This is a genomic window from Streptomyces sp. RPA4-2, from assembly GCF_012273515.2.
Lineage (GTDB): Bacteria > Actinomycetota > Actinomycetes > Streptomycetales > Streptomycetaceae > Streptomyces > Streptomyces kaempferi.
The window spans coordinates 5,213,809-5,271,479 of sequence record NZ_CP050975.2 but is presented as its reverse complement, the minus strand read 5'-3'; the positions used below and the strand labels follow the sequence as shown (position 1 = coordinate 5,271,479).

Genomic DNA, 57,671 nt, shown 5'->3' with positions numbered 1-57,671 from the left:
TTCCTTGTCGTAGTCGAACGGCAGCGAGGGCAGATCGCTCCAGCCCGTGTTGGTCCGCCACTCCTTGACGAAGGACTTGGCCTGGTCTATCTCGCTGCGCCACTGGGCCGGCGTCCAGTTGGCGACGGTGCCGTGGCCGGAGCAGAAGTGGCCGTTGAAGTGCGTGCCGATCTCGTGGCCGTCGAGCCAGGCCTGCCGGACGCCTCCGAGGGTCGCCTTGACGTGCTCGTCGGTGAGGTAGCCGATGTCCGAGGCGCCGCGGGGGTTGTTCGGCGGCAGGTACATGCGCTTCTTCGACTCGGGCAGCAGATAGAGCCCGGAGAGGAAGAAGGTCATGTGCGCGTCGTGCTCCTCGGCGAGCCGCAGGAACCGGGAGAAGAGGCCGGTCCCGACCTCCCCCGCGCCGTCCCAGGAGAAGATCACGAACTGCGGAGGGGTCTCGCCGGGCTCCAGGGGCACGGGGGCCTTGGGCTGCTTCGGCTGCTTGCCCGTGAAGGAGGTGGAGCCGTCGCCTATCGGGCGCGCGGTGGGCTTGGGAGCGCCGGGCCGGGACGACCGACCGGGTTTGCCCGGCCGTGAATCGCTCGCACCGTTGGAAGCGTCGTGGTCCGCGGTGCCGCACGCCGCCAGTCCGAGTGCCGCCGTGGCACCCGCCCCGAGGCCGATCATTCCCCTCCGGCTGATGTCCCGCATGCGGTCCCCATCTCCTTCGCGCCCTCTCAGCTGTCTCTCAGCAGGCACATAATGAGAGGGCACGAAGCGCGGATGGGTTCCGCCAACTCGCTCATATTGATCATAATTTACGAAGATCGATCCGAGTGGCACACTTCACAGTCACCGGAAGTTCATATGCGGGACCGGAATGGCTACGCGCCGAACGCCTTGCTCTTCCCCTTCACCGGCTTGGCGCCCGCGAGGAGATGGGACGGGACGAGATCCCGGGCGGGCTCGCTGTAGCCGACGGAGACGATCTTGTCGCCGCGGTAGGTGAAGGTCGTGAGGGACGCGAGCGTGCACTGCCGCTTCCGCGGGTCGTGCCACAACCGCCGCCGCTCGACGAAGGAACGCACGATCCAGATCGGCAACTGGTGGCTGACCAGCACCGCTTCATGACCACGGGCCGCGTCCTTGGCGGCGTCCAGCGCCCCCATCATCCGGACGACCTGCTCCACGTACGGCTCGCCCCAGGACGGCTTGACCGGGTTGACGAGGTACTTCCAGTTCTCGGGCCTGCGCAGCGCGCCGTCGCCCACCCCGAAGGTCTTGCCCTGGAAGACGTTCTCGGCCTCGATCAGCCGCTCGTCGGTCCCGAGGTCGAGTCCGTGCGCCTTGGCGATGGGCGTCGCGGTCTCCTGCGCCCGCTCCAGCGGGGAGGCGATCACCTGCGTGACGTCACGCGACGCCAGGTGCTCGGCGACCCGGTCGGCCATCTGCCGCCCGAGCTCGGAGAGGTGGTACCCGGGCAGCCGCCCGTAGAGCACCCCGTCCGGGTTGGCGACCTCGCCGTGCCGCATGAGGTGGACGACGGTGATGTCCTGATGCCGACTCTCGCTCATGCTCTCGTTCACGCTCTCGCTCATGCCGTGGCCTCCGCCGCTGCCCGTGCCGCCGCCGGAAGGGCGTCGGCGATCCGCTGGATGGCCCGCTCGTCGTGGGCCGTGGACACGAACCACGACTCGAAGGACGACGGCGGCAGGTAGACGCCCTGCGCCAGCATCGCGTGGAAGAACGCGGTGAACCGGAAGGACTCCTGCGCCTTCGCGTCCTCGTAGTCGCGCACCTCACGTCCGGTGAAGAAGACCGAGAACATGTTGGAGGCGTTCTGCAGCCGGTGCGCCACGCCCTCCTTGGTGAGCGCCTCCGTGACGAGCGCGCGGATCTGCGCGGAGACGGCGTCGACCGTCTCGTACGCGGCGTCGTCGAGCAGCCGCAGCTGCGCGAGTCCGGCGGCGGTCGCGACGGGGTTCCCGGAGAGCGTGCCGGCCTGGTAGACGGGCCCGGCGGGGGCCAGATGCCCCATGACGTCCTTGCGGCCTCCGAAGGCCGCGGCGGGGAAGCCGCCGCCCATGACCTTGCCGAAGGTCATCAGGTCGGGCTTGACCCCGTCGATGCCGTACCAGCCGGACCTGCTGGTACGGAAGCCGGTCATGACCTCGTCGGAGATGAACAGGGCGCCGTTCTTCGCGCAGGCGTCCTTGAGGCCCTGGTTGAAGCCGGGGCGCGGCGGCACGACACCCATGTTGCCGGGCGAGGCCTCGGTGATCACACAGGCGATCTCGCCCGGGTGCGCGTGGAAGGCCGCGTTCACGGCTTCGAGGTCGTTGTAGGGAAGGACGATGGTGTCGCCGGCCTGGGCGCCGGTGACGCCGGGGGTGTCGGGCAGGGCGAAGGTCGCGAGGCCGCTGCCGGCCGCGGCGAGCAGGGCGTCCACGTGTCCGTGGTAGCACCCCGCGAACTTGATGACCTTGGGCCGCCCGGTGAACCCGCGCGCGAGACGGATGGCGGACATCGTCGCCTCGGTCCCGCTGGAGACGAGCCGGACCTGCTCGACCGGCTCGACGCGGGCGACGATCTCCTCCGCGAGCGCGACCTCACCCTCGCCCGGCGTACCGAAGGACGTACCGTGGGCGACGGCCTCCTGCGCGGCGGCGACGACCTCGGGCCGGGAGTGACCGAGGATCATCGGCCCCCAGGAACAAACGAGGTCGACGTATTCCCTCCCGTCGGCATCGGTCAGGTATGGACCGTTTCCGGACACCATGAAGCGGGGCGTACCGCCCACGGCGCGGAACGCGCGCACCGGAGAGTTCACGCCGCCCGGCGTGACGGCAGCCGCACGGTCGAAAAGAGTCTGCGAAACTGGGGCTTCGTACGGATAGCTCACACGGGCCATGGTGTCAGAGGCTGCGAAGATCCTGCGGACAGGTGTTTCAGCGTACGTTTCGGCGTGCGGCCGTGGGGGAGGTCACTGTCACGATGATCGGGTTGCGTGGCGGGGGTCGCGCGCCTTAGAAAAGCAGTCGGGTGGAGATATGCATCGCGGTGGCGGACTGGGCGAGGGGACCGATGACCTCGGTCCTCGGCGTGCCCGGCGGGGGAAGCACCGGCGCGAGGCGGAGGAAGCCGAGGCACGGCAGGCACAGGGCACGCCGGGATCGCAAGGGTCACAAGGATCACAGGGCGATCCTGAGCGGATCGACTCGTCGGCCCGTATGGACGGTATGGACTACACGGACCGCGGGGCAGACCGGCTCAGGGCAGGAAGCGGGAATGGTGGCCGGGTGGGGGTGACGTACAAATACTTCGGCGCACCGGACGGCGCGACCGCGGCCCGGGTGCCGATCTCCATGCGCCCCGAGGAACTCGGCGGCGACGAGCTCGGTATGAACGGCATGTTCACCAAGATCAAGCCGGAGACGATGGCCGCGATGGTCCTCACCGGTATCGAGGGCGTCCCCCTGCACAAGGTGCCCCCGCTGGAACTCGTGGTCCTCCACCCCGACTACGCCGTCGTGAAGCTCCCCATGACCGTCGTCGACCCGCTCCGTGGCATCGGCGAGGAGGCCGTGGGCGCGGCGGCGTTCATCTGGTCGACGGTGCCGGACCGGGGCGGGCCCCGGGACGCGTTCAACGTGTACCAGCTTCTCCACGAATGGCAGGATTTCAGCCATCGTCTGCACGAGGCGGGGCATCAGCCGTACTGCCTGGTGTGGCCCTGAGTCCCGTTCTCCGATGACACGGGCGGGACCTCCGGAGTGACAGACGGCGGGACCTGCGGGTCCCGCCTTCCGGGCCGCGGGGCCCGCCGCCTACCGGGACGGCCGGGGCCGACAGGTGCTCACAACCACCCGTTGCGCTTGAACCCCCGGTGGATGACCACGCAGGCGAGGGCGATGACGGCCAGGGCCAGGGGGTAGCCGAAGCGCCAGTGGAGTTCGGGCATGTGGTCGAAGTTCATGCCGTAGATGCCGCACACCATCGTCGGTACGGCGATGATCGCGGCCCAGGCGGTGATCCTGCGCATGTCCTCGTTCTGGGCGACGGACACCTGGGCCAGGTGGGCCTGGAGGACGGAGTCGAGCAGCGCGTCGAAGGCGGTGAGCTGCTCGGTGACCCGGTCCAGGTGGTCGGCGACGTCGCGGAAGTACGCCTGGATCTCCGGGTCGACCGCGCGCGTCGGCCGCGTGGCGAGGGCGTGCAGGGGGCGGCCGAGGGGAACCACGGCCCGCTTGAATTCGAGGAGTTCGCGCTTGAGCTGGTAGATGCGGCCGGCGTCGGCGGTCTTCGGGCCCTGTGGTGAGAAGACGTCGGACTCCACCTGGTCCATGTCGTCCCGGACGGCGTCGGTGACGGACAGGTAGTCGTCGACGACGTGGTCGGCGATGGCGTGCAGCACCGCGGCCGGCCCCTTGGCCAGCTGCCCCGGGTCGGCTTCCAGGTCCTCACGCAGCGGGCCCAGCGAGCCGTGGCTTCCGTGCCGTACGGTCACCACGAAGTCCGCCCCGGTGAAGACCATGATCTCGCCGGTGTCGACCACCTCGCTGGTGGCGGTCAGTTCCTCGTGCTCGACGTAGGCGACGGACTTGAAGACGGCGAAGAGGATGTCGCCGTACTGCTCGACCTTGGGACGCTGGTGGGCGTGGACGGCGTCCTCGACGGCGAGCGGGTGCAGGCCGAACAGGTCGGCGACGCGGGTGAACTCCGCCTCGGTGGGCTCGTGCAGGCCGAGCCAGACGAAGCCGCGACCGCCGTGCTTGCGTACCCGGGCGACGGATTCCTCCATGCCGGAGGCGGCCTCCTGGCGGACCCCGTCGCGGTAGATGACGCAGTTGACGACGGCGGATCCGAGCGGGGAACGGGCCGGGTGGCTGAGGTCCACCTGGCGTCCGCCGCGCGCCAGCCGGGCGACCCTGCGCAGGTTGCCGACCATCGACATGTGGTCCTCCCTTCGTCCGGCGGTCAGTGTGGCAGGCGGGGGTAAGACGCACGTCAACATGTGTGCAGGGCCACTTCCCCGCGACCTGGCGCCCCGCGCCACCTCGTCTCCCGCGTACCCGCTCCCCCTGGCCGGAAGCCGGGTCGTCTCACACGCTCAGCCGGTACGGCACCACGCAGACGACCACGTCCGTACGGGCCCGCAGCACCGTGGCGAGCAGCAGGCCGCGCTGGTTCTGCAGGATCTGGTAGCGGCGGTGGAGCGGTTCGACCTCGGGGATGAGGACGGCGATCTGACGGCCCCCCTTCGCCGCCCGCCGCACGTACTCGACGATCGGTTCCACCAGCGAGCGCTGGGGACTGTCGATGACGTCAAGCCGTACGCCAGGATTCCAGCGGTCCCAACTCTCCCTGAGCGCAAGGGCCTTGGCCGGATCGGCGTACACGGCGACCGCGACGACCTCGTGGCCGAGGGCGAGGGCGGCCTGCAGCCCGTGCCGGGTGAGCCGGCTGACCTGGCTGACCGGAACGATGACCAGGGAGTCGGCGACGCTCAGCGGCGGCGGGGTCTCGCCGAGCCCGAGTTCCCGGCCGGCCTCCGTGTAGTAGCGCTGGATGCGGGAGAACAGCAGCATCAGCAGCGGGATGGTGACGACCACCACCCAGGCCCCCTCCAGGAACTTGGTGGCCAGCAGGACGATCCCCGCCACGACGGTCAGGACGGCGCCGATGCCGTTGAGCGTCGCGCGCCGCAGCCAGCCGCGCGGCCGCTCCCCCGCCCAGTGCCGCACCAGACCGATCTGGCTGATGCTGAATCCGATGAACACCCCGATGGCGAAGAGCGGGATCATGCGGTGGGTGTCGGCGTCCACGGCGATCAGCAGCACCGCCGCGAGCAGCGCGAGGGCGACCACCCCCCAGCGGTACACCGGGCGCTCCGCGCGCAGCCCGAAGAAGTGCGGCAGCCGGTGGTCCCTGGCGAGCAGGCTCATCAGGACGGGCAGTCCGCCGAAACTGGTGTTGGCGGCGAGGGCGAGCGCCAGGGTGACGATGAGGTTCGTGGCGTAGTACGGCCATCCCGTGCCGTACGCGCCCGCGGTGAGCTGCGCCAGTACGGTCACGCCGCCGCGCGGGGCCACCTGGTCGCGGCGGATCAGCAGGGCCATGCCGATCAGCATCAGGCCGAGCAGCGCGCCCAGCATCAGTTCGGTGCGCTGGGCGCGCTTGACGCGCGGATCGCGGAAGGAGGGCACGCCGTTGGCGATGGCCTCCACCCCGGTGAGCGCGGAGCAGCCGGAGGAGAACGCCTTGAGGAGCAGCAGGACACCGAGTGCCTCGGTGGCGTGCACGGGGTGCGCGGTGCCCACGACGGCCACGGGGTGGCCGCGCAGCAGCCCGAGCACGACGATGCCGAGGATGCTCACGACGAACAGCGCGGTGGGCAGCATCAGCACCCGGGCGCTCTCGGCCACGCCCCGCAGGTTCACCGCCGTGAGCAGGGCGAGGCCGATCAGGCAGATCGCCAGCAGGTGCGAGCCGAGGGACGGGAAGGCGGAGGCGAGGCTCGCGGCGCCCGCCGCCAGGCTGACGGTCACGGTGAGGACGTAGTCGACGACGAGGCTGGCCGCCGCGAGCAGGCTGACGGTCGGTCCCAGGTCCTTCTTCGCCACCGCGTACGCGCCGCCCCCGTCCGGATGGACGGCGATCACCTGCCCGTACGACACGACGAGCACCGCCAGCAGCGCGGCGATGACCAGCGTCACCGGCAGCGTGGCGGTCAGTGCGCCCGTCCCGGCGGCGACCAGGACGAGCACGATCGCCTCGGGTCCGTACGCCACCGAGCTGAGCGCGTCCAGGGACAGTGCGGCGAGCCCCTCGATGCTGGTCAGGCGGTACTTGTCGCCCTCCCCGTGTCGCAGGGGAACTCTCGGCCGCAGTTCGCGGCGGGCCAGTCCGTACGCCATCGGGGACCTCGCGATGCAGGGTGGTTTCGACTGGTTCGTCCTGTCCGGAGTCAGTCTGGCGGGTCCACCTGGCCGCGAGCCGCCAAGGACGCGCCAGGCGGGGCGCGCCCGGAGGCCGGGGTCGCTCGGCCCTCATCACCCCGGCCGGGACAGGCCGGACCACCCCGGCCTGCCCGCGGGCCGCGCCGGTCCGCCGTGAAGCACGGGCTTCCCTCCCGCCCGTGCGTCACCCCGGTCTCAGTCGCCGGCCTCGAAGCGGTACCCCATTCCCGGCTCCGTGATGAAGTGGCGGGGATGGGACGGGTCGGCTTCGAGCTTGCGGCGGAGCTGGGCCATGTAGACCCGCAAGTAGTTGGTCTTGGTGCTCCGGGAGGCGCCCCACACCTCCTCGAGCAGCCGGCGCTGCGGGACCAGGCGGCCGGGGTTGCTGACCAGGATCTCCAGCAGGTGCCACTCCGTGGGCGTGAGCCGGACGTCCCGGCCCGCGCGTCTCGCCTTCTTGGCCACCAGGTCGACGGTGAATTCGGCGGTGGTGACCACGTCGGCCCCGGGCGCGAGCGCCGGGGTCTCCGTGCGGCGGACGGCGGCGCGCAGCCGGGCGAGGAGTTCGTCCATGCTGAACGGCTTGGTGATGTAGTCGTCGGCACCCGCGTCGAGCGCGGCGACCTTCTCGCCGGAGGCGCGGCGCGCGGACAGCACCAGGATCGGTACGCGGGTCCAGCCGCGCAGCGCCCTGATGACGTCCACGCCGTCCATGTCGGGCAGCCCGAGGTCGAGCACGACGGCATCGGGCTGCCGTGCGGCCGCCAGCCGGAGGGCCGTGGTGCCGTCGGGCGCCGCGTCCACTCCGTACTGACGGACCTGCAGGTTGATCACGAGCGCTCGTACGAGCTGGGGGTCGTCTTCCACGACCAGCACCCGGGTCATCGCTGAGTCACTGGCTCCCGGTCATTTCCCGGTCAGTGCCTTGAGCGCGATGTTGAGTTCGAGGACGTTGACGCGGGGTTCGCCGATGAAGCCGAGGGTGCGGCTGTCGGTGTGCTCGTCGACCAGCTTCTGTACCTGGGCGACGGGCAGTCCGTTCTTCTCCGCGATCCGGTGCACCTGGATGTCGGCGTACTGGGGAGAGATGTCCGGGTCCAGGCCGGAGCCGGAGGACGTCACCGCGTCGGCGGGCACGTCGGAGGGCTTGACCGTGTAGCCGTTGACCGAGTTGTCCTTGACGACGGCCTTCTTGGCGGCGGTCACCCAGTCGATCAGGTCCTTGTTGTCGCCCGACCGGTTGGTGGCGCCGGACAGGATCAGCTTGTACTGCGTGTTGACCGAGTTCGTGCCCAGACCGTTGGCGGGGCGTCCCTGGAACCACTTCAGGTCGGGCTCGGGGGTCTCCTGGCCCTTCTTCAGCGGCAGGTTGTAGGACTGGCCGATCAGCGAGGAGCCGACGACCTTCCCGCCGGCGCTGATCTGCGAGCCGTTGGCCTTGTCGTGGAACAGGGCCTGGCCGACGCCGGTGACGGCGAGCGGGTAGATCACCCCGCAGACGACGGTGAGGACCAGCAGGGCCCGCAGGCCCGCCCAGAGCAACCGGGCCGTGTTCGTAACCGAGTTGTTCATAGCCGATCAGCCGATTCCGGGGATGAGGGAGATGAGCAGGTCAATGATCTTGATGCCGACGAAGGGGGCGATCAGGCCGCCGATGCCGTAGATCCCGAGGTTGCGCCGCAGCATCCGGTCGGCGCTCATGGGCCGGTACCGCACACCCCGCAGGGCCAGCGGCACCAGCGCGATGATGATCAGCGCGTTGAAGATGACCGCCGACAGGATCGCGGAGTCGGGCGAGGACAGGTGCATGATGTTCAGCTTGTCCAGGCCCGGGTAGACCGCCGCGAACAGTGCCGGGATGATCGCGAAGTACTTCGCGACGTCGTTGGCGATGGAGAACGTCGTCAGCGCGCCCCGGGTGATGAGGAGCTGCTTGCCGATCTCGACGATCTCGATGAGTTTGGTCGGGTTCGAGTCGAGGTCGACCATGTTGCCGGCCTCCTTGGCGGCCGACGTGCCCGTGTTCATCGCCACGCCGACGTCCGCCTGGGCCAGCGCCGGCGCGTCGTTGGTGCCGTCGCCGGTCATCGCGACCAGCTTGCCGCCGGCCTGCTCGCGTTTGATGAGCGCCATCTTGTCCTCGGGAGTGGCCTCCGCGAGGAAGTCGTCGACGCCGGCCTCGTCCGCGATCGCCTTGGCCGTCAGCGGGTTGTCACCCGTGATCATGACGGTCCTGATCCCCATCCGGCGCAGCTCGTCGAACCGCTCGCGCATGCCCTCCTTGACGACGTCCTTGAGGTGGATCACTCCGAGGACGCGTGCGCCCGCGGTGTCCTCGACGGCCACCAGCAGCGGGGTCCCGCCCGCCTGGGAGATCCGGTCGGAGAGGGTGGAGGCGTCCGCGGACACCTCGCCACCCCGCTCCGTGACCCAGGCCACGACCGAACCGGCCGCGCCCTTGCGGATCCTGCGCCCGTCGACGTCCACACCCGACATCCGGGTCTGGGCGGTGAACGCGATCCACTCGGCGCCCGCGAGTTCGCCCTGGTGGCGCTCGCGCAGACCGTACTTCTCCTTCGCCAGGACGACGATGGAGCGGCCCTCGGGTGTCTCGTCGGCCAGCGAGGAGAGCTGGGCGGCGTCCGCGACCTCGGCCTCGGTGGTGCCGGTCACCGGTACGAACTCGGCGGCCTGACGGTTGCCGAGGGTGATGGTGCCGGTCTTGTCCAGGAGGAGGGTCGACACGTCGCCCGCCGCCTCGACCGCGCGGCCGGACATGGCCAGCACGTTGCGCTGCACCAGCCGGTCCATGCCCGCGATGCCGATCGCGGAGAGCAGCGCGCCGATCGTGGTCGGGATCAGACAGACCAGGAGGGCCACCAGCACGATCATGGTCAGGTGCGTGCCCGCGTAGTCGGCGAACGGCGGCAGCGTGGCCACCGCGAGCAGGAAGACGATCGTGAGGGACGCGAGAAGGATGTTCAGCGCGATCTCGTTCGGGGTCTTCTGCCGGGACGCGCCCTCGACCAGCGCGATCATCCGGTCGATGAAGGTCTCGCCGGGCTTCGTCGTGATCTTGACGACGATCCGGTCGGAGAGGACCTTCGTACCACCGGTCACGGCCGAGCGGTCACCGCCGGACTCACGGATGACCGGGGCCGACTCACCCGTGATGGCCGACTCGTCGACGGACGCGACGCCCTCGACGACGTCACCGTCACCGGGGATGATGTCGCCCGCCTCGCAGACCACCAGGTCACCGACGCGCAGGTCGGTGCCGGGCACCTGCTCCTCGGCCTTGCCGTCCGAGGACAGCCGACGGGCGATCGTGTCGGTCTTGGCCTTGCGCAGCGTGTCCGCCTGGGCCTTGCCACGGCCCTCGGCCACCGCCTCCGCCAGGTTGGCGAAGATCACGGTCAGCCACAGCCAGGCACTGATCGCCCAGCCGAACCAGTCACCCGGGTCCTTGAAGGAGAAGACCGTCGTCAGGACCGAGCCGACCAGCACCACGAACATGACGGGCGACTTGATCATCACCCGCGGGTCGAGCTTGCGGAAGGCGTCCGGCAGCGACCTCAGCAGCTGCTGCGGGTCGAACAGACCCGCGCCGACACGCCCTTCGTCGGACTTGTGACCGGTCGGCACATCGCTGTGCGGCGCCCGGGTCGGAGTGGCTGTGGACATCTCGTCCTCTTGGTTCGTTACGTCGGTGGTCATGACGCCAGCCCCTCGGCCAGCGGACCCAGCGCGAGGGCCGGGAAGTAGGTCAGACCGGTGATGATCAGGATCGCGCCCACCAGCAGACCGGTGAACAACGGCTTCTCGGTGCGCAGGGTGCCCGCGGTGACGGGGACCGGCTTCTGCTCGGCGAGCGAACCCGCCAGCGCCAGGACGAACACCATCGGCAGGAACCGGCCCAGCAGCATCGCGAGACCGATCGTGCTGTTGAACCACTGCGTGTCCGCGTTCAGACCCGCGAAGGCCGAACCGTTGTTGTTGGCACCCGAGGAGTAGGCGTACAGGATCTCGGAGAATCCGTGCGCCCCGCTGTTGGTCATCGAGTGGCCGGGAGTGGGCAGCGCCATCGCCGCGGCGGTGAAGACGAGCACCAGCGCCGGGGTGATGAGGATGTAGCAGGCCGCGAACTTCATCTCGCGGGTGCCGATCTTCTTGCCCAGGTACTCCGGGGTACGGCCGACCATCAGACCGGCGATGAACACCGCGATGACCGCCATGATCAGGATGCCGTAGAGGCCGGACCCGGTACCGCCGGGCGCGATCTCGCCGAGCTGCATGCCCAGAATCGTGATGCCGCCACCGAGACCGGTGAACGACGAGTGGAAGGAGTCCACCGCACCGGTCGAGGTCAGGGTCGTGGACACCGCGAAGATCGAGGACGCGCCGACGCCGAAGCGCTGCTCCTTGCCCTCCATCGCCCCGCCGGCGATCTGGAACGCCGGGCCGTGGTGGGCGAACTCGGTCCACATCATCAGCGCGACGAAACCGACCCAGATGGTGGCCATGGTGGCGAGGATCGCGTAACCCTGCTTGAGCGAGCCGACCATCCGGCCGAAGGTGCGGGTCAGCGCGAACGGGATGACCAGCAGCAGGAAGATCTCGAAGATGTTGGTGAACGGGGTGGGGTTCTCGAAGGGGTGGGCGGAGTTGGCGTTGAAGTAACCGCCGCCGTTGGTGCCCAGCTCCTTGATGGCCTCCTGCGAGGCGACCGCCCCGCCGTTCCACTGCTGCGAGCCGCCCATGAACTGGCCGACCTCGTGGATACCGGAGAAGTTCTGGATCGCCCCGCACGCCACCAGCACGATCGCGCCGACCACCGAGAGCGGGATCAGGATGCGCACGGTGCCGCGCACCAGGTCCGACCAGAAGTTGCCGAGCTCACCGGTGCGGGAGCGCGCGAACCCTCGTACGAGGGCCACGGCGACCGCGATACCGACGGCCGCGGAGACGAAGTTCTGGACGGCGAGGCCGGCGGTCTGCACGACGTGGCCCATGGCCTGCTCGCCGTAGTACGACTGCCAGTTGGTGTTCGACACGAACGACGCGGCCGTGTTGAACGCCTGGTCCGGGTCGATCGCGGCGAAGCCGAGCGAACCGGGCAGGTGGCCCTGCAGCCGCTGGAGCAGATAGAGGAAGAGGACGCCGACGGCGGAGAAGGCGAGGACACCGCGCAGGTAGGCGGGCCAGCGCATCTCCGTGTTCGGATTGGCGCCGATGCCCTTGTAGATCCACTTCTCGACACGCCAGTGCTTGTCGGAGGAGTAGACCTTGGCCATGTAGTCGCCAAGCGGGATGTAGGCGAGAGCCAGCGCCGCGATGAGAGCGATCAGCTGGAGCACGCCGGCGAGGACGGGACTCATGTCGAGACTCAGAACCTCTCCGGGAAGACGAGAGCGAGGACGAGATAGCCCAGCAGGGCGACGGCCACGATCAGGCCGACGACGTTCTCGGCGGTCACAGCTTCGTCACCCCCTTGGCGACGAGCGCCACCAGCGCGAACACCGCGATCGTGGTGACGACGAAGGCCAGATCGGCCATCGTGAGCTCCTGGATGAGGATCGGAAAACGACTCGGACGCTTAGAGCAAAACCCCTCGATGGCTGGAATCGAGCGCCGTTGACGTCTCCCTTACGGCGGCTCGTACGGCCTTGACGCAACCCATACGCGAGCCTCCGGGGGGGGCGGCACCGGGACGGTGATCACCTCGGGACCGCCGGTCCCCGCGGCCTTGTCACAACCCTGACGCCCCCGCCCGTCAAAGGGCCGTCAAGGCGGGGTGACCACGGCTTTCGCGCTCTCTACCGTCGGTGCCATGGACCGCCGCGACCACCCCCGCGACGCCCCCGCGCCGGTCCCGCACAGGGAACCGGTCGAGGTGGCGTACGACCGCCTCTGGGAAAGAGACCTGCGCAGTGCGCTCCGCTGCGCGGGCGCTCTCCTCGCCCTCCTGCTGCTGATCGACGGAGCCGCCGGCAGCCTCACCCCCGTACGCGCCTCGCTGTGGACCGCGCTCGCGGTGCTGCTGTTCCTGGTGCTGTACCCCTCCCGGGTCGCCGCCGGCGAGGGCTGGCTGAGCACACGCGGGCCACTGCGCGGGCACCGGGTACGCACCGACCACCTGGTGTCGGTGCGCTGCCTGGACGGGGTCGGGCAGCGCCTCGTCCTGCGGGACGCCTTCGGCGCCCGGGCCGAGATCGACCCCCGCGTCCTGGTCGCCAACCCCCCGCTGTGGCACCGCCTCGACGAGGACGCCCGCCGCTCGGCCCGCCGCGGCTCGCTGACCTGCGGAGAGACCGCCCTGCGCCGCGTCTCGGAACGGATCGACCGCGAGACGGCGCAGACGGTCTTCAGGATGTCGGGCCTGGAGTAGGACCCACCCCTCCCGAATGCGCCGTCACTATTGATCCCCGCGTCGAACCCCCGTCTTTTAGGATCGCCGCATGTTCGAAGGCACATCGGTGAAGCTGCGCGCCCTGCGCGCCGAGGACGCGGAACACCATCTGCGGTGGCGCAACGATCCCGAGGTGGTGCACTGGGCCACGGGCGGCGACCCGTGCTTCGGCCCGGTCACGGCCGAGGCCCTCGCACGCGGCTTCGAGACGATGCTGCGGCTCGACCCGAGGGAGTCGGCCGTCCTCACCGTCGAGGACCGGGCCGACGGCTCGGTGATCGGCATGGTGGACTACCGGGACCTGGACCCGTTCGCCGGGCAGGCCACGGTCGGCGTCACCATCGGCGACCGGGACCACTGGGGCCGGGGCCACGGTTCCGAGGCGCTGCTGCTGCTGGTGGGTCACCTGTTCCGGGCGTTCGGGCTGCACCGGGTCGAGCTGGACACCTGGAGCGGCAACGAGCGGGCCGTCCGAGCCTTCACCAGGGCGGGCTTCCGCGAGGAGGGCCGGCGTCGCGGCGCCGTACCGGTGGCGGGCAGACGGTACGACACCGTGCTGTTCGGGATGCTGCGGGAGGAGTGGCCGGGCTCGACGGACTAGGGCGTGTCGCGAGGAGCGGGCGGGTGTCCGTCCGCTCCGAGCAGGCCGGGACCGTCCCGCGTCCCTTGCTCCATCTGCACCCGTACGCCGGGACCCTAACGGTCCCTTAAAGGTCCCCGGGCCGTTCGCCCTCCCCCTCCCGGACGCCGACCCGGCTTAGTCTCCGGCCGTGTTCAACGTGACGGGGATCCTCAAACGGCTGGTGATCGGCCGGGCCATGCGGAGCGAAGAGCTGCACGAGACGCTCCTGCCCAAACGGCTCGCGCTGCCCGTCTTCGCCTCGGACCCGTTGTCCTCGGTGGCGTACGCGACCCAGGAGATCCTGCTCGTCCTCGCGCTCGGCGGCCTGGCGTATCTGCACTTCGCCCCGTGGATCGCGGCCGCCGTCATCGCCCTGATGACGGTCGTGGTGCTGTCGTACCGCCAGGTGGTGCACGCCTACCCGAGCGGCGGCGGCTCCTACGAGGTGGTGTCGACCAACCTCGGCCCCTCGGCCGGTCTCGTGGTGGCCGCCTCCCTCCTCGTCGACTACGTCATGACGGTGGCCGTCTCGGTCGCCTCCGGCGTGGACAACATCATCTCCGCCCTCCCCCAACTGGCCCCCCACCGCGTCCTGCTCGCCATCGGCTTCGTCGCGGCCCTGACCGCGACCAACCTGCGGGGCGTACGCGAGTCGGGACGGGCCTTCGCCGCCCCCACCTACCTCTTCGTCGGCGGCGTACTCATCATGGTGATCACGGGCCTGGTCCGCTGCGCCCTCGGGGACGCGCCGGTCGCCGAGAGCGCGGCCTACGGCATCACCGCGGCCCCCTCCGACGCGGGCCTCACCGGCCTCGCCCTGCTGATGCTGGTCCTGCGCGCGTTCTCCTCCGGCTGCACGGCGCTGACGGGAGTGGAGGCCATCTCCAACGGCGTACCGGCGTTCCGCAAGCCCAAGTCCGCGAACGCGGCCGCCACGCTCGCGGCGATGGGCATCACCGCGGTCGTCATGTTCGCGGGCGTCACCGCGCTCGCGCTGATCACGAAGGTGCACATCACGGGCGACCCGTGCCGCCTGACGGGCCTGACCGGCTCCTGCTCCGCCTACACCCAGCGCACGGTCATCGCCCAGATCGCGGCGGCGGTCTTCGGCGGCGAGCACAGCCTCGGCTTCTACCTCATCCAGACCGTGACCGCGCTCGTCCTGATCCTGGCGGCGAACACCGCCTTCAACGGCTTCCCGCTGCTCGCCTCGATCCTGGCCCAGCACCGCTTCCTGCCCCACCAGTTGCACAACCGCGGCGACCGGCTGGCCTTCTCCAACGGCATCCTGGCGCTGGCGATCGTCGCCTGCCTGCTGCTGTGGGGCTTCAAGGCGAACGTCACCAGCCTCATCCACCTCTACATCCTGGGCGTGTTCACCTCCTTCACGCTCTCCCAGCTCGGCATGGTCCGGCACTGGAACGGCGAACTGCGCGCCGAACACGACCCGGCACGGCGCCGTCACCATCACACGGCCCGCGTGATCAACACGATCGGCGCGGTCGTCACCGGCCTGGTCCTGGTGATCGTGCTCGCCACCAAGTTCACCCAGGGCGCGTGGCTCGCCGTCCTCGCGGCCGTCGTGCTGTGGGTGATGATGCGCGGGATCCGCCGTCACTACGACACCACCGCGACGGAACTGGCGGTGACCGACCCGAAGACAGAACTCACCTTCCCCTCAAGGGTGTTGGCCATCGTCCTGGTGTCCACCCTGCACAAGCCCACGCTGCGCGCCCTCGCCTACGCGCGGGCGCTGCGCCCCGACCATCTGGAGGCGCTGACGGTCTCCGTGGACCGCGACGAGGCGGCGGCGCTGTGCAGGCACTGGGAGGAGTACGGCATCGAGGTCCCGCTGAAGGTCATCGACTCGCCCTACCGCGAGGTGACCCGGCCGGTCGTGGAGTACGTCCGCTCGGTGCGCAGGGAGAGCCCGCGCGACATCGTCGCCGTCTTCATCCCCGAGTACGTCGTCGGCCGCTGGTGGGAGAACCTCCTCCACAACCAGTCGGCCCTGTGGCTGAAGAACCGGCTGCTGTTCACCCCGGGTGTCATGGTCACGAGCGTGCCGTGGCAGCTGACCTCGGCGGCCCACGCCGACCGGCCGGCCGCCCGCGCGCCGGGATCGGTGCGCCGGGGCGAGCCGCGGGGCACCGGGCTACGGCACCACCGCTGACGGCGCACCCCGCCCTTCCAGGGCACCGCCGCCGACAACGCCCGACACCCGACACCCCTTCTACGGCACCACCGCCGGCGGCACACCGTCCCGCGCTTCCTGCGCGTCCCGCGCGCACGGCAGCGACAGCACCATCGTGAGCCCGCCGCCCGGGGTGTCCTCCGGGACGAGGGTGCCGTCCATCGCCTCGGTCAGGCCCCGGGACAGGGCGAGGCCGAGGCCCAGACCCGTCGAGTTGTCGGTGTCGCCCAGCCGCTGGAAGGGCTCGAAGAGGCGGTCGCGGTCCGACGGCGGGATACCGGGACCGCGGTCCACGACCCGCACCTCGACCCGGCCCGCGTGCGCGCTGGCGGTCAGCAGCACCGGGCGCCCCGCGGGGGTGTGCCGGGCGGCGTTGCCGGCCAGGTTGGCGATCACCCGTTCCAGGAGCGGCGGGTCGGCGAGGACGGCCGGGAGCTTCTCCAGGTCGCGGACCTCGACCCCGGGAACGTCCGCGAGCGCCGCCGGGAGCACCTCCTCCAGCGCGGTGGCCCGCAGGTTCAGACTGAGCGCGCCGGCCTGCAGACGACTGAGGTCGAGCAGGTTCTCCACCAGCCGGTTCAGCTTGGCCATCGACTCGTCCGCGGTGGCGAGGAGTTCGTCGCGGTCCGCGGCGGAGAACTCGACGTCACGGCTGCGCAGCGAGGCGACGGCGGCCCAGCCGGCGGCGAGCGGGGTGCGCAGGTCGTGGCCGACCGCCCGCAGCAGCGCCGTACGCATCCGGTCGGCGGCCCGGACAGGCTCCACCTCGGCGGCGGCCTCCGCGAGCCGGGCCCGCTCGACGGCTGAGCCGACGTGCGCGGCGAAGGCGGCCAGCACCCGCCGCTCGGAGGAGGCGAGGGTGCGTCCGCGCAGGACCAGGTGGGAACCCGGCCCCGCGGGCACGACCACGGCCGCCCCGCTGTCCGTGCCCGGCGGGGGCGGCCGGTCCACCAGTTCGGCGGAATCCGTCCCGAACGTCTCCCGGGTCCGTTCCAGCAGCGCCGGGATCGTCTCGCCGCCCCGCACGATGGTGCCCGCGAGCGACGACATGGTCTCGGCCTCGGCGGTGGCGCGGGCGGCGCGCCGGGACAGCCGCAGCGACCGGTCGACGACGGCCGCGACCGTGGCGGCGACGACCGTGAAGACGCCCACCGCGAGCACGGCGTTCGGATCGGCGAGCGTGAACGAGCCGACCGGCGGGATGAACCAGTAGTTGAGCAGCAGCGACGCCGTGACCGAGGCGATCACGGCCGAGGCGACACCACCGATGCAGGCCACACCCACCACGGTGAGCAGGAACAGCAGCGCCTCACTGGTGAGATTGACGGTGCCGCGCGCCTGGGCGAGGAGAAGGGTGAGCAGCACCGGCAGGACGAGACCGGCGACCGGCCCGGCGACCAGCCGCGCGGTGGGCAGCGTACGGCGCCTCGACGGCAGCAGTGTGCCCCGGCCCGCCCGCTCGTGCGTGACCATGTGGACGTCGATGTCGGCGGAGAGCCCGACCACCGTCTCTCCGGTGCCGCGTCCGGTGACGAAGCGCTCGACGCGTCCGCGGCGGCTGGTGCCGAGGACGAGCTGGGTGGCGTTCTCGGCCCGCGCGAACTCGACCAGCGCGGTGGCCACGTCGTCGCCGACGACCGAGTGGTAGCTGCCGCCGAGGTTCTCGACGAGCCGCCGCTGCCGGGCGAGGGAGGCGTGCGAGGCGCCCGCGGCGAGAGAGTCGCTGCGCGTCACGTGCACGGCGAGCAGATCGCTGCCGGCCCGGGTGGCCGTCCCCGAGCCGACGGGGTCGAGAGCGTCGAGCCCGTCGAGAGCGCGCGGGAGGCCCGCGATCCGGGCGGCGCGCCGGATGAGGGTGTCGCCCTCGCGGCCGCCGGTGAGCGCGACCACGACCCGCTCGCGGGACTCCCGTCCGCCGTCGCCCGCCCGCTCCGGCCGGTACGACCGCAGCGCCTCGTCGACGCGGTCGGCCGTCCACAGCAGGGCCAGCCGGCGCAGCGCGGTCAGGTTGGCGGGGCGGAAGTGGTCGGCGAGGGCCGCGTCGATCCGTTCGGGTGGGTAGATGGTGCCGTGCGCCATCCGGCGGCGCAGGTCCCGCGGGTCCATGTCCACCAGTTCGATCCGGTCGGCGCGGCGGACGGCCTCGTCGGGCACGGTCTCGCGCTGCGGTACCCGCGTGATCCTCTCGACGACGTCGCCGAGCGATTCCAGGTGCCGGATGTCCAGCGCCGTGATGACGTCGATCCCGGCGGCCAGCAGCTCCTCGATGTCCTGGCGGCGCTCCGGGTTGCGGCCGTCGCCGGGGACGTTGGCATGGGCGAACTCGTCGACGATCACGACCTGCGGACGGCGCGCGAGGACCGCGGTGAGGTCCATCTCCTCGCGCTCCTCACCCCGGTGGCGGCAACGGACCGGTGGCACCTGCTCCAGGCCGTCGAGCATCGCCTCGGTGTGCGGGCGTCCGTGGCACCGCGCGAACCCCACCACGACGTCGGCGCCGCGCGCCGCCCGGCGGTGTCCTTCGTCGAGCATGCGGTAGGTCTTGCCGACGCCCGGGGCAGCCCCGAGGTAGACCTTCAGCCGTCCGGGCCGCACCTCACGCATCGGTCGTACATCGTTCATCACCTCTCAGCCAACGCCCCGGCGCCCGCGCGGCGCAGCGGCCTTGACGCTTCCCTGGCGCCGCTCACGGGGAAGTTGACACCGCCTTGACGGGCGGGGGCGCCGGCCCGCGACGGTGGGACGGGTGGGGCAGGACCACACTCATGGGGTTCTGCCCCATTCGTCCCGCCCGCACCGGGCACCTGGCACCCCACGCGCCCGTGATGCGCGACCAGCCACTCCTGACGCAAGCTTGATGCGTCCGGGCCCTTTTGTCCGCGGGCCCTTCGTCCGCGGGCCCTCGCCTCCCTCTCCGCATACGCGGATCGCGCCGTCTCCTCGACGGCCGGAAACTCCGGAACCCAGGCACTCAGGCACTCACGCACCCGATCACTCACGCACTCACGCACTCGGACAAACCGAAGGGCCGCACGTCAGGAGAGCACGCCGATGGCCAGCACCGAGCACGCTCCCACGAGTCGCTTGCGGGCGTGGATGCTGGAGGGCCTGTCCGACATGGGCAAGGGCCGCCGGGTGCCGGAGCCCGCCACGCCGGAGCCCGTGCACAAGGGGCAGCGGTGGTGGCGCGTCATGTGCCTCACCGGCGTCGACTACTTCTCCACCCTCGGCTACCAGCCCGGCATCGCCGCCCTGGCCGCCGGACTGCTGTCCCCGGTGGCGACCGTCGTGCTCGTCGTCGTCACCCTCGCGGGCGCGCTGCCTGTCTACCGGCGGGTGGCCGAGGAGAGCCCCCGGGGCGAGGGCTCGATCGCGATGCTGGAACGGCTGCTGTCGTTCTGGAAGGGCAAACTCTTCGTCCTGACCCTGCTGGGCTTCGCCGCCACCGACTTCCTGATCACCATCACCCTTTCGGCCGCGGACGCCTCCACCCACCTCGTCGAGAACCCGCACCTCACCAACGCCCTGCACGACCGGCAGATGCTCATCACACTCATCCTGGTGGCCCTGCTCGGTGCCGTCTTCCTCAAGGGCTTCCTGGAGGCGATCGGTGTCGCGGTCGTCCTCGTGGGGATCTACCTGGCGCTCAACGTGGTGGTCGCGGTGACCGGGCTGTGGCACGTGGCCGCCGAGGCGCATGTGGTCACCGACTGGGGCACGGCCCTGACCGCGGAGCACGGGAACGCCTTCGCGATGATCGGGGTGGCCCTGCTGGTCTTCCCGAAACTCGCGCTCGGTCTGTCCGGCTTCGAGACCGGCGTGGCGGTCATGCCGCACGTCGAAGGCGACCCCGACGACACCGAGGAGAGGCCCGGGGGCCGTATCCGGGACACGAAGAAGCTGCTGACCACGGCCGCGCTGATCATGAGCGTGTTCCTGATCGTGACCAGCTTCATCACCACCGTGCTCATCCCGGAGAAGGAGTTCGAGTCGGGCGGCCAGGCCAACGGCCGCGCGCTCGCGTACCTCGCGCACGAGTACCTCGGCGGCGTCTTCGGCACGGTGTACGACGTGTCGACGATCGCCATCCTGTGGTTCGCCGGCGCCTCCGCCATGGCCGGACTGCTCAACCTGATGCCCCGCTACCTGCCCCGCTACGGCATGGCTCCCCATTGGGCGCGCGCCGTCCGCCCCATGGTGATCGTCTTCACCCTGGTCGCCTTCCTGGTCACCTGGATCTTCGACGCCGACGTCGACGCCCAGGGCGGTGCGTACGCCACCGGTGTGCTGGTGCTGATCAGCTCCGCGGCGATCGCGGTGACCATCGCCGCCCGCAAGGCCGGCCAGCGCAACTGGACCGTCGCCTTCGGCGTCATCTCCGTCGTCTTCCTCTACACGACCGTCGTCAACGTCATCGAGCGTCCCGACGGTGTCAAGATCGGCGCCTGCTTCATCGCCGGCATCATCCTCGTCTCGCTCCTCTCGCGGCTGGCCCGCGCCTTCGAGCTGCGCGTGACCAGCGTGACCCTCGACGCCATGGCCGAGCGCTTCGTCCGTGACATCGCGAGCCGCCGGATCCGGTTCATCGCCAACGAGCCGGACAGCCGTGACATCGGCGAGTACCGGGAGAAGATCAAACAGATCCGCGCCGACAACGACGTCCCCACCACGGAGGACTTCGTCTTCGTCGAGGTCACCGTCCTCGACGCGTCCGAGTTCGAGACGGGGCTCACGGTACGGGGGGAGGTGCTGCACGGGCGTTATCGCGTGCTGACGCTGGAGTCGGCGTCGGTGCCCAACGCGCTCGCGGCGCTGCTCCTCCATGTCCGGGACAGCACGCGGTGCACTCCGCACATCTACTTCGAGTGGACCGAGGGGAATCCCTTCGCGAACTTCCTGCGCTTCTTCCTCTTCGGGCAGGGCGAGGTCGCTCCCGTCACCCGGGAGGTCCTCCGCGAGGCGGAACCGGACCCCACGTGCCGACCCCGCGTCCACGTCGGCTGAACCCCGGGTGTTCTTCGCCCCCGCCGCCCCTACCCTTCCCGTCCCTGGGGCTCCGCCCCAGACCCCGCATCGCCCGAAGGGCTCGTCCTCAATCGCCGGACGGGCTATCTCAGCCCGTCCGGCGATTGAGGACGAGGCCGTCCAGGCCGAACGGGGGTCTGGGGGCGAAGCCCCAGGTATGGATGGGTCGGGTAGGGGCGGCGGGGGCGAAGACACCCGGGGTCAGGGATCGAGCGGAGGACGGTCACCCGTGCCGCTCACCGTGAACCCGAACACCGACCCTCCCCCCTCCCGCCGAAAGGCGAACGACGCCCACCATGCCCCATGGCGACCTCCCGCACGATGGACAACCCGAGCCCGGACCCGGGCAGACTGCGCGCATCGGCCGCACGATAGAAGCGGTCGAAGACCCGCACGAGATCCCCCTCGGCGAGCCCCGGCCCCCGGTCGAGCACCTCGAGACGGACGTTGCCGGGACGTACGGCACCGGCACCGACACCAGCACCACTGGAACCGGCACCCGTACCAACCCGCACCGGCCCCGCAACCGCGATCTCGATCGGCACCTTCCCGTCCCGGTCGAACTTCACCGCGTTCTCCACCAGATTCGACACCGCCCGCTGCAACGCCGTCGGACGCCCGTCCACCGCCGTGTCACCGCTCACCCGCACGACGACATCCCGCCCGCTGCGCCGCCGCGCGACGATCGCGACGTCCTCGGCGAGATCGGCGAGATCGATCCGCTGCACGGGCTCGGTGTCGGACTGCCCGGCCGCGAGCGCCACCAGTTCGTTGACGAGATCGGTCAGCTCACGGGACTCCTGGGCGAGGTCGGCGACCAGCTCCTCCCGGGCGTCGGGCGGCAGCTCGTCGATGCGCCGGAGCATCGAGATGTTCGTACGCAGCGAGGTCAGCGGCGTACGGAGTTCGTGCCCCGCGTCCTGGACCAGCCGCCGCTGGTCCTCCTCGGACCGGGCCAGCCGCCCGAGCATCCGGTCGAAGGAGCGGCCGAGCCGCGCCACCTCGTCGTATCCGGCGACCGGCACCTGGATGCCGAGCCGCCCGGTGCGCGCCACGTCCTCGGCGGCCCCCGCCAGCCGCACCAGCCGCCGCGTGATCCGCCGCGCCAGCCACCATCCGAACAGCCCCGCCGCGATCACCACCGCCCCGACGAGCAGCACCGTCCGCTGCTGGAGCTCCCGCAGCAGATCCTCCGTGTCGCTGAACTGCTGGGCGACCTGCACCGCGCCCCGCCCGCCGCCGAGCGCGACCGTGGCCACCCGGTAGAGGTCCCCTCCGACGTCCACCTCCCGGTGCTCCACCCACGTACCCGCGGCCGGGGACCCGGCGATCCGCCGGTCGCCGGCGACGACGGGCAGGACCGGTCTCCCGCGGTCGGCGACCGCCCCGCCGCGCCCGAGCACCTGCACATCCGTACGGCTGGGCCGGATGATGTCGTCGAGCGGCCCGTCGTGGTCGGGGTCGGAGGACGAGAAGTCACCCGGGTCGAGCGGCGTCTCCCGCACCTGGCCGCGCAGGTCCTGCACGACCTCGGAGAAGACGGTCTGCTGGTCCACGCGCACCAGCCGGGCCGCCGCGTCGTAGCTGAGGAACCCGACGAGGACCGTGACCGCGGCGGCCACGGCCGCGAACGACAGCGTGAAGGTCGCCCGGAGGGAGGAGAGCCGCCGGGGCCGCAGCCCCGCGAGCCATCCCGGGGGCACTCAGTCCTCCCTCAGGACGTACCCCACGCCCCGCACCGTGTGGATCAGCGCCGGCGCCCCCGGCCCGTCGAGTTTGCGGCGCAGGTATCCCACGTAGACGGCGAGGTTCTTGGAGCCGGGTCCGAAGTCGTAGCCCCAGATGCGGTCGTAGATCGTGGCGTGGTCGAGGACGATGCCCGCGTTGCGGACGAGGAGTTCGAGCAGTTCGAACTCGGTGCGGGTCAGCTCCAGCTCGCGCTGCCCGCGCCAGGCGCGACGCGCCTGGACGTCCATGTGCAGCCCGGCCGCGGAGATCTGCCCCAGGGACTCCCGGGACGCCGGTGCCGGTGCCGGGGCCGGGATCGGTGCCGGGGCGGACGCGACCTCCGGTCCGGCGGCGGGGGCGCCGTTCACCGGGCTCGTACGGCGCAGCAGCGCCCGCAGCCGGGCGAACACCTCCTCCACGTCGAACGGCTTGACCACGTAGTCGTCGGCACCGGCGTCCAGGCCCGCGATGCGGTCGGCCGTCTCGACCAGGGCGGTGAGCATCAGGATCGGTGTACGGTCCCCCTCCGCGCGCAGCACACGGCACACCTGGAGTCCGTCGATGCCGGGCATCATGACGTCCAGGACCAGGATGTCCGGTGGAGTGCGGTGGGCCTGCGCCAGCGCCTCGACGCCGTCGGCGACGGCCGTCACCGCGTAGCCCTCCAGCGTCAGTGCCCTCTCCAGGGCATGGCGGATGGCACGGTCGTCCTCGGCGAGCAGCACAGTCTGGGGCACCTCCCCAGTCTGCCAAGCCCCCGGCCGCCCACCACCTGATGGGCCAGGTGAGCGTGGGCTTCTTACCCGGCTCTCACCCCTCCCCGCGCGGGCCCCTTACCCCGCCGGGCCACTCTGTCCCGTATGCCAGGACGGACCGGCGATGCCCGCCCGGCCGACCCGAGGATCCCCCGATCCGGGTCGGGCCGGTGCGGAGGGGGTGGGCCGGAAGCGCACGACGGTGGCGGCCCACCCCTGCCCACGCCACGGGCCGCCCGGCCTTCCGGCCCGCTCGCCTACGGCCGCAGCGCCGCGAGCTGCTGCTCGAAAGGGACGACCTCGAAGCCACCACCGGACGCGCTCCGCGCGGGTACGGCACGAACAGGCACGGTCCCGGTCGGGGCGGTCCCGGTCGGGGCGGTCCCCGTCGGAACGGGTGCCCTCGGAACGGGTGCCGCACCGACCCCGGCCGTCGCCGTACCGGCCGCCGCCGAGAGTCCCGTCATCAGCGCCGCCAGCTCCCCGGCCGCCCGGTCGATCCGTTCGGCCAGTCCCTCCGCGCCCCAGTCCTCGGACGCGGCGTACACCGCGGTCGGTACGACGACGGCGCGCAGGTAGGCGAAGAGCGGGCGCAGGGCGTGTTCGGTCACGAGGGAGTGCCGGGACGAGCCGCCGGTCGCGGCGATCAGGACCGGCTTCCCGGCGAGCGCGTCCTTGTCCAGTACGTCGAAGAAGGACTTGAACAGGCCGCTGTACGACGCCGAGAACACCGGCGTGACGACGATCAGGCCGTCCGCCGCCGTCACGGCGTCGAGCGCGGAGCCCAGGGCCCGCCCGGGGAACCCGTTGGTGAGGTTGTGCGCGATCTCGACGGCGAGGTCGCGCAGTTCGACGACCTCGACCCGCGCGGCGCTCTCACGGACGGTCGCCGCCGCCAGCCGGTCGGCCAGCAGCCGGGTGGACGACGGGACGCTCAGCCCCGCCGAGACGACGACGAGCCTCATGCGACGGTCACCTCCCGGGCGGCGGCCACGCGGGCCCGGTGGGTCGGGGCGTCCGGCACCGTGGCCGGACGGTTCTTGGCGAACTCCTCGCGCAGGACGGGGACGACCTCCTCGCCCAGCATGTCGATCTGCTCCAGCACGGTCTTCAGCGGCAGTCCGGCGTGGTCCACCAGGAACAGCTGGCGCTGGTAGTCACCGGCGTACTCCCGGAAGGTCAGCGTCTTCTCGATGACCTGCTGGGGCGAGCCGACGGTCAGCGGCGTCTGGTCGGTGAAGTCCTCCAGGGACGGCCCGTGTCCGTACACCGGCGCGTTGTCGAAGTAGGGCCGGAACTCCCGTACGGCGTCCTGCGAGTTGTGCCGCATGAAGACCTGACCGCCCAGGCCGACGATGGCCTGCTCGGCGGTGCCGTGCCCGTAGTGCGCGTAACGCTCGCGGTAGAGCTCGACCATCCGCCGGGTGTGGTCGGCCGGCCAGAAGATGTTGTTGTGGAAGAAGCCGTCGCCGTAGTAAGCGGCCTGCTCGGCGATCTCCGGGGAGCGGATCGAGCCGTGCCAGACGAACGGCGCCACGCCGTCCAGCGGCCGGGGCGTCGACGTGAACGACTGCAGGGGCGTACGGAACTTGCCCTCCCACGTCACCACGTCCTCGCGCCACAGGCGGTGCAGCAGCGCGTAGTTCTCGATGGCGAGGTTGATGCCCTGGCGGATGTCCTGCCCGAACCAGGGGTACACCGGCCCGGTGTTGCCGCGGCCCATCATCACGTCGACCCTGCCCTCCGCCAGATGCTGGAGCATCGCGAAGTCCTCGGCGATCTTCACCGGGTCGTTGGTGGTGATGAGGGTGGTGGAGGTGGACAGGATGAGGTTCTCGGTGCGTGCCGCCACGTAGCCGAGCATCGTGGTCGGCGACGAGGGCACGAACGGCGGGTTGTGGTGCTCACCGGTCGCGAAGACGTCCAGGCCGACTTCCTCGGCCTTCTGCGCGATGGCGACCATGGCCTTGATGCGCTCGTGCTCGCTCGGTGACCGGCCGGTGGTCGGATCCGGTGTCACGTCGCCGACGGTGAATATCCCGAACTGCATGGTCGCTCGCCCTCCAGGTTGTTTACGATTCAACTATACCCGCAAACGACGACCCCCGCCGACCTATTCCCGACCCCTCTCCCCCCGGCGCCACTCCGCTCCCGTTCCCCGGGCGCGGCACCGCTCCACCCCTGCCCTCCGGGCGCCGCCCCTCACCCTCCGGGGGACGAGGACCACCCGCCCCGCGGCCCGCCCCCGCCCCGGGCGCCTCGGCACCGGGCGAAAACCCGGGTACGCACGCTACGAGGACTCCCGGCCGGTACTCCCCCGGCCGGAGGCTGGGGGAGTACCGGCCGGAAGCCCGCGTACTGGACGTACTCGGGTTTTCGCCCGGTGCGGCAAAAGTGCGTGCCAGGCGTCGCGAGGCAGACGGGACTTTCGCAACACGCCCTAGAAGGCGTACGAGTCACCCGTGTCCAGCGCCAGCACCCGCTGCCGGTCGTTGGCGTGGTTGCGGTCCACCGCGCCGCCGCCCCACACCGTGTCGATCTCCAACGTCACCTCGGACGGAGCCTCACGCAGCCGTACCGTCAGATCGATCGGACCCCCCAGCCCGTCCGCCGGCAGTTCCCCCGTCCGGCACACCACGCTGCGCCCGCCCGAGCGCGCGCAGCCGTCCGGCAGCCGCTGCTGGTCCGCGAGCGGGACCGACCAGCGCAGCCGGACCGTCGCTTCGGCGACCGGGCTCGGGCCGTGGTTCTGCGGGGTCAGCCGCAGGTCGAAGAGCCCGGCCGCCATGGCCACGGAGCCGTGGTAGGCGAGGTCGGCCTCCGGGGAGAGGGCCCGCACCGGGCACGCCCCGGCCACCACCACGACCGCCCCCGCACCCAGCGCACCCACCGCAGAGAGAATCCGCATGCCGTCACTTCCTTCGCTCGGAACACCCAGAACGCTCATCGGGTCACCCGATGTATGCCACCCCTGACCGCCGACAGGCGCCCTCCAACAGGTGACGGCGGCCGTGCGGAACGCCCGTGCGAAGGTGACCTCATGGTGATCGTCCGTTCCGTGGTCCTCTCGTCGTCGCCGCCCTCTTCGAGATCGGCGGCGCCTGGCTGGTCTGGCAAGGCGTCCGCGAGCATCGCGGCTGGCTCTGGATCGGCGCCGGCGTCATGGCACTGGGCGTCTACGGCTTCGTGGCCACGCTCCAGCCGGACGCCGAGTTCGGCCGCATCCTCGCCGCGTACGGCGGGGTCTTCGTGGCCGGCTCGCTCGCCTGGGGCGTGGTCGCGGACGGCTACCGCCCCGACCGCTGGGACATCAGCGGCGCGCTGATCTGCCTCGCCGGCATGGCCGTGATCATGTACGCGCCGCGCGGCGCGCGCTGAGACGGCCCGCCCGGGAAGCGGACGGACTCGACGCGCGCGACGGCCGCCTGCCTATCCTGGCCAGGACCGACCACCGCATGCCGTACGCCCGTGCGCGCACCCCGACGTGCGCGCGGCCGTACGCCGTACGCCTCTGGAGCAGCCCATGACGTCCGCCGCGCCCTCCGCCTCCTCCCGCATCGCCGTCGTCACCGGCGCGAGCAGCGGCATCGGCGCGGCGACGGCCCGGCAGCTCGCCGCGGCCGGCTACCGCGTCGTCCTGACCGCCCGCCGCAAGGACCGCATCGAGGCGCTGGCCGAGGAGATCAACGCGGCGGGGCACCAGGCCGCCGCGTACACGCTGGACGTCACGGACCGCGCGGCGGTGGACGAGTTCGCCACGGCCTTCGGCACGATCGGCGTCCTGGTCAACAACGCGGGCGGCGCGCTGGGCGCCGACCCGGTGGCGACCGGCGACCCGGCCGAGTGGCGGCAGATGTACGAGACGAACGTCATCGGCACGCTGAACGTCACCCAGGCCCTGCTGCCCGCCCTCACCGCCAGCGGCGACGGCACGGTGGTGGTGCTCTCCTCCACCGCCGGCCACGGCACCTACGAGGGCGGCGCCGGCTACGTCGCGGCCAAGCACGCCGAGCACGTCCTCGCCGAGACCCTCCGGCTGGAGATCGTCGGCACCCCGGTCCGTGTCATCGAGGTCGCGCCCGGCATGGTCAAGACGGACGAGTTCGCGCTGACCCGCTTCGGCGGCGACACGGCGAAGGCGGAGAAGGTGTACGCGGGCGTTGCCGAACCGCTCACCGCCGACGACGTGGCGGACACCATCACCTGGGCGGTCACCCGCCCCAGCCACGTCAACATCGACCTTCTCGTGGTGCGCCCCCGCGCCCAGGCGTCCAACACGAAGGTCCACCGGGAGCTGTGATGCCGGACGAGACGCCGGACGCGCTCTCCCCGGAGCAACGCCGGCTGGCCGAGGAGAAGAAGAACGAACGCATGGTCTGGTACTACCTCGCGTACTTCCTCTTCGGCATCCACATCGTGGCGTTCGTGATGATCTACGCGGTGATGCACGCGAAGTAGTCCCGTGCGTCCGCGCACGAGGGCCCGGACCGGCGACGGCCCGGGCCCCGCTCACGCTTCAGCCCTTCACGCAGACGACCTGCTTCAGCTTCGCCACGACCTCCACGAGGTCGCGCTGCTGCTCGATGACCTGCTCGATCGGCTTGTACGCGCCCGGGATCTCGTCGACGACGCCGGAGTCCTTGCGGCACTCGACGCCCCGCGTCTGCTCCTCCAGGTCCCGCGTCGAGAAGCGGCGCTTCGCCGCGTTGCGGCTCATGCGCCGGCCCGCGCCGTGCGACGCCGAGTTGAAGGACTTCTCGTTGCCGAGGCCCTTCACGATGTACGAGCCCGTCCCCATCGACCCCGGGATGATGCCGAACTCCCCGGCGCGGGCGCTGATGGCGCCCTTGCGCGTGACGAGCAGGTCCATGCCTTCGTAGCGCTCGATGTTGACGTAGTTGTGATGGCAGCTGACCTCCGGCTCGAAGGTCGGCTTCGCCTTCCTGAACTCCTTGCGGATCACGTCCTTCAGGAGCGCCATCATCAGCGTGCGGTTGTACTTCGCGTACTCCTGCGCCCAGAACAGGTCGTTGCGGTAGGCCGCCATCTGCGGGGTGTCCGCGACGAAGACCGCCAGGTCACGGTCGACGAGGCCCTGGTTGTGCGGGAGCTTCTGGGCGACGCCGATGTGGTGCTCGGCCAGTTCCTTGCCGATGTTCCGCGAACCGGAGTGCAGCATCAGCCAGACGGAACCGGTCGTGTCCGTGCAGATCTCGACGAAATGGTTGCCCGAGCCGAGCGTCCCCATCTGCTTCGCCGCCCGCTCCTGGCGGAACTTCACGGCATCCGCGATCCCGTCGAACCGCCCCCACAGGTCGTCCCACCCCGCCGCGGCCAGTCCGTGCACGTCGCCGGGCTCGAGGGGCGCGTCATGCATCCCCCGCCCCACCGGGATCGCCTGCTCGACCTTCGACCGGAGCCGGGACAGATCCCCCGGCAGGTCGCCCGCGGTCAGCGACGTCTTGACCGCGGACATCCCGCAGCCGATGTCGACGCCCACCGCCGCCGGGCACACCGCGTCCCGCATCGCGATGACCGACCCGACCGTGGCGCCCTTCCCGAAATGCACGTCCGGCATCACGGCGAGGCCCTTGATCCACGGCAGGGTCGCCACGTTCTGCAGCTGGCGCAGCGCGACGTCCTCGACCGACGCCGGGTCGGCCCACATCCGGATGGGTACCTGCGCGCCCGGCATCTCCACGTACGACATAACATCCTCATTCCCCCGGAAAGCAACAAAAGTCATACAACGCAAAAGCGGCGCCAAGGTCTACGTAAAGGACAACGGACCGGCGTCCACGGCAGTGCGTGCGATACACATTGTCTGCAGGGGCCGCCCCCGCGCGGCAACCGAATAACCACAGGACAGCACCACAGGACCTCCCGGGCCACGGGCCCCGGGGTCCGTCGAGAGGAGCCTCACCGTGCAGCGGAAGGCGTACGTCCCCGGGACCGCCGTGCTCCTCGCGGCCCTGCTCGCCGGCTGCACCGGCGGTTCGGGAGGCGGGGACACCACGACGGACTCCAAGCCGGGTGACGTCGGCGCGACCACCCCCGCCGCCCAGCCGGGCAAGTACCGCACACTGCCGGAGGCCTGCGCCGCCGTCAGCCACGACAGCCTCGACTCGCTGCTGCCCGGCATCAAGCAGATCACCGACCAGGAGCAGCGCGACACCGCGTACGAGGGCGAGGCCACCCTCACCTACGACACCGACCGCCGCGTCGGCTGCGGCTGGAAGGTGGAGTCGACCGACGCCACCGACCATCTCCTCGTCGACTTCGAGCGCGTGGTCTCGTACGACAACGCGATCAGCGACGACGCCCGCGCCCAGGACATCTACGCGACCAAGGAGGCGGCGGCGGACCTCCCCGCGCCCGCCGGTTCGGCCACCGCGTCCGCCACCGGCAGCGCGTCCGCCACCGGCTCCGGCTCCGGCTCCGGCAGCGGGGCCCCCACCCCGTCCTCCTCCGCGTCCACTCCCGTGACCGGCGGCGGGACCCCCTCCGCCGGTACGAGCGGGACCCCGGCCGACCTCCAGCCCCGCCGGCTCGACTCCGTGGGCGACGATGCGTTCCTCGACGACAAGCTCAACTCGGCCTCCTCGACCACCCAGCAGCGCACGGTGACTGTGGTGTTCCGCACGTCCAACGTGATCGTGACGGTCGAGTACGCCGAGCAGCCGACCGCCTCCGCGGGCGCCCCGGACAGCAAGGAAATGCAGGACAAGGCACGGAATCTGGCCCAGAAGCTGGTCGACCGGTTCAACGGTTAGGGGGCCCGCGGGGGCGGCCGGGGCTCCTCCGCGAACCCCTGGAACCGGAAACACCCGGCTGCCTCACCGCGTACCGTGGCCCCTCGGACCCGACCGGCCGCACGTTCCATGTGCGGCCGCACCACGAGCGCCACGAGTGAAGGAACCATGCACCGACCAGCACAGCGAGTAGGCCGAGCCCCGCGACTCACCCGCATCCTCGTCAGCGCAGCCGCCGTCCCGGTGATGCTCGTCGCCGCCGGCTGTTCCTCGGACTCCGGCTCGGACTCGGGCTCCGGTTCCGGTTCCGGAGACGCGAAGCCGAGTACCGGCACGAGTGCGGCGGGATCACCGGACGCCACCGCGAACGCCGTCAAGGAGGCCGCGTACGCGACGCTGCCGAAACCCTGCTCGGTGCTCTCGAAGAAGACGCTGGACGAGCTCGTCCCGAAGGGGCTGAAGTCGGCCAAGGCAGGCCAGTCGAACGACGCCGCGACCCGCGGCAACTGCTCCTGGAACAGCCTCGACAACAAGGGCGTCAAGGGCTCGCAGTTCCGCTGGCTGAACGTCTCCCTGCTGCGCTTCGACTCGGACGCGGCCCGCGGCGAGGGCAATCAGCTCGCGCAGACCTACTACGAGAAGCAGGTCAAGGACGCGCAGACGGTGACCGGCGCGAAGGGCTCCGGCTCGGCGCCGGTGTCCGGGGCCGGCGACGCGTCGACGGCGGTGCACTACGACCTGAAGAAGAAGGAAGGCACCTTCAAGCAGCAGACGGTCGTGACGCGCGTCGAGAACGTCGTCATCACGCTCGACTACAACGGCGCCGGTCTGGCCGGCGACAAGGCGCCCGGCGCGGACGACCTGACGAAGGCCGCCGAGAAGGCGGCCAAGGAGGTGGTGGCCGCGGTGGCCACCGCGAACCGGGACGGCAGCAGGTCCGGCGGTGCGCCGGACCGGTCCGGCGCACCCTCGAAGTCGACGTCCCCGTCCGCTTCCGCCTCGAAGTCCGCGAAGCCGTCGAAGTCCCCGAGCCCTTCGAAGTCGGCCTCCAAGAGCGCTTCCCCTTCCAAGTCCGCGGCCGCGAAGAGCTGACATCGCGGCCGCTTCGGCGGCTCAACTCGTAGGTGTTCCAGCGCATTTGACGGAGCCCGGGTCCTGCGGGGACCGGGCTCCTTGGCTACCGCCCACCCGTACGCCGTACACATGTGCCACCCTGTTGCGCGCAACAACACGCAAGGAACAACACGCAAGGGGAGGGGAGTACGGGTGTCCGCGCCCATTCAGCTCACCCGGATGCACCGGATTCTCATCGGCCTGGTCGTCGCCGGTGCGCTCGTCATCGCGGGAATCGGCTTCGCGGGTTCGTACGCGGCCGTGCGCGAACTTGCCCTCAAGAAGGGCTTCGGGAACTTCGCGTACGTCTTCCCGATCGGCATCGACGCGGGCATCTGCGTCCTGCTGGCACTGGACCTCCTCCTCACCTGGATCAGGATCCCCTTCCCGCTGCTGCGCCAGACGGCGTGGCTGCTGACGGTCGCCACGATCGCGTTCAACGGCGCCGCGGCCTGGCCGGACCCGCTGGGCGTCGGCATGCACGCCGTGATCCCGGTCCTGTTCGTGGTCTCCGTCGAGGCGGCCCGGCACGCGATCGGCCGGATCGCCGACATCACCGCCGACAAGCACATGGAGGGCGTCCGCCTCACCCGCTGGATGCTCTCCCCGCTCCCCACCTTCCTCCTGTGGCGCCGGATGAAGCTGTGGGAACTGCGCTCCTACGAGCAGGTCATCAAGCTGGAGCAGGAGCGGCTGGTCTACCAGGCCCGGCTGCGCTCCCGCTTCGGCCGCGCCTGGCGCCGCAAGGCCCCGGTGGAGTCCCTGATGCCGCTGCGCCTCGCGCGCTACGGCGTCCCGCTCGCCGAAACCGCCCCCTCGGGCCTGGCCGCGGCCGGCATCGAGCCCGCGCTGCCCCCCGCGCCGCAGTTGGAGGTGGCGCGCGGGCCGGAACCGACGGCGTCCGCCGTACCGGGCAACGCGGCGCCTGTCCGGGAACAGCTCGCCGCCGCCGAGGCGGACGAGCCTCCCGGGCAGCCGGAGGACTACGCCGAGCCGCAGAGTCAGTGGCTTCAGGCGCGGGACCCCCAGTCCGTCGCGTATCAGGGCGGCTACGACCCGACGTACGACCCGGATGTCGCGTACCGGCAGTGGTACGAGGAGCAGCAGCAGGCCGAGCAGTTCGAGGAGCAGCAACAGTTCCGGGCCCGGCAGCAGTTCGAGGAACAGCAGCGGTTCGAGCAGCAGACGTTCCCGCAGCAGACGTTCCCGCGGCAGCGGTTCGAGGAGCAGCGGTTCGAGGAACAGCCCGCCCCGGAGCCCTCTCCGGAGGACACCGGCACCTTCCCGATCCCGTCCGGCCCGGGGCGTACCCGTGAGCTGGGTGCGGGCGGGGGTTCGGAGCCGACCGAGGAGGACTACTACCTGGTCTTCAAGAAGTCGATAGACGGCAGCTATCCGACCTCGGGCCAGTTCAGGGGCGACGTGGAGGCGACCTACGGCACCACGCTCCCGCAGCGCGAGGCCGACCGCATGGTCAACCGCTTCACCAACCGCCACACGGCGGAACTCCAGGAGGACCACATCGCGTAGGCGCGTCGGCGTGCACGAGAAGGGGGCGCCCGGTGGATCACCGGGCGCCCCCTTCCTCGTACGGCCGAGGGCCTACGCGGCGAGCAGCTTGCGGACCCGGTCCTGGCCGACCGCGAGGAGCAGCGTGGGCAGGCGCGGGCCGGTGTCGCGGCCGACGAGCAGGTGGTAGAGCAGCGCGAAGAACGTGCGCTGGGCGACCTTGATCTCCGCCGGGAGCTCCTTGGCGGTGGCGTCGGCCGGGAAGCCGGCCTGGACCTTGGGGACGCCGTAGACGAGATGGGTCAGGCCGTCCAGGGACCAGTTCTTGTCCAGGCCGTCCAGGAGCAGCCGCAGCGACTCGCGTCCCTGGTCGTCGAGGGACGCGAGCAGTTCGGCGTCGGGCTCGGCGCGCACGACGGTGCGCTCCTCCGCCGGGACCTGGGTGTTGATCCAGGTCTCGGCCTTGTCGAGCCGGGGCCGGACCTCGTCGAGCGAGCCGAGCGGGTTCTCCGGGTCGAGCTCGCTCAGGATGCGCAGGGTCTGGTCCTCGGCGCCGGCGGTGATGTCGGCGACGGAGGCGAGGGTGCGGTACGCCATCGGGCGGGGAGTCCTGGGCAGTTCACCGGCGGCCGTGCCGACGGCGCGGGCGTGGGCGGCGGCGTCGGCGGGCAGCACGGAGCCGTCGGCGACCTTGCCCGCGAGCTTGTCCCACTCGTCGTAGAGCCGCTGGATCTCCTGGTCGAAGGCGATCTTGAACGACTGGTTGGGGCGGCGGCGGGCGTACAGCCAGCGCAGCAGCTGCGGCTCCATGATCTTCAGCGCGTCGGCCGGGGTGGGGACCCCGCCCTTGCTGCTGGACATCTTGGCCATGCCGCTGATGCCGACGAAGGCGTACATCGGTCCGATCGGCTGCTCGCCGCCGAAGATCCCGACGATCTGGCCGCCGACCTGGAAGGAGGACCCCGGGGACGAGTGGTCGACGCCGCTCGGCTCGAAGACCACACCCTCGCGGGCCCAGCGCATCGGCCAGTCGACCTTCCAGACCAGCTTGCCGCGGTTGAACTCGCTGAGCCGGACGGTCTCGGAGAAACCGCAGGCCGAGCAGGTGTACGTCAGCTCGGTCGTCTCGTCGTCGTAGGCCGTGACGGTGGTGAGGTCCTTCTCGCACCGGCCGCAGTAGGGCTTGTACGGGAAGTACCCGGAGGTGGAGCTGCCGTCGTCCTCGGCGGCGGCGCCGGAGCCCTCGGCGGCTTCGAGCTCGGCCTCGTCGACGGGCTTCTGGCCCTGCTGCTTCTTGGCCGGGGCCTTCTTGGTGCGGTACTGCTCCAGGACGGCGTCGATGTCGCCGCGGTGCCTCATCGCGAACAGGACCTGCTCGCGGTAGGCGCCCGCGGTGTACTGCTCGGTCTGGCTGATCGGGTCGTACTCGACGCCGAGCTCGGCCAGCGCGTCGGTCATCGCGGCCTTGAAGTGCTCGGCCCAGTTCGGGTGCTCCGAGCCCTCGGGAGCGGGGACGGAGGTCAGCGGCTTGCCGATGTGCTCGGCCCAGGACTCGTCGATGCCGGGGACGCCCGCCGGGACCTTGCGGTAGCGGTCGTAGTCGTCCCAGGAGATCAGGTGGCGCACGGTGAGTCCGCGGCGGCGGATCTCGTCGGCGACCAGGTGCGGGGTCATGACCTCGCGCAGGTTGCCGAGGTGGATGGGGCCGGAGGGGGAGAGTCCGGACGCGACGACGACCGGTTTGCCCGGGGCACGACGCTCCGACTCGGCGATGACCTCGTCCGCGAAACGGGAGACCCAGTCGGTGGTCTCGGTGCTCTGAGCCACGATCGGCACGTCCTTCTTTCTGATACGCCAGTACGGCTGACCGGACCATTCTCCCAGCTGGGACCGGAACCACGAAAACGGCTTTTCAGTGCCCCTCGTCACCCGGCGCCGCCGGTCCGTCGCAGCGAATTCCGCTTGCTCCCCCATGGGATACTGGCCGGGTCCATCTGAATCCCTCGAGGAGAACGGCATCCACCCCATGGCCTCGGTCACGTCCCTCACCGCTTCCGTCCACCAGCGCCTCGCGGACGCCCTCACGGCAGCCCTGCCGGAGGCCGGTTCCGCGGACCCGCTGCTGCGACGAAGCGACCGGGCCGACTTCCAGGCCAACGGGATCCTGGCGCTCGCGAAGAAGGCGAAGGCGAACCCGAGAGAGCTGGCGACGCAGGTCGTGGCGCGGGTCGAGTCGGGTGAGGTGATCAAGGACATCGAGGTCTCCGGACCCGGCTTCCTGAACATCACGATCACCGACCGGGCGATCACCGAGAACCTGGCGGCGCGGTACGCGGACGGCGAGCGCCTCGGCGTGCCGCTCGTGGAGCACCCGGGCACGACGGTGATCGACTACGCGCAGCCGAACGTGGCGAAGGAGATGCACGTAGGTCACCTCCGCTCGGCCGTGATCGGTGACGCGGTGGTCCAGATCCTGGAGTTCGTGGGCGAGTCCGTCGTACGGCGTCACCACATCGGCGACTGGGGCACCCAGTTCGGCATGCTCATCCAGTACCTGATCGAGCACCCGCACGAGCTGGACCACCAGGGCGGCGAGGTCTCCGGCGAGGAGGCCATGTCGAACCTGAACCGGCTCTACAAGGCGGCGCGGACGCTCTTCGACTCCGACGAGGAGTTCAAGACGCGGGCGCGGCGCCGGGTGGTGGACCTCCAGGCGGGCGAGCCCGAGACGCTGGCCATGTGGCAGAAGTTCGTGGACGAGTCGAAGATCTACTTCTACTCGGTCTTCGAGAAGCTGGACATGGAGATCCGCGACCCGGACGTGGTCGGCGAGTCCGGTTACAACGACATGCTGGACGAGACCTGCCGTCTCCTGGAGGAGTCCGGCGTCGCGGTCCGCTCGGAGGGCGCCCTGTGCGTCTTCTTCGACGACATCAAGGGCCCCGAGGGCAACCCGGTGCCGCTGATCGTGCGGAAGTCGGACGGCGGCTACGGCTACGCGGCGACCGACCTGTCCGCGATCCGCGACCGTGTCTTCCGGCTCAAGGCGTCGACGCTCCTGTACGTCGTGGACGCCCGCCAGTCCCTGCACTTCAAGATGGTCTTCGAGACCGCGCGCAGGGCGGGCTGGCTGAACGACGACGTGAAGGCGCACCAGCTCGCCTTCGGCACGGTGCTGGGCAAGGACGGCAAGCCGTTCAAGACCCGTGAGGGCGAGACGATCCGGCTGGTGGACCTGCTGGACGAGGCGATCGAGCGGGCGACGACCGTGGTCCGCGAGAAGGCCGAGAAGGTGGGCCTGAGCGAGCAGGAGATCGTGGAGAACGGCCGGTACGTCGGTATCGGCGCCGTGAAGTACGCGGACCTCTCCACCTCCGCCGTCCGGGACTACAAGTTCGACCTGGACCAGATGGTCTCGCTGAACGGCGACACGTCGGTGTACCTCCAGTACGCGTACGCCCGTATCCGGTCGATCTTCGGCAAGGCCGGTGACCGTACGGCGCTGGCGCACCCGGAGCTCGAACTGGCCCCGGCGGAGCGGGAACTGGGCCTGCACCTGGACCGGTTCGCGGAGACGCTGGAGGAGGTCGCCGCGGAGTACGCGCCGCACAAGCTGGCGGCGTACCTGTACCAGCTGGCGTCGCTCTACACGACGTTCTACGACCAGTGCCCGGTGATCAAGCCGGCGCCGGCCCAGGAGGTGGCGGAGAACCGGCTGTTCCTCTGCGACCTGACGGCCCGGACCCTCCACCAGGGCATGGCCCTGCTGGGCATCCGGACGCCCGAGCGGCTCTGACGGCCGGGCGGGACGCGCGGACCTCGCGGCCCCGGTGCGACGGTGACATCACCGTCCCACCGGGGCCGTCGTCGCGGCATCAACTTCTTTCGGCCGCACCGTCGTTGAGGCTGTCGCGAGGCAGGAACGGGGGGCTCGCCTCGCGTTGTCAGTGGCGGCCCCTACAGTCACCGGCATGGCGACACTTCCTAACCCGCTGCCGAAGCTGGCGGCCGACCCGAGCGGCCACACGCTCGGGCTTGAACTCCCGGCCGGGAGACTGATCGACGCTGGGGGTACCTCCCACGCCCTTGAGGCAGTGGGGGAGAACGACGGCCCGTCGCGCGAGCCGCTGCTGTGGCACGCCGGCGGACCGGCGGCCCCCGGCGGCTGGGCGGCGCTGGAGCCCGCGCGGCGGACGTCCGGGCTGCTCCCCCTCGTCATCGACGTGGGTGGTGCTCAGGGCGCCCCGGAGGACTGGGAGTTGATGCCGGGCGAGGTGTCGTACCCCGGGGACCACGACGCCGAGGACGTACTCGCGGAGTTCTGGGACGAGTACGCGGCGGAGGAACTCGGCGCGGACGAGGACTACCCCGGCAGGCAGGCCGTCGTCGAGGTCTTCGGCGAGCGGCCGACGTACGACGAGAAGGTCGCGCCGTTCGGCCCCGCCTGGCCCGGTCTCGCGCCCGCCACGGAACAGGAGACCGACCCCGACACCCGTGCCGCCGAGATCGCCGACTCCCTCACGGACAGCGGCTCGTGGCTCAAGGAGCCGCGCCTCGCGCTGGTCCCGGCCCGCCGCAGCGCGGACGTCCCGGCGGCGATCGGCTGGTCCGGCCCGCTGAACCACGAGGGTGACGTGGCCCGCCTGTGCGCGGTGCTGCGCTCCTGGGAGGACCGCTTCGGCATACGGGTCGTGGCCCTCACCTTCGACCGGCTGGTGCTGTCGGTGGCGGCGCCGCCCCGGACCCGGGACGAGGCCGAGGCGGTGGCGGCCGAGCACTTCGCGTTCTGCCCGGACAACATCACCCAGGGCCACCACGAGACGCTGCGCGCGTACGCGGAGCACGAGGTGCTCGGCCGGCGGGTGTGGTCCTTCTGGTGGGACTGAGCCCCCTCGGGCGGCGGGGGCGGCGGTGCGGGAGACCCGGCCCGCCGCCCCCGCCGGGCGTTCAGCGCTTGACGGCGGTCGCCCCGTAGACGTTGATGTCGGCGTCCGTGACGTCGTTGATGTCGCGGTAGCGGACCTTCTCGATGTCGTCGAGGCTCGCGAGGTACCCCGGATCGGCCACCTCGGGAGCGGGCGCCGCCCCGTCGGGCCGCCAGTGGTGCACGGGGACGACACCCGGCTCGTCCGGTTCGAGCCCGTTCTCCGTGAAGAACCGCTCGACCTCGGCCTTGGACCGCAGCACGAACGTGAACCCGCGCTCGGTGTACGTCCGCTGCACCGCCCGGACGTTCTCGGCGTTCAGGTCCTCGGTGAGATGGCTGAGCACCACCCGGCTCCCGGACGGCAGCGCCTTCACCAGATCACGGACGATCGGATAGGCCTCGTCGTCCTCGATGAAGTGCAGGATCGCCACCAGCACGAGCGCGACCGGCTGGTCGAGGTCGAGGGTCTTGGCGGCCTCCTGGAGAATCTGCGCGGGCTGCTTGAGGTCCGCGTCGACGTAGTCGGTCACCCCCTCCGGCCCACTGGTGAGCAGCGCCCGCGCGTGGGCGAGGACCACCGGGTCGTTGTCGACGTACACGACCCGGGACGTGGGCTCGATCCGCTGGGCGATCTGGTGCACGTTCTCCTGCGTCGGCAGTCCCGTACCTATGTCCAGGTACTGGCGGATGCCGTCCTCCCGGGTCAGCGTGGTCACCGCGCGCCGCAGGAAGTCCCGGTTGTGCCGGACGTCGAGGTATCCGCGCGGGTTGGCCGCGAGCGCCGCGGCGGCAGCGTTCCGGTCGACCGGGTAGTTGTCCTTGCCCCCGAGGAAGACGTCGTAGACGCGAGCCGGGTGCGCCTTGGTGGTGTCGATCCTCCTTCTCAGCTCGGCGGGGTCCTGGCTGAGAGCATCACCGGGCATAAAGCCTCTCCCTGGAGAGTCGCGTTATCAAACGAGCAACAACCTAACTCCTGGGGCGACTTGATCGTGCCCGGGTCGGCGACACCAGAGCCCTACCCGGCGGGAGCCGCCGTCTGCCACTCGCTTCCGCCCAGCGGATAGTCGTACGCGGGACGTCCGAGGCTCCCGCTCGTCCGGAACGGCTTCCCGTGGTCGTCGACCCGCACCGTGCCGCTCTTCGACCCGCTGGACCAGTCCAGCTCCAGGTACCAGCTCACGTCGTGCGCCTGGGCGTCCGCGAAGACGTAGAACACCTCGGGGTCGGACTCACTGACCTTGTAGGGGAAGTCCCGCTGTCCGGCCTTGGGCGCGGTCACGGGCCGCCCCGCGTCGAGGTCCACGGCGAACGACTTGGTCTCCACACCGCCACCGCAGCCGACGCCCATCGCGTAGTCGTTCCAGGCGAGCGGCGCGTTCTTCTCCAGCACCCGCACATGCAGACCCCGCAGGACGACGGTGGCCCTCCCGGTGCCCTGCACGGTCAGCGCGAGCATCTGCTGCCCGCCGGCGACCCCGCCGAGCGCGCCGACCCACCCCCGCGCGTCCGCCTCGTTGGGCGGCGGCGGCACCTGCTCGGCCTTCCGGTTCACCAGATAGTGCTGACTGCACGGGCCGTCCCACTTGTACGGGTCGGCGACGACGGTCGGCGCGGTGGCGCCGTCCTCGCCGGCGCCCTTCCCGGTTGAGGCGTCCTGGTCCACCGGGTCCACCGCCCCGCCGATCGACGAGGAGGACGCCGTGGGTCCGCCGTCGCGCGAGGCGGACGGCGACGCCGACCCCTGACGCGCGCCGGTCGGGGTGCTGTCGGCACGCAGGCGCGCGCCGGGCGGTATGCCGAGGGCCACGGCATGCCCCTTGGTGTCGTCGTCGCTCGTGCCGGACCCGAGGCGCACGACGAGCGCGGTGGAGGCGACGGCGGCCAGCACGACGGCACCGGCGGCGGCGAGCGCCACGGCCCGTCGACTCCGCCGCACCGGCGCCTGAGCGACGGCCTCCTGGCCCGCCTCCGGACCAGCCTCCAGCCCGGCCTCCTGGCCCGCCTCCGGACCAGCCTCCTGACCGGTCTCCGGCACGAAACCCGGCCCGGCACCCGCGACGACGTCCGGCAGGGCCCCCGCGACCGCGCCCTTCTGCCCCCGCAGCGCGTCCGCGAGAACCCACCGCCGGTGCAGATCCACCAGCTCCTCCGGCGTCGCCCGGCACGCCCGCGCGAGCCGCTCCACCGGCGCGTAGTCCGTCGGTACGGCGTCCCCGTTCACGTACCGGTGCAGCGTGGACGTACTCACGTGCAGCCGCTTCGCGAGCGCCCCGTAACTGAGCCCGGACCGCTCCTTCAACTCCCGAAGCAATCCCGCGAACTCGTCCCCGGCCACCGTTCCCCCATCCCCCGCGTCCCGGGCCGCATTCCAGGGGGATGACATTCCCCCAGGTCAGACCCCTTACGAACGTTCCGGCGTCCCGTATCTCCCGGCAACCGTGGCGGCTGGGAGGGATCACCCCACAAGCTGTGGCCATCCAAGCACGCCGCTCGCCCCGACCGTTCGAGCGGCCGACCCGGTCCGACATCCACAGGGGGATCACCCATGTCCGCACGCACCGTCCGTACCCGTCTGCTCGCCGCCTCGACGGTCGCGCTCGCCGCGCTCGCCCTCACGGCGTGCGACAACGGAAAGGGCGTACGGGACGAGGGCCCGTCCGCCGCGTCACAGTCCTCGGCTCAGCCGGGCGGTTCGACGACGGCGAAGCCGGCGGCCGACAGCGGCGCCTCGACGGGAGGCTCGGCCGCCACCCCGACGAAGGGCTCCACGAAGGGCTCCGCGAACGGTTCCTCCGGCAAGACGGGCGGCGGCAAGGCCACGGGAGGCGGCACCGGCACGGGCGGCACGGGCGGCACCCGGAACGCCGCCTGCAACGGCGCCAACACCCGGACCACCGCGACCGAGGTGTCCCGCCCCCTCAACCACCTGCTCCTCACCGTCACCAACACCGGCTCGAAGAACTGCGACCTGACCGGCTACCCGATCGCCCGCTTCGGCGAGGCCCAGTCGGTCCCCCCGGTCGCCGAGCAGACCCACCCGCAGGCGGTCGTCACCCTCGCCCCGGGCGAGTCCGGCTACGCGGGCGTCCTCCTGTCGGCCGGCGACGGCAGCGGCGGCAACGGCTACACGGCGAAGACCCTGGTGGTCGGCTTCGCGAAGGGCGCCACCTCGACCCCGGCCCTCCCCGCGAAGGGCGTGTACGTCGACGACAAGCTCACGGTGACGTACTGGCAGCAGAGCCTGGACGACGCGCTGTCCTACTGAGCCTTCCCGGGGCCACCGGCCGAAGGCGGCCTAGCGCAGCGTCCGGGCGACCTCGGTCGCCCAGTAGGTGAGGATGTTCCGCGCCCCGGCCCGCTTGATGCCGGTCAGCGTCTCCAGGATCGCCTTGTCCCGGTCGATCCAGCCCTTCTCCGCCGCCGCCTCGATCATCGAGTACTCGCCGGAGATCTGGTACGCGGCCACGGGCACGTCCACCGCGTCGGCGACCCGCGCGAGAACGTCCAGGTAGGGTCCGGCCGGCTTCACCATCACCATGTCGGCGCCCTCCTCCAGGTCGAGGGCGAGCTCCCGCATGGACTCCCGGAGGTTCGCGGGATCCTGCTGGTACGTCTTGCGGTCGCCCTTGAGCGAGGAGCCGACGGCCTCCCGGAAGGGCCCGTAGAAGGCCGAGGAGTACTTGGCGGTGTAGGCGAGGATGGCGACGTCCTCGCGGCCGATCTGGTCCAGGGCGTCCCGGATGACGCCGATCTGCCCGTCCATCATCCCGCTGGGGCCCACCACATGGGCCCCGGCGTCGGCCTGGACCTGGGCCATCTCGGCGTAGCGCTCCAGGGTCGCGTCGTTGTCCACGCGCCCTTCCGCGTCGAGGACTCCGCAGTGCCCGTGGTCGATGGTCTCGTCCAGACACAGGTCGGACATGACGAGGAGTTCGTCCCCGACCTCGGCGCGCACATCACGGAGGGCGAGCTGCAGGATCCCGTCCGGATCGGTGCCGGGCGTCCCCACGGCGTCCTTCTTCGAGTCCTCCGGCACCCCGAAGAGCATGATCCCCGAGATTCCGGCCTCCACCGCCTCCAGGGCCGCCTTCTTCAGGCTGTCCCGGGTGTGCTGCACGACACCGGGCATCGCCCCGATCGGCACCGGCTCGCTCACGCCCTCCCGCACGAACGCGGGGAGGATGAAGTCGGCGGGGTGCAGCCGGGTCTCGGCGACCATGCGCCGCATCACCGGCGTCGTACGCAGCCGCCGCGGCCGCGTACCGGGGAAGGATCCGTACTTCGTCATCCCCCCACGCTACGCCCGCCGCCCCACCCCTTTTGCCGACATCGTGCCGGTACGGATACGGGTACGAAGGGTGCGGCTTGGTGCGGGTGGTTCTTCGGACGCGGGTGGGTGGGGGCTGGTCGCGCAGTTCCCCGCGCCCCTGTTCAGCCCGTCCGGCGATTGAGGACGAGCACTTCGGGCGAGCGCGGGTCCAGGGGGCACAGCGCCCCTGGCGAGGGTCTGGGGGCGGAGCCCCCAGGCAGGCGATGGGACGGGTAGGGGCGGCGGGGGCGAAAGAAAATCCACCCCGACCGCCCCGCACTCCCACCTCACACCTACGTGGCCCGCCGCCTCCGCGCCCCCGGCCGCCGCTCACTGGGCCGCGTCACCGGATCCCCGGCCTCCGCGGCGGCAGCCCGCCGCCGCAACCCGAAGTCCGCCAACGCCTCCGCCAGCTTGTGCACCGACGGCTCCGGAGCCATGACATCGACCCGCAGCCCGTGCTCCTCCGCCGTCTTGGCGGTGGCGGGACCGATACACGCGATCACCGTCACGTTGTGCGGCTTGCCCGCGATCCCGACCAGGTTCCGCACCGTGGACGAGGACGTGAACAGAACGGCGTCGAAGCCACCGCCCTTGATCGCCTCACGGGTCTCCGCCGGCGGCGGCGACGCCCGCACGGTCCGGTAGGCCGTGACGTCGTCGACCTCCCAGCCCAGCTCGATGAGCCCCGCGACCAGCGTCTCGGTGGCGATGTCCGCCCGCGGCAGGAACACCCGGTCGATCGGGTCGAACACCGGGTCGTACGGCGGCCAGTCGTCCAGCAGCCCGGCGGCGGACTGCTCCCCGCTCGGCACCAGGTCCGGCTTCACGCCGAAGGCGACCAGCGCCTTCGCCGTCTGCTCGCCCACCGCCGCGACCTTGATCCCGGCGAAGGCCCGCGCGTCGAGCCCGTACTCCTCGAACTTCTCCCGCACCGCCTTCACCGCGTTGACCGACGTGAAGGCGATCCACTCGTAGCGCCCGGTGACGAGCCCCTTGACCGCACGCTCCATCTGCTGCGGCGTACGCGGCGGCTCGACGGCGATCGTGGGCACCTCGTGCGGCACGGCGCCGTACGAACGCAGCTGGTCGGAGAGCGAGGCCGCCTGCTCCTTCGTGCGCGGCACGAGCACCTTCCAGCCGAACAGCGGCTTGGACTCGAACCACGACAACTGGTCGCGCTGGGCGGCGGCGGAACGCTCACCGACCACGGCTATCACCGGCCGGCCGCCGTCCGGGGACGGCAGCACCTTGGCCTGCTTGAGGGTCTGCGCGATGGTCCCGAGCGTGGCAGACCAGGTCCGCTGCCGCGTGGTCGTACCCGCGACCGTCACCGACATCGGTGTATCGGGCTTGCGGCCCGAGGCGACGAGCTCTCCCGCGGCCGCGGCCACGGAGTCGAGCGTCGCCGACACGACGACCGTGCCGTCCGACGCCCCGACCTCGGTCCAGCACCGGTCGGAGGCCGTCCGCGCGTCGACGAACCGCACGTCCGCGCCCTGCGCGTCCCGCAGCGGCACACCGGCGTACGCGGGCACGCCCACGGCCGCCGCGACGCCGGGCACGACCTCGAACGGCACACCTGCGGCGGCGCAGGCCAGCATCTCCTCGGCGGCGTACGTGTCGAGCCCGGGGTCACCGGACACCGCACGCACGACCCGCTTGCCGCCCCGCGCGGCCTCCATGACAAGATTGGCGGCGTCCCTCGACGCGGGGTCACCAACGGCTGCTGACAAGGCGTCAACAACCGCTGACTGGGACGCGCCTGTGCCCGAGTACGGACCGGCGGACGTGCTGAAAGCCGTCTCCGTATCCGTGTTCAGCACGGCGACGTTCTGCCTGGCGTGCGCACGCACGACGTCGAGCACCTCGTGCCCGGCGACGAGGACGTCCGCGTTCGCCAGCGCCTCCACGGCGCGCAGTGTCAGTAGTCCCGGATCTCCGGGTCCGGCACCGAGGAAGGTGACGTGCCCGTGTTCGGGACCGGCGGGAAGGTTGGTGGGGCTCAATGTGCTCGCTCCCCCATCAGACCGGCCGCGCCCTTCGCAAGCATCTCGGCGGCGAGTTCACGGCCGAGCGCCCTTGCTTGGTCGTGCGTCTCGGGCACGGGACCGGTGGTGGACAACTGCACCAGCGTCGAGCCGTCGGTCGTGCCGACGACGCCGCGCAGGCGCATTTCCTTGACAATCTGCCCGTCCGCGAGGAGGTCGGCGAACGCACCCACGGGTGCGCTGCAGCCTGCCTCCAGGGCGGCGAGCAGGGACCGCTCGGCGGTCACGGCGACCCGGGTGAACGGGTCGTCGAGCTCTCCGAGCGCGGCGACGAGATCCGCGTTGTCCGCGGTGCACTCGATCGCCAGGGCCCCCTGGCCGGGGGCGGGCAAAACCGTGTCGACGGACAGGAAGTCCGTCACCTCGTCCAGCCGCCCCAGGCGGCTGAGGCCGGCGGCGGCGAGCACGACGGCGTCGAGCTCCCCACCGTGCACGTATCCGATCCGCGTGTCGACGTTCCCGCGGATCGCGACCGTCTCGATCGTCGTCCCGTGGTTGCGCGCGTACGCGTTCAGCTGGGCCATCCGGCGCGGCGAACCGGTACCGACCCGCGCGCCCCGGGGGAGCTGCGCGAAGGTGAGGCCGTCACGGGCGACGAGTACGTCGCGCGCGTCCTCGCGCACCGGCACGGCGGCCAGCACCAGCCCGTCGGGCTGCTCGGTCGGCAGGTCCTTGAGCGAGTGCACGGCGAAGTCGACCTCGCCGCGCAGCAGCGCCTCACGCAGCGCGACGACGAACACACCGGTGCCGCCGATCTGCGCGAGGTCCTCACGGGAGACGTCGCCGTACGTCGTGATCTCCACGAGCTCGACGGGCCGTCCGGTCACCTTGCCCACTGCGTCCGCCACCAGTGCGGACTGGGCCATGGCGAGTTTGCTGCGCCTGGTCCCCAGCCTCAGTGCCCCTTGTTCCGGCTCAGCCCCTCGGGGCGGTGCGTCCGGCGCCGGAAGTCCTTCGGTGCCCAGCCCATCGGGGCTGTGCGCGCTCGTACTCCCGCCGCCGGTGCGCCCCTGTGGCTCACGCGGCTCACTCATGCTCGCCCTCGGTTCTTGGCGTTCTCGGTGTTGTTCTCGGCCCGCGAGACGGAGGCGACCGTCTCCGGGTCCAGGTCGAACAGGGTTCGCAGCGCGTCCGCGTACCCGGCGCCACCGGGTTCGGCGGCGAGTTGCTTGACCCGTACGGTCGGCGCGTGCAACAGCTTGTCGACGACACGCCGTACGGTCTGTGTGATCTCGCCCCGCTGCTTGTCGTCGAGGTCCGGCAGCCGTCCGTCGAGCCGCGCGATCTCACTCGCGACGAGGTCGGCGGCCATGGTCCGCAGCGCCACGACGGTGGGCGTGATGTGGGCGGCCCGCTGGGCGGCGCTGAACGCGGCCACCTCGTCGGCGACGATCCGCCGCACCTGGTCCACGTCGGCGGCCATCGGCGCGTCCGCGGAGGCTTCGGCCAGCGACTCGATGTCGACCAGGCGCACGCCGAGCAGGCGGTGCACGGCCGCGTCGATGTCACGGGGCATGGCGAGGTCGAGCAGTGCCAGCGCGGGCGCGGGCCGGGGCGCCTCGGCGACCGGTTCGGGCCTGCGGCGCTCGGGAACCCGGCCGACGACGGCGACGGCCGCGGCGAGCGCCGCGATGGCCTCCGTGTCGGCCTCCGGGTCGAGGAGGCCCGCCGCGCGCGGGGCGCGGGCCGCCGCGTCGCCCTTGTCCACCCAGGCCGCGTGCTGCTCCAGCTCGGCGGCGCCCAGGCCGGCCACGGCGGCCTCGCCGAGCACGGAGAACCCGGCCGTGACCTGCACGGTGGACACCTCGAGCGGGCAGTTGTCCTCGGTGCCGAGGCTCGTGGGCGGGAGCGGCGCGTGGTCGTCCACGGCCGTGCCCGACGCCGTACGGGCAAACCGCGCGTCCGGTGCCGTACGAGCGGAGCCGACGCCCTGAACGACGCCCTGCCCCGTGCGTCCCGCCACGGCCGCCACGACCGACTCGGCCGTCAGGACGAGTCCCGTCGCGCCGGTGCAGGAGACGGCGACATCGGCACGTGTCAGCTCGACCGGCACCGCGTCCATCGGTACCGCGCGGGCCGTCACGTCCGAGGCGCCGCCCTCGTTCTCGTTGAGGATCTGCGCGAGCCGCTGCGCGCGGTCCGGCGTGCGGTTGGCGATGACGATCTCGGAGACCCCGGCGCGCGCGAGCGTCGCCGCGGCCAGCGAGGACATGGAGCCGGCCCCTATGACGAGGGCCCGCTTGCCCTTGGCCCAGACGTCGACGGGCGCGCCCGAGGACAGCTGTTCCAGGCCGAAGGTGACCAGGGACTGTCCGGCCCGGTCGATGCCGGTCTCGGAGTGCGCCCGCTTGCCGACCCGCAGCGCCTGCTGGAACAGGTCGTTCAGCAGACGGCCCGCGGTGTGCAGCTCCTGCGAGGCCGCCAGGGCGTCCTTGATCTGGCCGAGGATCTGGCCCTCGCCCACGACCATCGAGTCCAGCCCGCACGCCACCGAGAAGAGGTGGTGGACGGCCCGGTCCTCGTAGTGCACGTAGAGGTGGGGGGTGAGCTCCTCGAGCCCGACCCCGCTGTGCTGGGCGAGCAGCGTGGACAGCTCGGCGACGCCCGCGTGGAACTTGTCCACGTCGGCGTACAGCTCGATGCGGTTGCAGGTCGCGAGCACCGCGGCCTCGGCGGCCGGCTCGGCGGCGACGGTGTCCTGGACCAGCTTGACCTGCGTGTCCGCGGTCAGCGTGGCCCGCTCGAGGACGCTGACCGGGGCGCTGCGGTGGCTCAGCCCGACGACGAGGAGACTCATGCCGGCATCACGGCGGGAACGTCCCCGTCGGGTCCTTTGCCGTTGTTCTCCTGCGCGGCGGCCTGGGCGGCGGCACCGGCCTGGGCCTCGGCCTCCTCGCCGGCCTTGCGCTGCTCGTGGAAGGCGAGGATCTGGAGTTCGATCGAGAGGTCGACCTTGCGCACGTCGACGCCGTCCGGGACGGACAGGACGGTCGGCGCGAAGTTCAGGATGGAGGTGACCCCGGCGGCGACCAGCCGGTCGCAGACCTGCTGGGCCACGCCCGGCGGGGTGGTGATGACGCCGATGGAGACGCCGTTCTCGTCGATGATCTTCTCCAGGCCGTCGCTGTGCTGCACGGCGATGCCCGCGACCTGCTTTCCGGCCATCTCCGGATCGGCGTCGATCAGCGCGGCGACCCGGAAGCCGCGGGACGCGAACCCGCCGTAGTTGGCCAGCGCGGCGCCGAGATTACCGATGCCGACGATCACTACCGGCCAGTCCTGGGTCAGGCCCAGCTCGCGGGAGATCTGGTACACGAGATACTCGACGTCGTACCCCACACCGCGCGTCCCGTAGGAGCCCAGGTAGGAGAAGTCCTTGCGCAGCTTCGCGGAGTTGACCCCCGCCGCGGCCGCGAGCTCCTCGGAGGAGACCGTGGGGACCGAGCGTTCCGACAGTGCGGTGAGGGCTCGGAGGTACAGCGGAAGACGGGCGACGGTGGCCTCGGGAATTCCTCGGCTGCGGGTCGCCGGTCGGTGAGTTCGGCCAGTTGCCACGGTGCTCCTGCGGGTAGAGCGGGGCTGCAGGCGGTCACACGTACCTAGACCGCCCCGTCGAATGCAGGCTATGTCTTTGTGAACGCGTGCACAAAGATGGTGTCCGATTTGCCCGGGCAACGTGACGGGGGTCACGCATGCCCGGCGCGCGGGTATGGAACCAGCGCGCGGACCGCTTCGTTCCGCACCTGAAGGGGGCAAAACCGCACACACTCCTCAACGAATCCCGCCCCCGAGACCAATCGCCGTCGATCCTAGGCGACTTTCCGGACCACCTGGACTGCTCGGTCAGGACGGACTCGGGCCGGATCCCGCGCCGCTACGCGGCCAGGGCCTTGCGCAGGCGCCCCTCGTCCACGCGCCAGAACGTGTGCTGGGCGCCGTCCACCAGCACAACGGGGATCTGCTCCCAGTACGCGCGGTGCAGTTCCTCGTCCTGCGTGATGTCCTTCCCCTCCCACGGCACGCCGAGGTCTCCACACACCTTCTCCACCACTTGCTGTGCGTCATCACACAGGTGACAGCCGGGCTTCCTGATCAGCGTGACCAGCCGCTCACCCGGCGCCCTCGCCCCGGCCCTCCCGGACTTCTCCACGCGCTCCGCCTTCTCCGTCTTCTCCGTACGGCGCTCACCGCGCCCGAACATGGGACTCATACCGGCCATTCTCCCGCCGCGGGCGCACCAGGGACCCCTCTTCGGCGCGCGAGGCGACAACCGGCCCCGGAGACGGGCTCCGACGCGCCGATCGGAAACGCCGCGGACCGCTTCTTTAACGGCTCGGTCGCGGAGAGTTCACAGCTTCGAACCCTCGCGACTCCGGTACCACCGAACAAACTGGCTATGCTCACGCCATGGCCGCTCTCGGATGGCTCACTCCCCGTAGGCGCTCCGCCACCGCGCGGAGCGTGTTGGCAGGCGAGGCCTCGGCGGAGGCAGCGCGCAAGTCCTCGCAGGAACTGGAGGAACTCGCCCACGACGCCGAGCCGGACGTCCCCGACCGCGAACCGGAGTTCCCGGTGCTCGGTGACGACAAGGCCGCCGCCTTCTTCGACCTGGACAACACCGTCATGCAGGGCGCCGCGCTCTTCCACTTCGGGCGGGGCCTGTACAAGCGGAAGTTCTTCGAGACCCGCGATCTCGCCCGATTCGCCTGGCAGCAGGCATGGTTCAGGCTGGCCGGGGTCGAGGACCCCGAGCACATGCAGGACGCCCGCGACTCGGCGCTGTCGATCGTCAAGGGCCACCGGGTCGCCGAGCTGATGTCCATCGGCGAGGAGATCTACGACGAGTACATGGCCGAGCGCATCTGGCCCGGCACGCGTGCGCTCGCCCAGGCGCACCTGGACGCGGGCCAGAAGGTGTGGCTGGTGACGGCCGCCCCGGTCGAGATCGCGACGGTGATCGCCCGCCGCCTGGGCCTGACCGGCGCGCTGGGCACGGTCGCGGAGTCGGTGGACGGCGTCTACACCGGCAAGCTGGTCGGCGAGCCCCTGCACGGCCCGGCGAAGGCGGAGGCCGTCCGCGCGCTGGCCACGGCGGAGGGCCTGGACCTCACCCGGTGCGCGGCCTACAGCGACTCGCACAACGACATCCCCATGCTGTCCCTGGTCGGCCACCCCTACGCGATCAACCCGGACGCCAAGCTGCGCAAGCACGCGCGCGCCTTCGAGTGGCGGCTGCGGGACTACCGCACGGCGCGCAAGGCCGCGAAGGTCGGTATCCCGGCCGCGGCGGGCGTCGGCGCGGTGGCAGGCGGCACGGCCGCGGCCATCGCCCTCCACCGCCGTCGCCGCTGACCCCCGCCCACCCCTGGGGTCTCCGCCCCCAGCCCCCGGCCAGGGGCGCTGCGCCCCTGGGACCCCCGCTCGCCCGAAGGGCTCGTCCTCGAACGCCGGACGGGCTGAAGGTGCGGGCCCGAGCCGGATCGTTCCGGACGACCTGAAGATGCGCGCCCCGCGCCGGGTGGTTCCGCGCGGGCCGAAGACGCGGGCCCAGGCCGAGAACGCCGGGCGCGGGCCATGCCTTCAGGGGCGTGGGGAACTGCGCGACCAGCCCCCGCGCACCCGCACCCGAAGAACCCACCCCTCAGGGGGCCGGGGCGCAGCCCTGCCTCCCCACGGGCGCGGGGAAACGCCCGTCGGAAGGCACACCGCCCAGCCCATTCCGCCGGTCATACCCCCACAACGCCCCGGCCAGTCCCCCCGCTCCCACCCGGCCACAACACGCCCCGCACCCAGCCGGAACACGAACCGAACCGATCAACAATCGGTCACCGAACAACACTTGATCAGGCGTCAATCAGTTACAGAAGCGACGTAATCGATGATTTGAGCAACTGGGTGTAGCACTGCCTGTACGAAGCGTTATTCTCCTCAGACGCAAACCGGTACCCCTCCGTCGCTACGACGGGTGAATGGTCCCGCACTGAACGTGATGGAAGCTCTGCCTCTGGGAGTCCCGTGTACTCACACGTCGGGGTTGACGCCTCGGGCCTGGCTACGCTGCGCGCAACGGTCCTCGACCGCTTGCGCGGCTTCGTCCCCACCGCGTACGCCGTCCCCGCCTTCGCCTTCCCCGCGCCCGTCGGCCCGTGCTACGCACTGGCCGACGGCAGCGCGGCGGTAGGCAGGCGGGGCCGCTCCGGCTCGGCCGCCACGCCCACCGCACGCCGCCCGGCCGCAGACAGCGACAGCGCCCGGATGATGGACCTCGTCGAGCGCGCCCAGGCCGGCGAGGCCGACGCCTTCGGGCGGCTCTACGACCAGTACAGCGACACCGTGTACCGCTACATCTACTACCGCGTCGGCGGAAAGGCGACCGCGGAAGACCTCACCAGCGAGACGTTCCTGCGCGCCCTGCGCCGGATCGGCACCTTCACCTGGCAGGGCCGTGACTTCGGCGCCTGGCTGGTGACCATCGCCCGCAACCTGGTCGCCGACCACTTCAAGTCGAGCCGCTTCCGCCTGGAAGTGACCACCGGCGAGATGCTCGACGCGAACGAGGTCGAGCGCAGCCCCGAGGACTCCGTCCTGGAGTCACTGTCGAACGCGGCACTGCTCGACGCCGTACGACGCCTCAATCCCCAGCAGCAGGAGTGCGTCACCCTGCGCTTTCTGCAGGGGCTCTCCGTCGCCGAGACCGCCCGGGTGATGGGCAAGAACGAGGGCGCCATCAAGACGCTCCAGTACCGAGCTGTCCGCACCCTCGCCCGGCTCCTCCCGGACGACGCCCGCTGAAGCCCGTACCACGCCCCCTCCCGCACGACCCCCTACGCTCGGCGACACTCAACTCACCTTCTGTAAAAGTCTGTTGACTTCGTGGTCCGATCATCCGTCGTCCGTAACCCAAGTGCCGCGACGCTCGTTGTGCGGGATACAGGCTCCCTGTGGTCACTTCCCGGTCCCCACCGATCACCCGATCGTGTGGACACGCCCGGGGCGTGCAACCCTCAGGACCCCCTGGGGAGTCGACCGTCATGACGAGAGGAGGTGCCGCCAGTGATCGCGAACGTATCGGCACACCGGCGGGCGAACGCCTTCGCCCAGGCCCTGGACGAGCAGTCCGACCAGGGCACGGCGGCCGAGCAGCCCGATGGATCGGCACCGTCCCCGGCTGCTGCGGAACAGACCGAGCAGGGCCTGCTGTTGGCCCTCGCCACCGGTCTCGGCGAGCTGCCCAAACCGGAGCTGGACCCCGAGGTCAAAGTCGTGCAGCGAGCCCAGCTCGTCGCGGCGATGGAGGCCATGCTGCTGGAAGGCACCGCCGCGGGGGGCGAAGGCCCGGACCGTTCCGTGCCCGAGCAGCGCTCGCACCGGGCACGAGGCGCGCACCGGGCGAGCGGGCTGGGCAAGCTACGACCGCGTTCGCGCCTGTCCAAGAGCCTCGCCGCGGGCGGGCTCACCGTCGGCGTGGCCGCCGGAGCGTTCGGCGGTGTGGCCGCCGCCAGCTCCGACGCACTGCCCGGAGACTCGCTCTACGGGCTCAAACGAGGCATGGAGGACATCAAGCTGGGCCTGGCCCACGGCGACAGCGACCGAGGCGAGCTCTACCTCGACCAGGCCTCGACCCGGCTGAGCGAGGCACGCCGCCTGATGGAGCGCGACCGCTCGGGCAGCCTCGACCACGAATCCCTGGGCGAGGTCAGGCGCGCCCTGTCCGGCATGCAGCACGACGCTACAGAAGGCCACCGCCTCCTCCACGAGGCATACGAACGGGACGGCTCGCTCGGCCCGATCCAGGCCCTCTCCGCCTTCGCCCAGTCGCACCGCCAGGCCTGGGGCGCGCTGCGCGACCGACTGCCCGTCCAGCTCGGCGACGTCAGCCAACAGGTCTCGTCGGTGTTCGCCGCCATAGACCAAGAGGTCGACCCGCTGCGCTCGCTGCTCCCGAAACCCCCCGTGCAGGAAGGCACGGGCCGACACCGCGGCGCCAGTTCGGACGCCCCCGGCTCGTCCGGCACGGACCGTCCCGCACCCAGCGCCAGCAGCGGCTCCACCACCGGCAGCCACCCCAGCAGCAGCAAGCCGAAGCCGTCCGCCTCGGGCAGCACCGGCGAAGGCCTGCTCGGCGGCAGCACGGGCGGCCTGCTGGACCCGCCCAAGGACACCACCAGCTCGTCCCCGTCGGCAGGCAGGTCCAACCCGGTCGGCGGCGCCCCCGACGTCACCCTGCCCCCGCTGCTCCCCGGTCTCCTTCCGGGCCTGGGCATCGACAGCGAGGACAACAGGTAGATCCGCGGGCACATACGCCGGTGGGGCACCCTTCCTTCGAAGGGTGCCCCACCGGCGTATGTGCGAGGGTCGGAAAGGAAGCGTCAGAAGAAGACCGACCGGCGCTGCACCAGCAGCTTGTACAGCGTGTGCTGGATCTGCTCCCTGACCTGGTCCGTCAGGTTGAACATCAGCATCGGGTCCTCGGCGGCCTCCGGCGGATAGCCGTCCGTCGGGATCGGCTCACCGAACTGGATCGTCCACTTCGTCGGCAGCGGCACGGCGCCGAGCGGGCCGAGCCACGGGAAGGTCGGCGTGATCGGGAAGTACGGGAACCCCAGAAGTCGCGCGAGGGTCTTCGCGTTCCCGATCATCGGATAGATCTCCTCCGCGCCGACGATCGAGCACGGAATGATCGGAGTGCCCTGCCGCAGGGCCGTCGACACGAATCCGCCGCGCCCGAAGCGCTGGAGCTTGTAGCGCTCGCTGAACGGCTTGCCGATGCCCTTGAAGCCCTCCGGCATCACCCCGACCAGTTCACCGCGCTCCAGCAGCCGTTCGGCGTCCTCGGCGCAGGCGAGCGTGTGACCGGCCTTGCGTGCCAGCTCGTTGACGACCGGCAGCATGAAGACCAGATCGGCGGCGAGCAGCCGCAGATGCCGGCCCGCGGGGTGGTTGTCGTGGACGGCGACCTGCATCATCAGGCCGTCCAGCGGCAGCGTCCCGGAGTGGTTGGCGACGATCAGCGCCCCGCCCTCGGACGGGATGTTCTCGATGCCCTTGACCTCGACCCGGAAGTACTTCTCGTAGAGCGGGCGGATCAGGGACATCAGGACCTGGTCGGTGAGCTCCTGGTCGTACCCGAAGTCGTCGACCTCGTAGTCACCGGTCAGACGCCTGCGCAGGAAGGCGAGGCCCCCGGCGACACGCCGTTCCAGCCCGCCACCGTCCCGGGGCTGCTGAACAGGCTTCTCCTCACGCGTCACAGGAACATCATCCTGCGGGAAGGTCCGGCCCGGCAGGGGCTGGACCTCACGGACCACCGCGGGATCGCCCGTGCGCCGGCTCCCCGTGGTCCGCCGCCGCGTCGGGCGCTGCGCAGCACCCCCGCGCGACCGGTCGTCGTCGAACGGAATGACCTTGGCGTCCGCCATCGTCGATGCGCTCCTCAGTTGGCGCTCAGTGTCGGGGGTTGGCCGCCGCCCAGGAAGGACAGCGCGGCGATCCGGTCGACGGCCCCCGCGAGGGCCTCGGGGGGCAGGAGTCCGGGTCCCCGGCTGCGTGCGAAGTCCGCGAAGGTCTCGGCGGTCGTGTACTTCGGTTTGTATCCCAGCGTCTCGCGCATCTGATTCGTCGACACGACCCTGCCGTGCGTCAGCAGCCGCAGCTGCTCCGGGGAGAAGTCCGTCACCCCCAGGGTACGCACCGCCGTGCCCGCCCAGGTGAGCGCGGGCAGCAGCAGCGGCACGGTGGGGCGGCCGAGCCGCCGCGCGCACTGGGAGAGCAACAGGACGCCGTCTCCGGCGATGTTGAACGTGCCGCTGTTGAGGGTGCCCCGCTCCGGCTCGTGCGAGGCGATCCGCAGCACCTCGATGACGTCGTCCTCGTGCACGAACTGGAGGCGTGGGTCGTAACCGAACACGGTCGGCAGCACCGGCAGCGCGAAGTACGAGGCGAGCGGTGAATCCGCGCTCGGGCCCAGGATGTTCGCGAACCGCAGTACGCACACGGCGACGTCGGGCCGGCGGCGCGCGAAGCCGCGTACGTACCCCTCGACCTCCACCGTGTCCTTCGCGAAGCCGCCGCTGGGCAGCGACTTGGGCGGGGTGGTCTCGGTGAACACGGCCGGGTCGCGGGGCGCGGACCCGTAGACGTTCGTACTGGACTTCACGACGAGCCGCTTGACCGTCGGGGACTTCTGACAGGCCCCGAGGAGCTGCATGGTGCCGATGACGTTGGTCTCCTTGACCGTGGTCCGGCTGCCGCCGCTCAGCGCGGTGCCCGTCACGTCCATGTGCACGACCGTGTCGACGGAGTGCTCCGCGAGCACCCGGGCGATCGTGGGCTGGCGGATGTCGGCCCGGATGAAGTCCGCACCGCCCAGATGGTGCTCGGGCGTCACCGCGTCCACGGCGATCACGCGGTCCACCTGCGGGTCACGCTGGATCCGTCGTACGTACCGGCCCCCCAACTGGCGGGCCACTCCGGTCACGAGCACGACCTTCCCCAAGATCAGCGCCTCTCTTCCCGTGCTGGACGTGTCTGGACGTAAGTCTGCTCGTACCCTGCCCGTGTTCCCCGTGTGCCGCCAACCTAGCGGGTCGATGTTGCGCTGTGATGACCGCCCGGCGCACGAAGTGACGGCGGGCCAGGGACCTGTGACCGGGCCGGACCGCGGGGCCGGCAGGCGTACGCACAGCATCCTCCCTGAGAGCGCTCGGGACGCAGATGCGCGGCCGCCCGCGGCCGGAAAACGCTGCGGCCCCCCACCCGTAGGTGAGGGGCCACAGAGCGCGCTGTCGACAGCTGTCGCACAAGCGTAAGGACGAACCCCGCTCAGGCGGGGCACGGCCCTACTTCTTGTTGCGACGCTGAACGCGAGTGCGCTTGAGCAGCTTGCGGTGCTTCTTCTTCGCCATCCGCTTGCGCCGCTTCTTGATAACAGAGCCCACGACTACCCTCGCTCACTTCTCTTTACTCGGTGCTGGGCTGCATGGGCCCACACGACCTATGAGGGGCCAGCCTACCCGTCCGAGCGCTGAGGTCGTAATCGAGGTGATCCGAGTGCATTCCCGAGTGGCCACAAGGACCTTCGGAGAACTTCACCGGGACGCCGTCAGGCTGTCTCCACCCCCACATAGCTCTCGCGGAGGTACTCGTGAACCGCTTGCTCCGGCACCCGGAAGGACCTCCCCACCCGGATCGCCGGCAGATGACCGCTGTGCACCAAGCGGTACACGGTCATCTTCGACACTCGCATGACCGAGGCGACTTCCGCCACGGTAAGGAACTGAACCTCGTTCAGAGGCCTCTCGCCCGCTGCAGCCATGACACACCTGAACCTTCCGCACTCGACGGTCACCGGCTTCCCCTTCCGGTGACTCTTCGTCGTTGCGTGCTCACTCCCCAATGTAGGGGCGGGTGATGCGAGTGGGGAAGAGGGGATGCTATCGGCCGCCTACTGTGACAGACACGCTCGATTGAGTACATAGCGAGTAAGCGGTCGGTAGTAATCAGACCGCACAGCGTCATCAACCGGAACGACGACGGACACCCGCCCCTCTGCCTCTCCGACGAAGAGCGCGGGATCGTCCGTATCGGCCAGCCCCATGGCCTCGAACCCCAGCTGACCTGCTCCGCAGACCCATCCGTGGTCCCCGATCACCAGCTCCGGGAGGGGCCCTCCGGCCTCCGCCGCGGCCGCCAGGACGGTACGAACCGGGAGCGGCGAGTGGGAGTGCGCGCCGGTCGCACCGCGGGGGGCACGCACACCGGGTTCGCGCACCAACGCGACGCCTTGTACGTAGTCGAGGTTGTACGTGCGTAGACCGAACCGGGTCGTTATGTCGACAGAGCTACCCTGCGCGGGGCTGAGGACGGTACATCCCGCTGACGACAGCGCGTCCGCGAGGGCGGCGTAGAAACCGAGCAGCCGATGCGGATGGCCGGTACCCAGAAGCACCGGTTCGCGGTTGCGGGCCGCTTCCCCGAGCCGCCGCGCGAAGGCTTCCAGCGCGGCCAGGGTCCTCTCCGGGTCGATCACATCATGCCCGCTCGTGTGCGCCGGATCGGCCGAAACCCCGCACTTGTCCGCCATCAACTCGATCAGATCCCGCTCCCGCCAGGACCACTCGGGATCAAGTCCGAGCAGCACCCGAGGATCCCGGGCGGCGAAGAGCCGATAACTCCGCAGACTCTCCTCGCGCGAGGTGGCGACGGGCCCGGCCAGCCGGGCGGCCAGCAGATGCGCGCGCAATGCTCCGGTGCTCAACACGTCAGCGATGCTGGCGCATGTGCCGGACGTTCACCCCGAAAATCCCGAAAACGCCCCACAGTTGGCGTAATGGACATCTCCGGGCGGTGGCAGCGGACCGAAAGGCCCCGGGCCCAGTCCGACGCGGCCTACGCGAGCAGCCCCCGCAGCGGGAACACCGCCCGCCGCGTCGCCACGATCGCCTGGTCGAGGCGGTCCGCCGGGTCGTACCCGGACTCCCAGTCCGCCCAGGACACCGGCCACCGCCCGTCCGTCATCCGCGCCGGCGCCAACTGCCTCGTACGGGCGAAGACTTCCTGCCGCCAGCTCTCCGGAATCACCGTCTCGGGCTCGATCGGCCGCCCCGCGGCGACGGCCACCAGATGCGTCCACGACCGCGGTACGACGTCCACGACCGCGTACCCCCCGCCGCCCAGCGCGATCCACCGCCCGTCGGCGTACTCGTGCGCCAGCTCGTGACAGGCGACCTGCACGGCCCGTTGCGCGTCGAGCGAGACGGCGAGATGCGCGAGCGGATCCTCGAAGTGGGTGTCCGCGCCGTGCTGGGTGACGAGCACCTGCGGCCGGAACTCCGCGACCAGTTCGGGAACGACCGCGTGAAAGGCCCGCAGCCACCCCGCGTCCCCCGTCCCGGCCGGCAGCGCCACGTTCACGGCACTGCCCTCCGCGCCCTCGGCGCCGGTCTCCTCGGGCCACCCGGTCTGCGGGAACAGGGTCCGCGGATGTTCGTGCAGCGAGATCGTCAGAACCCGCGGATCCTCCCAGAACGCGGCCTGCACACCGTCCCCGTGATGCACGTCGACATCCACGTAGGCGACCCGCTCGGCCCCGAGCTCCAGCAGCCGCGCGATCGCCAGCGCGGCGTCGTTGTAGATGCAGAACCCCGACGCGCCACCCGGCATCGCGTGATGCAGACCGCCGGCGAAGTTCACCGCGTGCAGCGCGTCCCCGCGCCACACCGCCTCCGCCGCACCGACCGACTGCCCCGCGATGAGCGCGGACACCTCGTGCATCCCCGCGAAGGCGGGATCGTCCATGGTTCCGAGTCCGTACGAGGCGTCGGCGGCGGCCGGATCG

The 57,671-nt window shown here is 71.1% G+C and carries 47 protein-coding genes and 2 pseudogenes (2 of these 49 only partly in view); 17 read left to right on the top strand and 32 right to left on the bottom strand.

What is annotated here, in order from left to right; all coding sequences use genetic code 11:
• The 3 genes from HEP85_RS23015 to hemL form a co-directional block, all read right to left on the bottom strand.
• A protein-coding gene (locus HEP85_RS23015) for a hypothetical protein (RefSeq protein WP_369657809.1) crosses the window boundary here: on the bottom strand, positions 1–693 show its 5' portion. It extends 627 nt beyond the left edge of the window; only the first 693 of its 1,320 coding nucleotides appear in the window; the start codon lies at positions 691–693; the stop codon falls past the left edge of the window.
• Positions 694–866: 173 nt separating this feature from the next.
• Positions 867–1,580 (bottom strand): histidine phosphatase family protein, encoded by a 714-nt coding sequence (locus HEP85_RS23010; RefSeq protein WP_248002043.1) that lies wholly within the window; start codon positions 1,578–1,580, stop codon positions 867–869.
• Entirely contained in the window at positions 1,577–2,893 is a 1,317-nt protein-coding gene (gene hemL / locus HEP85_RS23005; RefSeq protein WP_168529460.1) for a glutamate-1-semialdehyde 2,1-aminomutase, read from the bottom strand. The genes HEP85_RS23010 and hemL overlap by 4 nt, the downstream gene beginning before the upstream one ends.
• 139 nt (positions 2,894–3,032) lie before the next feature.
• On the opposite strand from hemL, the gene HEP85_RS23000 reads away from it, so the two are divergent.
• Positions 3,033–3,719 carry a hypothetical protein gene (locus HEP85_RS23000; RefSeq protein ID WP_194280607.1) on the top strand — a complete coding sequence of 229 codons (687 nt, stop codon included), beginning with the start codon at positions 3,033–3,035 and terminating at the stop codon, positions 3,717–3,719.
• Between the two features lie 119 nt (positions 3,720–3,838).
• Here HEP85_RS23000 and HEP85_RS22995 read toward each other — a convergent pair whose 3' ends face one another.
• The 7 genes from HEP85_RS22995 to kdpF all read right to left on the bottom strand — a co-directional run bounded on the left by HEP85_RS22995 (position 3,839) and on the right by kdpF (position 12,417).
• The gene (locus HEP85_RS22995) at positions 3,839–4,936 is read right to left on the bottom strand and encodes a magnesium and cobalt transport protein CorA (RefSeq protein ID WP_168529458.1); all 1,098 of its coding nucleotides are present in this window, start codon (positions 4,934–4,936) and stop codon (positions 3,839–3,841) included.
• A 148-nt stretch (positions 4,937–5,084) separates the two neighbouring features.
• A complete protein-coding gene (locus HEP85_RS22990) occupies positions 5,085–6,899 on the bottom strand; it encodes an APC family permease (RefSeq protein WP_168529456.1) in 1,815 nt (604 codons plus the stop codon).
• Positions 6,900–7,136: 237 nt separating this feature from the next.
• The gene (locus HEP85_RS22985; protein WP_168529454.1) at positions 7,137–7,826 is read right to left on the bottom strand and encodes a response regulator; all 690 of its coding nucleotides are present in this window, start codon (positions 7,824–7,826) and stop codon (positions 7,137–7,139) included.
• A 21-nt stretch (positions 7,827–7,847) separates the two neighbouring features.
• Positions 7,848–8,513: a potassium-transporting ATPase subunit C gene (locus HEP85_RS22980; RefSeq protein WP_168529452.1), complete on the bottom strand. Its 666-nt coding sequence runs from the start codon at positions 8,511–8,513 to the stop codon at positions 7,848–7,850.
• A 6-nt stretch (positions 8,514–8,519) separates the two neighbouring features.
• Positions 8,520–10,658 carry a potassium-transporting ATPase subunit KdpB gene (kdpB, locus tag HEP85_RS22975; protein ID WP_211118044.1) on the bottom strand — a complete coding sequence of 713 codons (2,139 nt, stop codon included), beginning with the start codon at positions 10,656–10,658 and terminating at the stop codon, positions 8,520–8,522.
• Positions 10,655–12,319, bottom strand: coding sequence for a potassium-transporting ATPase subunit KdpA (kdpA, locus tag HEP85_RS22970; RefSeq protein ID WP_168529450.1), 1,665 nt, complete (start codon positions 12,317–12,319; stop codon positions 10,655–10,657). Before kdpA ends, kdpB begins: the two co-directional genes overlap by 4 nt.
• An 8-nt stretch (positions 12,320–12,327) precedes the next feature.
• Entirely contained in the window at positions 12,328–12,417 is a 90-nt protein-coding gene (gene kdpF, locus HEP85_RS22965) for a K(+)-transporting ATPase subunit F (protein ID WP_037896654.1), read from the bottom strand.
• 354 nt (positions 12,418–12,771) lie between these two features.
• Between kdpF and HEP85_RS22960 the strand changes: the two genes are divergently transcribed.
• The 3 genes from HEP85_RS22960 (at position 12,772) to HEP85_RS22950 (ending at position 16,145) form a co-directional block, all read left to right on the top strand.
• The gene (locus HEP85_RS22960; protein ID WP_248002042.1) at positions 12,772–13,329 is read left to right on the top strand and encodes a hypothetical protein; all 558 of its coding nucleotides are present in this window, start codon (positions 12,772–12,774) and stop codon (positions 13,327–13,329) included.
• A 70-nt stretch (positions 13,330–13,399) separates the two neighbouring features.
• Positions 13,400–13,951: a GNAT family N-acetyltransferase gene (locus tag HEP85_RS22955; RefSeq protein WP_168529448.1), complete on the top strand. Its 552-nt coding sequence runs from the start codon at positions 13,400–13,402 to the stop codon at positions 13,949–13,951.
• Between the two features lie 169 nt (positions 13,952–14,120).
• A complete protein-coding gene (locus HEP85_RS22950) occupies positions 14,121–16,145 on the top strand; it encodes an APC family permease (RefSeq protein WP_168529446.1) in 2,025 nt (674 codons plus the stop codon).
• Between the two features lie 60 nt (positions 16,146–16,205).
• On the opposite strand, the gene HEP85_RS22945 is transcribed toward HEP85_RS22950, so the two are convergent.
• Positions 16,206–18,770, bottom strand: coding sequence for an ATP-binding protein (locus tag HEP85_RS22945; protein ID WP_168533922.1), 2,565 nt, complete (start codon positions 18,768–18,770; stop codon positions 16,206–16,208).
• 447 nt (positions 18,771–19,217) lie between these two features.
• Here HEP85_RS22945 and HEP85_RS22940 point away from each other — a divergent pair, with 447 nt between their 5' ends.
• Positions 19,218–21,170, top strand: coding sequence for an APC family permease (locus HEP85_RS22940; RefSeq protein WP_168529444.1), 1,953 nt, complete (start codon positions 19,218–19,220; stop codon positions 21,168–21,170).
• Between the two features lie 222 nt (positions 21,171–21,392).
• Here the strand turns inward: HEP85_RS22940 and HEP85_RS22935 are convergent.
• The 5 genes and pseudogenes from HEP85_RS22935 to HEP85_RS22915 all read right to left on the bottom strand — a co-directional run bounded on the left by HEP85_RS22935 (position 21,393) and on the right by HEP85_RS22915 (position 26,582).
• Positions 21,393–22,894 (bottom strand): annotated as a pseudogene (locus HEP85_RS22935) (sensor histidine kinase).
• Entirely contained in the window at positions 22,895–23,656 is a 762-nt protein-coding gene (locus tag HEP85_RS22930; protein ID WP_168529442.1) for a response regulator transcription factor, read from the bottom strand.
• Between the two features lie 275 nt (positions 23,657–23,931).
• Complete coding sequence (locus tag HEP85_RS22925) at positions 23,932–24,639, bottom strand: FMN reductase (RefSeq protein WP_168529440.1); 708 nt, start codon at positions 24,637–24,639, stop codon at positions 23,932–23,934.
• The gene (locus HEP85_RS22920) at positions 24,636–25,724 is read right to left on the bottom strand and encodes an LLM class flavin-dependent oxidoreductase (protein WP_168529438.1); all 1,089 of its coding nucleotides are present in this window, start codon (positions 25,722–25,724) and stop codon (positions 24,636–24,638) included. The genes HEP85_RS22925 and HEP85_RS22920 overlap by 4 nt, the downstream gene beginning before the upstream one ends.
• A 390-nt stretch (positions 25,725–26,114) precedes the next feature.
• Positions 26,115–26,582, bottom strand: a complete 468-nt coding sequence (locus HEP85_RS22915) for a hypothetical protein (RefSeq protein ID WP_168529436.1) — start codon at positions 26,580–26,582, stop codon at positions 26,115–26,117.
• A 132-nt stretch (positions 26,583–26,714) separates the two neighbouring features.
• On the opposite strand from HEP85_RS22915, the pseudogene HEP85_RS22910 reads away from it, so the two are divergent.
• The 3 genes and pseudogenes from HEP85_RS22910 (at position 26,715) to HEP85_RS22900 (ending at position 28,132) form a co-directional block, all read left to right on the top strand.
• A pseudogene (locus HEP85_RS22910) lies at positions 26,715–27,052 on the top strand (YnfA family protein).
• A gap of 145 nt (positions 27,053–27,197) precedes the next feature.
• Entirely contained in the window at positions 27,198–27,974 is a 777-nt protein-coding gene (locus HEP85_RS22905) for an SDR family NAD(P)-dependent oxidoreductase (protein WP_329289578.1), read from the top strand.
• Entirely contained in the window at positions 27,974–28,132 is a 159-nt protein-coding gene (locus HEP85_RS22900; RefSeq protein WP_168529434.1) for a hypothetical protein, read from the top strand. Before HEP85_RS22905 ends, HEP85_RS22900 begins: the two co-directional genes overlap by 1 nt.
• A gap of 58 nt (positions 28,133–28,190) precedes the next feature.
• On the opposite strand, the gene HEP85_RS22895 is transcribed toward HEP85_RS22900, so the two are convergent.
• A complete protein-coding gene (locus HEP85_RS22895; RefSeq protein WP_168529432.1) occupies positions 28,191–29,384 on the bottom strand; it encodes an RtcB family protein in 1,194 nt (397 codons plus the stop codon).
• Positions 29,385–29,598: 214 nt separating this feature from the next.
• On the opposite strand from HEP85_RS22895, the gene HEP85_RS22890 reads away from it, so the two are divergent.
• From HEP85_RS22890 to HEP85_RS22880, 3 genes are all read left to right on the top strand, one after another.
• A complete protein-coding gene (locus HEP85_RS22890) occupies positions 29,599–30,447 on the top strand; it encodes a DUF3558 domain-containing protein (protein WP_168529431.1) in 849 nt (282 codons plus the stop codon).
• Between the two features lie 147 nt (positions 30,448–30,594).
• Entirely contained in the window at positions 30,595–31,518 is a 924-nt protein-coding gene (locus tag HEP85_RS22885; RefSeq protein WP_168529429.1) for a DUF3558 family protein, read from the top strand.
• A 201-nt stretch (positions 31,519–31,719) separates the two neighbouring features.
• Positions 31,720–33,069, top strand: a complete 1,350-nt coding sequence (locus HEP85_RS22880) for a DUF2637 domain-containing protein (RefSeq protein ID WP_369658132.1) — start codon at positions 31,720–31,722, stop codon at positions 33,067–33,069.
• A 72-nt stretch (positions 33,070–33,141) separates the two neighbouring features.
• On the opposite strand, the gene lysS is transcribed toward HEP85_RS22880, so the two are convergent.
• Positions 33,142–34,884 carry a lysine--tRNA ligase gene (gene lysS / locus HEP85_RS22875; protein WP_168529427.1) on the bottom strand — a complete coding sequence of 581 codons (1,743 nt, stop codon included), beginning with the start codon at positions 34,882–34,884 and terminating at the stop codon, positions 33,142–33,144.
• A gap of 190 nt (positions 34,885–35,074) precedes the next feature.
• On the opposite strand from lysS, the gene argS reads away from it, so the two are divergent.
• Both argS and HEP85_RS22865 read left to right on the top strand, forming a co-directional pair.
• Positions 35,075–36,844 (top strand): arginine--tRNA ligase, encoded by a 1,770-nt coding sequence (argS, locus tag HEP85_RS22870; protein WP_369657808.1) that lies wholly within the window; start codon positions 35,075–35,077, stop codon positions 36,842–36,844.
• A gap of 175 nt (positions 36,845–37,019) precedes the next feature.
• Positions 37,020–37,934, top strand: coding sequence for a DUF4253 domain-containing protein (locus HEP85_RS22865; protein WP_168529425.1), 915 nt, complete (start codon positions 37,020–37,022; stop codon positions 37,932–37,934).
• A 61-nt stretch (positions 37,935–37,995) separates the two neighbouring features.
• On the opposite strand, the gene HEP85_RS22860 is transcribed toward HEP85_RS22865, so the two are convergent.
• The gene (locus HEP85_RS22860) at positions 37,996–38,898 is read right to left on the bottom strand and encodes an SAM-dependent methyltransferase (protein ID WP_168529423.1); all 903 of its coding nucleotides are present in this window, start codon (positions 38,896–38,898) and stop codon (positions 37,996–37,998) included.
• A gap of 92 nt (positions 38,899–38,990) precedes the next feature.
• Positions 38,991–40,310, bottom strand: a complete 1,320-nt coding sequence (locus HEP85_RS22855; protein ID WP_356016506.1) for a helix-turn-helix domain-containing protein — start codon at positions 40,308–40,310, stop codon at positions 38,991–38,993.
• 210 nt (positions 40,311–40,520) lie between these two features.
• On the opposite strand from HEP85_RS22855, the gene HEP85_RS22850 reads away from it, so the two are divergent.
• On the top strand, positions 40,521–41,240 hold the full coding sequence (locus HEP85_RS22850) for a DUF4232 domain-containing protein (protein ID WP_168529417.1): 720 nt from the start codon (positions 40,521–40,523) through the stop codon (positions 41,238–41,240).
• A 30-nt stretch (positions 41,241–41,270) separates the two neighbouring features.
• On the opposite strand, the gene hemB is transcribed toward HEP85_RS22850, so the two are convergent.
• The 6 genes from hemB to HEP85_RS22820 form a co-directional block, all read right to left on the bottom strand.
• Positions 41,271–42,263: a porphobilinogen synthase gene (hemB, locus tag HEP85_RS22845; protein WP_168529415.1), complete on the bottom strand. Its 993-nt coding sequence runs from the start codon at positions 42,261–42,263 to the stop codon at positions 41,271–41,273.
• A 314-nt stretch (positions 42,264–42,577) separates the two neighbouring features.
• Positions 42,578–44,293 carry a bifunctional uroporphyrinogen-III C-methyltransferase/uroporphyrinogen-III synthase gene (locus HEP85_RS22840; RefSeq protein WP_168529414.1) on the bottom strand — a complete coding sequence of 572 codons (1,716 nt, stop codon included), beginning with the start codon at positions 44,291–44,293 and terminating at the stop codon, positions 42,578–42,580.
• The gene (hemC, locus tag HEP85_RS22835; protein WP_282189911.1) at positions 44,290–45,234 is read right to left on the bottom strand and encodes a hydroxymethylbilane synthase; all 945 of its coding nucleotides are present in this window, start codon (positions 45,232–45,234) and stop codon (positions 44,290–44,292) included. The genes HEP85_RS22840 and hemC overlap by 4 nt, the downstream gene beginning before the upstream one ends.
• 131 nt (positions 45,235–45,365) lie before the next feature.
• Complete coding sequence (locus HEP85_RS22830; RefSeq protein ID WP_168529412.1) at positions 45,366–47,132, bottom strand: glutamyl-tRNA reductase; 1,767 nt, start codon at positions 47,130–47,132, stop codon at positions 45,366–45,368.
• The gene (locus tag HEP85_RS22825) at positions 47,129–47,890 is read right to left on the bottom strand and encodes a redox-sensing transcriptional repressor Rex (protein WP_168529411.1); all 762 of its coding nucleotides are present in this window, start codon (positions 47,888–47,890) and stop codon (positions 47,129–47,131) included. The genes HEP85_RS22830 and HEP85_RS22825 overlap by 4 nt, the downstream gene beginning before the upstream one ends.
• Before the next feature lie 319 nt (positions 47,891–48,209).
• Positions 48,210–48,554, bottom strand: coding sequence for a glutaredoxin family protein (locus HEP85_RS22820; protein WP_168529410.1), 345 nt, complete (start codon positions 48,552–48,554; stop codon positions 48,210–48,212).
• A gap of 188 nt (positions 48,555–48,742) precedes the next feature.
• On the opposite strand from HEP85_RS22820, the gene HEP85_RS22815 reads away from it, so the two are divergent.
• The 3 genes from HEP85_RS22815 (at position 48,743) to HEP85_RS22805 (ending at position 52,621) form a co-directional block, all read left to right on the top strand.
• Positions 48,743–49,687, top strand: coding sequence for an HAD family phosphatase (locus HEP85_RS22815; protein ID WP_168529409.1), 945 nt, complete (start codon positions 48,743–48,745; stop codon positions 49,685–49,687).
• Positions 49,688–50,350: 663 nt separating this feature from the next.
• Positions 50,351–51,127 carry an ECF subfamily RNA polymerase sigma factor, BldN family gene (locus HEP85_RS22810; protein WP_148012257.1) on the top strand — a complete coding sequence of 259 codons (777 nt, stop codon included), beginning with the start codon at positions 50,351–50,353 and terminating at the stop codon, positions 51,125–51,127.
• Positions 51,128–51,388: 261 nt separating this feature from the next.
• Complete coding sequence (locus HEP85_RS22805) at positions 51,389–52,621, top strand: DUF5667 domain-containing protein (RefSeq protein ID WP_168529407.1); 1,233 nt, start codon at positions 51,389–51,391, stop codon at positions 52,619–52,621.
• 83 nt (positions 52,622–52,704) lie between these two features.
• Here HEP85_RS22805 and HEP85_RS22800 read toward each other — a convergent pair whose 3' ends face one another.
• From HEP85_RS22800 to HEP85_RS22775, 6 genes are all read right to left on the bottom strand, one after another.
• The gene (locus HEP85_RS22800) at positions 52,705–53,754 is read right to left on the bottom strand and encodes a lysophospholipid acyltransferase family protein (protein ID WP_168529405.1); all 1,050 of its coding nucleotides are present in this window, start codon (positions 53,752–53,754) and stop codon (positions 52,705–52,707) included.
• Positions 53,755–53,768: 14 nt separating this feature from the next.
• Positions 53,769–54,830 carry an NAD-dependent epimerase/dehydratase family protein gene (locus HEP85_RS22795; RefSeq protein WP_168529403.1) on the bottom strand — a complete coding sequence of 354 codons (1,062 nt, stop codon included), beginning with the start codon at positions 54,828–54,830 and terminating at the stop codon, positions 53,769–53,771.
• A 343-nt stretch (positions 54,831–55,173) separates the two neighbouring features.
• Positions 55,174–55,272: an AURKAIP1/COX24 domain-containing protein gene (locus HEP85_RS22790; protein WP_003948845.1), complete on the bottom strand. Its 99-nt coding sequence runs from the start codon at positions 55,270–55,272 to the stop codon at positions 55,174–55,176.
• 164 nt (positions 55,273–55,436) lie between these two features.
• Positions 55,437–55,649, bottom strand: coding sequence for a helix-turn-helix domain-containing protein (locus tag HEP85_RS22785; protein WP_004984898.1), 213 nt, complete (start codon positions 55,647–55,649; stop codon positions 55,437–55,439).
• 129 nt (positions 55,650–55,778) lie between these two features.
• On the bottom strand, positions 55,779–56,594 hold the full coding sequence (locus tag HEP85_RS22780) for a phosphatase (protein WP_168529401.1): 816 nt from the start codon (positions 56,592–56,594) through the stop codon (positions 55,779–55,781).
• A 128-nt stretch (positions 56,595–56,722) separates the two neighbouring features.
• Positions 56,723–57,671, bottom strand: the 3' portion of a protein-coding gene (locus HEP85_RS22775) for an acetoin utilization protein AcuC (RefSeq protein ID WP_168529399.1). 224 nt of this gene lie beyond the right edge of the window; 949 of the gene's 1,173 nt are visible here — the last part of the coding sequence; its start codon lies beyond the right edge, outside the window — the gene reads right to left on this strand; it ends in the stop codon at positions 56,723–56,725.

Bases quoted from the DNA above. Each gene is read 5' to 3' on its own strand.
- HEP85_RS23010 (WP_248002043.1), bottom strand. From the start codon at position 1,580: ATGAGCGAGAGCGTGAACGAGAGCATGAGCGAGAGTCGGCATCAGGAC.
- HEP85_RS22915 (WP_168529436.1), bottom strand. From the start codon at position 26,582: ATGCGGATTCTCTCTGCGGTGGGTGCGCTGGGTGCGGGGGCGGTCGTG.
- HEP85_RS23000 (WP_194280607.1), top strand. From the start codon at position 3,033: ATGCATCGCGGTGGCGGACTGGGCGAGGGGACCGATGACCTCGGTCCT.
- HEP85_RS22820 (WP_168529410.1), bottom strand. From the start codon at position 48,554: ATGGCCGGTATGAGTCCCATGTTCGGGCGCGGTGAGCGCCGTACGGAG.
- HEP85_RS22865 (WP_168529425.1), top strand. From the start codon at position 37,020: ATGGCGACACTTCCTAACCCGCTGCCGAAGCTGGCGGCCGACCCGAGC.
- HEP85_RS22990 (WP_168529456.1), bottom strand. From the start codon at position 6,899: ATGGCGTACGGACTGGCCCGCCGCGAACTGCGGCCGAGAGTTCCCCTG.
- HEP85_RS22885 (WP_168529429.1), top strand. From the start codon at position 30,595: ATGCACCGACCAGCACAGCGAGTAGGCCGAGCCCCGCGACTCACCCGC.
- HEP85_RS22830 (WP_168529412.1), bottom strand. From the start codon at position 47,132: ATGAGTCTCCTCGTCGTCGGGCTGAGCCACCGCAGCGCCCCGGTCAGC.
- HEP85_RS22905 (WP_329289578.1), top strand. From the start codon at position 27,198: ATGACGTCCGCCGCGCCCTCCGCCTCCTCCCGCATCGCCGTCGTCACC.
- HEP85_RS22995 (WP_168529458.1), bottom strand. From the start codon at position 4,936: ATGTCGATGGTCGGCAACCTGCGCAGGGTCGCCCGGCTGGCGCGCGGC.
- HEP85_RS22960 (WP_248002042.1), top strand. From the start codon at position 12,772: ATGGACCGCCGCGACCACCCCCGCGACGCCCCCGCGCCGGTCCCGCAC.
- hemL (WP_168529460.1), bottom strand. From the start codon at position 2,893: ATGGCCCGTGTGAGCTATCCGTACGAAGCCCCAGTTTCGCAGACTCTT.
- HEP85_RS22860 (WP_168529423.1), bottom strand. From the start codon at position 38,898: ATGCCCGGTGATGCTCTCAGCCAGGACCCCGCCGAGCTGAGAAGGAGG.
- HEP85_RS22925 (WP_168529440.1), bottom strand. From the start codon at position 24,639: ATGAGGCTCGTCGTCGTCTCGGCGGGGCTGAGCGTCCCGTCGTCCACC.
- HEP85_RS22955 (WP_168529448.1), top strand. From the start codon at position 13,400: ATGTTCGAAGGCACATCGGTGAAGCTGCGCGCCCTGCGCGCCGAGGAC.
- HEP85_RS22980 (WP_168529452.1), bottom strand. From the start codon at position 8,513: ATGAACAACTCGGTTACGAACACGGCCCGGTTGCTCTGGGCGGGCCTG.
- hemB (WP_168529415.1), bottom strand. From the start codon at position 42,263: ATGACGAAGTACGGATCCTTCCCCGGTACGCGGCCGCGGCGGCTGCGT.
- HEP85_RS22785 (WP_004984898.1), bottom strand. From the start codon at position 55,649: ATGGCTGCAGCGGGCGAGAGGCCTCTGAACGAGGTTCAGTTCCTTACC.
- HEP85_RS22880 (WP_369658132.1), top strand. From the start codon at position 31,720: ATGCACCGGATTCTCATCGGCCTGGTCGTCGCCGGTGCGCTCGTCATC.
- HEP85_RS22945 (WP_168533922.1), bottom strand. From the start codon at position 18,770: ATGCGTGAGGTGCGGCCCGGACGGCTGAAGGTCTACCTCGGGGCTGCC.
- HEP85_RS22940 (WP_168529444.1), top strand. From the start codon at position 19,218: ATGGCCAGCACCGAGCACGCTCCCACGAGTCGCTTGCGGGCGTGGATG.
- HEP85_RS22850 (WP_168529417.1), top strand. From the start codon at position 40,521: ATGTCCGCACGCACCGTCCGTACCCGTCTGCTCGCCGCCTCGACGGTC.
- kdpB (WP_211118044.1), bottom strand. From the start codon at position 10,658: ATGACCACCGACGTAACGAACCAAGAGGACGAGATGTCCACAGCCACT.
- HEP85_RS22800 (WP_168529405.1), bottom strand. From the start codon at position 53,754: ATGGCGGACGCCAAGGTCATTCCGTTCGACGACGACCGGTCGCGCGGG.
- HEP85_RS22895 (WP_168529432.1), bottom strand. From the start codon at position 29,384: ATGTCGTACGTGGAGATGCCGGGCGCGCAGGTACCCATCCGGATGTGG.
- argS (WP_369657808.1), top strand. From the start codon at position 35,075: ATGGCCTCGGTCACGTCCCTCACCGCTTCCGTCCACCAGCGCCTCGCG.
- kdpA (WP_168529450.1), bottom strand. From the start codon at position 12,319: ATGAGTCCCGTCCTCGCCGGCGTGCTCCAGCTGATCGCTCTCATCGCG.
- HEP85_RS22985 (WP_168529454.1), bottom strand. From the start codon at position 7,826: ATGACCCGGGTGCTGGTCGTGGAAGACGACCCCCAGCTCGTACGAGCG.
- HEP85_RS22900 (WP_168529434.1), top strand. From the start codon at position 27,974: ATGCCGGACGAGACGCCGGACGCGCTCTCCCCGGAGCAACGCCGGCTG.
- HEP85_RS22815 (WP_168529409.1), top strand. From the start codon at position 48,743: ATGGCCGCTCTCGGATGGCTCACTCCCCGTAGGCGCTCCGCCACCGCG.
- HEP85_RS22920 (WP_168529438.1), bottom strand. From the start codon at position 25,724: ATGCAGTTCGGGATATTCACCGTCGGCGACGTGACACCGGATCCGACC.